General features: G+C 74.2%; 51 protein-coding genes and 1 pseudogene (1 of these 52 cut by a window edge). 31 read left to right on the top strand and 21 right to left on the bottom strand.

All coding sequences use genetic code 11. The annotated features are described in order from the left end of the window. Positions 1–21 precede the first annotated feature (21 nt). Positions 22–561 (bottom strand): GNAT family N-acetyltransferase, encoded by a 540-nt coding sequence (locus ACZ4U1_RS18900; RefSeq protein WP_467904504.1) that lies wholly within the window; start codon positions 559–561, stop codon positions 22–24. Positions 562–631: 70 nt separating this feature from the next. Between ACZ4U1_RS18900 and ACZ4U1_RS18895 the strand changes: the two genes are divergently transcribed. Next, positions 632–1,024: a VOC family protein gene (locus ACZ4U1_RS18895; RefSeq protein ID WP_467904502.1), complete on the top strand. Its 393-nt coding sequence runs from the start codon at positions 632–634 to the stop codon at positions 1,022–1,024. Between the two features lie 615 nt (positions 1,025–1,639). On the opposite strand, the gene ACZ4U1_RS18890 is transcribed toward ACZ4U1_RS18895, so the two are convergent. After that, positions 1,640–2,548 carry an N-acetyltransferase gene (locus ACZ4U1_RS18890; protein ID WP_467904500.1) on the bottom strand — a complete coding sequence of 303 codons (909 nt, stop codon included), beginning with the start codon at positions 2,546–2,548 and terminating at the stop codon, positions 1,640–1,642. Positions 2,549–2,737: 189 nt separating this feature from the next. Here ACZ4U1_RS18890 and ACZ4U1_RS18885 point away from each other — a divergent pair, with 189 nt between their 5' ends. Continuing rightward, a complete protein-coding gene (locus tag ACZ4U1_RS18885) occupies positions 2,738–2,917 on the top strand; it encodes a hypothetical protein (protein ID WP_467904499.1) in 180 nt (59 codons plus the stop codon). A 71-nt stretch (positions 2,918–2,988) separates the two neighbouring features. After that, on the top strand, positions 2,989–4,041 hold the full coding sequence (locus ACZ4U1_RS18880) for an aldo/keto reductase (protein WP_467904497.1): 1,053 nt from the start codon (positions 2,989–2,991) through the stop codon (positions 4,039–4,041). Positions 4,042–4,050: 9 nt separating this feature from the next. Here the strand turns inward: ACZ4U1_RS18880 and ACZ4U1_RS18875 are convergent, their stop codons facing one another. Further along, the gene (locus ACZ4U1_RS18875; RefSeq protein WP_467904496.1) at positions 4,051–4,632 is read right to left on the bottom strand and encodes a MarR family winged helix-turn-helix transcriptional regulator; all 582 of its coding nucleotides are present in this window, start codon (positions 4,630–4,632) and stop codon (positions 4,051–4,053) included. After that, on the bottom strand, positions 4,629–6,320 hold the full coding sequence (locus ACZ4U1_RS18870; protein ID WP_467904495.1) for an FUSC family protein: 1,692 nt from the start codon (positions 6,318–6,320) through the stop codon (positions 4,629–4,631). Before ACZ4U1_RS18870 ends, ACZ4U1_RS18875 begins: the two co-directional genes overlap by 4 nt. 174 nt (positions 6,321–6,494) lie before the next feature. On the opposite strand from ACZ4U1_RS18870, the gene ACZ4U1_RS18865 reads away from it, so the two are divergent. From ACZ4U1_RS18865 to ACZ4U1_RS18845, 5 genes are all read left to right on the top strand, one after another. Further along, positions 6,495–7,046, top strand: coding sequence for a DUF5134 domain-containing protein (locus ACZ4U1_RS18865; RefSeq protein ID WP_467904742.1), 552 nt, complete (start codon positions 6,495–6,497; stop codon positions 7,044–7,046). 90 nt (positions 7,047–7,136) lie between these two features. Further along, on the top strand, positions 7,137–8,072 hold the full coding sequence (locus ACZ4U1_RS18860; RefSeq protein WP_467904493.1) for a M56 family metallopeptidase: 936 nt from the start codon (positions 7,137–7,139) through the stop codon (positions 8,070–8,072). A gap of 56 nt (positions 8,073–8,128) precedes the next feature. Then, on the top strand, positions 8,129–8,836 hold the full coding sequence (locus ACZ4U1_RS18855; protein ID WP_467904491.1) for a phosphatase PAP2 family protein: 708 nt from the start codon (positions 8,129–8,131) through the stop codon (positions 8,834–8,836). Positions 8,837–8,846: 10 nt separating this feature from the next. Beyond that, the gene (locus ACZ4U1_RS18850; RefSeq protein ID WP_467904490.1) at positions 8,847–9,536 is read left to right on the top strand and encodes an HAD family hydrolase; all 690 of its coding nucleotides are present in this window, start codon (positions 8,847–8,849) and stop codon (positions 9,534–9,536) included. Positions 9,537–9,682: 146 nt separating this feature from the next. Continuing rightward, entirely contained in the window at positions 9,683–10,351 is a 669-nt protein-coding gene (locus ACZ4U1_RS18845) for a TetR/AcrR family transcriptional regulator (protein WP_467904489.1), read from the top strand. Positions 10,352–10,355: 4 nt separating this feature from the next. On the opposite strand, the gene ACZ4U1_RS18840 is transcribed toward ACZ4U1_RS18845, so the two are convergent. Continuing rightward, entirely contained in the window at positions 10,356–10,955 is a 600-nt protein-coding gene (locus ACZ4U1_RS18840; RefSeq protein ID WP_467904488.1) for a DUF6214 family protein, read from the bottom strand. A 148-nt stretch (positions 10,956–11,103) separates the two neighbouring features. On the opposite strand from ACZ4U1_RS18840, the gene ACZ4U1_RS18835 reads away from it, so the two are divergent. After that, the gene (locus ACZ4U1_RS18835; protein ID WP_467904487.1) at positions 11,104–12,441 is read left to right on the top strand and encodes an FAD-dependent oxidoreductase; all 1,338 of its coding nucleotides are present in this window, start codon (positions 11,104–11,106) and stop codon (positions 12,439–12,441) included. Positions 12,442–12,605: 164 nt separating this feature from the next. Then, positions 12,606–13,997, top strand: a complete 1,392-nt coding sequence (locus ACZ4U1_RS18830; RefSeq protein ID WP_467904486.1) for a nucleobase:cation symporter-2 family protein — start codon at positions 12,606–12,608, stop codon at positions 13,995–13,997. Here the strand turns inward: ACZ4U1_RS18830 and ACZ4U1_RS18825 are convergent. Further along, on the bottom strand, positions 13,914–14,312 hold the full coding sequence (locus tag ACZ4U1_RS18825; RefSeq protein ID WP_467904485.1) for an ArsR/SmtB family transcription factor: 399 nt from the start codon (positions 14,310–14,312) through the stop codon (positions 13,914–13,916). The two genes, ACZ4U1_RS18830 and ACZ4U1_RS18825, sit on opposite strands and share 84 nt — an antisense overlap. Positions 14,313–14,401: 89 nt before the next feature. Between ACZ4U1_RS18825 and ACZ4U1_RS18820 the strand changes: the two genes are divergently transcribed. Next, complete coding sequence (locus ACZ4U1_RS18820) at positions 14,402–15,481, top strand: NADH:flavin oxidoreductase/NADH oxidase (RefSeq protein ID WP_467904484.1); 1,080 nt, start codon at positions 14,402–14,404, stop codon at positions 15,479–15,481. Positions 15,482–15,857: 376 nt separating this feature from the next. Here ACZ4U1_RS18820 and ACZ4U1_RS18815 read toward each other — a convergent pair whose 3' ends face one another. From ACZ4U1_RS18815 to ACZ4U1_RS18800, 4 genes are all read right to left on the bottom strand, one after another. Continuing rightward, positions 15,858–20,165 carry an HAD-IC family P-type ATPase gene (locus ACZ4U1_RS18815; RefSeq protein ID WP_467904482.1) on the bottom strand — a complete coding sequence of 1,436 codons (4,308 nt, stop codon included), beginning with the start codon at positions 20,163–20,165 and terminating at the stop codon, positions 15,858–15,860. Between the two features lie 7 nt (positions 20,166–20,172). Then, positions 20,173–20,730 (bottom strand): hypothetical protein, encoded by a 558-nt coding sequence (locus ACZ4U1_RS18810; RefSeq protein WP_467904480.1) that lies wholly within the window; start codon positions 20,728–20,730, stop codon positions 20,173–20,175. A 140-nt stretch (positions 20,731–20,870) separates the two neighbouring features. After that, positions 20,871–22,202: an SGNH/GDSL hydrolase family protein gene (locus ACZ4U1_RS18805; protein WP_467904479.1), complete on the bottom strand. Its 1,332-nt coding sequence runs from the start codon at positions 22,200–22,202 to the stop codon at positions 20,871–20,873. A gap of 871 nt (positions 22,203–23,073) precedes the next feature. Further along, positions 23,074–24,387, bottom strand: a complete 1,314-nt coding sequence (locus ACZ4U1_RS18800; protein WP_467904477.1) for an extracellular catalytic domain type 1 short-chain-length polyhydroxyalkanoate depolymerase — start codon at positions 24,385–24,387, stop codon at positions 23,074–23,076. 419 nt (positions 24,388–24,806) lie between these two features. Here ACZ4U1_RS18800 and ACZ4U1_RS18795 point away from each other — a divergent pair, with 419 nt between their 5' ends. Beyond that, on the top strand, positions 24,807–25,595 hold the full coding sequence (locus ACZ4U1_RS18795; RefSeq protein WP_467904475.1) for a pectate lyase: 789 nt from the start codon (positions 24,807–24,809) through the stop codon (positions 25,593–25,595). A 58-nt stretch (positions 25,596–25,653) separates the two neighbouring features. Here ACZ4U1_RS18795 and ACZ4U1_RS18790 read toward each other — a convergent pair whose 3' ends face one another. From ACZ4U1_RS18790 to ACZ4U1_RS18780, 3 genes are all read right to left on the bottom strand, one after another. Then, positions 25,654–25,791, bottom strand: coding sequence for a hypothetical protein (locus ACZ4U1_RS18790; protein WP_467904473.1), 138 nt, complete (start codon positions 25,789–25,791; stop codon positions 25,654–25,656). After that, positions 25,788–26,789, bottom strand: a complete 1,002-nt coding sequence (gene sbnB, locus ACZ4U1_RS18785) for a 2,3-diaminopropionate biosynthesis protein SbnB (protein WP_467904471.1) — start codon at positions 26,787–26,789, stop codon at positions 25,788–25,790. Before sbnB ends, ACZ4U1_RS18790 begins: the two co-directional genes overlap by 4 nt. 199 nt (positions 26,790–26,988) lie before the next feature. Beyond that, positions 26,989–27,783 (bottom strand): PaaX family transcriptional regulator C-terminal domain-containing protein, encoded by a 795-nt coding sequence (locus ACZ4U1_RS18780; protein WP_467904469.1) that lies wholly within the window; start codon positions 27,781–27,783, stop codon positions 26,989–26,991. A gap of 70 nt (positions 27,784–27,853) precedes the next feature. Between ACZ4U1_RS18780 and ACZ4U1_RS18775 the strand changes: the two genes are divergently transcribed. Together ACZ4U1_RS18775 and ACZ4U1_RS18770 are read left to right on the top strand one after the other, a co-directional pair. Further along, on the top strand, positions 27,854–29,608 hold the full coding sequence (locus tag ACZ4U1_RS18775; protein WP_467904468.1) for an acyl-CoA dehydrogenase family protein: 1,755 nt from the start codon (positions 27,854–27,856) through the stop codon (positions 29,606–29,608). A gap of 144 nt (positions 29,609–29,752) precedes the next feature. Beyond that, positions 29,753–31,762, top strand: coding sequence for a HEAT repeat domain-containing protein (locus ACZ4U1_RS18770; protein WP_467904466.1), 2,010 nt, complete (start codon positions 29,753–29,755; stop codon positions 31,760–31,762). Positions 31,763–32,434: 672 nt separating this feature from the next. Here ACZ4U1_RS18770 and ACZ4U1_RS18765 read toward each other — a convergent pair. Beyond that, on the bottom strand, positions 32,435–33,028 hold the full coding sequence (locus ACZ4U1_RS18765) for an Rv1733c family protein (RefSeq protein WP_467904465.1): 594 nt from the start codon (positions 33,026–33,028) through the stop codon (positions 32,435–32,437). Positions 33,029–33,303: 275 nt separating this feature from the next. On the opposite strand from ACZ4U1_RS18765, the gene ACZ4U1_RS18760 reads away from it, so the two are divergent. From ACZ4U1_RS18760 to ACZ4U1_RS18745, 4 genes are all read left to right on the top strand, one after another. After that, complete coding sequence (locus tag ACZ4U1_RS18760; RefSeq protein ID WP_467904463.1) at positions 33,304–34,392, top strand: WD40/YVTN/BNR-like repeat-containing protein; 1,089 nt, start codon at positions 33,304–33,306, stop codon at positions 34,390–34,392. An 85-nt stretch (positions 34,393–34,477) separates the two neighbouring features. Then, positions 34,478–35,155, top strand: coding sequence for a uracil-DNA glycosylase (locus ACZ4U1_RS18755; RefSeq protein ID WP_467904462.1), 678 nt, complete (start codon positions 34,478–34,480; stop codon positions 35,153–35,155). An 82-nt stretch (positions 35,156–35,237) separates the two neighbouring features. Then, on the top strand, positions 35,238–36,068 hold the full coding sequence (locus tag ACZ4U1_RS18750; protein ID WP_467904461.1) for a hypothetical protein: 831 nt from the start codon (positions 35,238–35,240) through the stop codon (positions 36,066–36,068). An 11-nt stretch (positions 36,069–36,079) separates the two neighbouring features. Further along, a complete protein-coding gene (locus tag ACZ4U1_RS18745) occupies positions 36,080–37,006 on the top strand; it encodes a sirohydrochlorin chelatase (protein ID WP_467904460.1) in 927 nt (308 codons plus the stop codon). A 96-nt stretch (positions 37,007–37,102) separates the two neighbouring features. On the opposite strand, the gene ACZ4U1_RS18740 is transcribed toward ACZ4U1_RS18745, so the two are convergent. Then, positions 37,103–38,140, bottom strand: a complete 1,038-nt coding sequence (locus ACZ4U1_RS18740; RefSeq protein WP_467904459.1) for a lactonase family protein — start codon at positions 38,138–38,140, stop codon at positions 37,103–37,105. Between the two features lie 446 nt (positions 38,141–38,586). Further along, the gene (locus tag ACZ4U1_RS18735) at positions 38,587–40,077 is read right to left on the bottom strand and encodes an FUSC family protein (RefSeq protein WP_467904457.1); all 1,491 of its coding nucleotides are present in this window, start codon (positions 40,075–40,077) and stop codon (positions 38,587–38,589) included. A 238-nt stretch (positions 40,078–40,315) separates the two neighbouring features. Here ACZ4U1_RS18735 and ACZ4U1_RS18730 point away from each other — a divergent pair, with 238 nt between their 5' ends. From ACZ4U1_RS18730 to ACZ4U1_RS18715, 4 genes and pseudogenes are all read left to right on the top strand, one after another. Next, positions 40,316–40,792, top strand: a complete 477-nt coding sequence (locus tag ACZ4U1_RS18730) for an Lrp/AsnC family transcriptional regulator (protein WP_189300821.1) — start codon at positions 40,316–40,318, stop codon at positions 40,790–40,792. 20 nt (positions 40,793–40,812) lie between these two features. Next, entirely contained in the window at positions 40,813–41,502 is a 690-nt protein-coding gene (locus tag ACZ4U1_RS18725) for an HAD family hydrolase (protein WP_467904455.1), read from the top strand. 30 nt (positions 41,503–41,532) lie between these two features. Further along, a pseudogene (locus ACZ4U1_RS18720) lies at positions 41,533–41,799 on the top strand (hypothetical protein); the annotation flags it as partial. Between the two features lie 115 nt (positions 41,800–41,914). Continuing rightward, positions 41,915–43,408: an MFS transporter gene (locus ACZ4U1_RS18715; protein WP_467904454.1), complete on the top strand. Its 1,494-nt coding sequence runs from the start codon at positions 41,915–41,917 to the stop codon at positions 43,406–43,408. A 16-nt stretch (positions 43,409–43,424) separates the two neighbouring features. On the opposite strand, the gene ACZ4U1_RS18710 is transcribed toward ACZ4U1_RS18715, so the two are convergent. Next, positions 43,425–44,207 carry a LysR family substrate-binding domain-containing protein gene (locus ACZ4U1_RS18710; RefSeq protein ID WP_467904453.1) on the bottom strand — a complete coding sequence of 261 codons (783 nt, stop codon included), beginning with the start codon at positions 44,205–44,207 and terminating at the stop codon, positions 43,425–43,427. A 58-nt stretch (positions 44,208–44,265) separates the two neighbouring features. Between ACZ4U1_RS18710 and ACZ4U1_RS18705 the strand changes: the two genes are divergently transcribed. Both ACZ4U1_RS18705 and ACZ4U1_RS18700 read left to right on the top strand, forming a co-directional pair. Further along, positions 44,266–44,664: a DUF5997 family protein gene (locus ACZ4U1_RS18705; protein ID WP_467904452.1), complete on the top strand. Its 399-nt coding sequence runs from the start codon at positions 44,266–44,268 to the stop codon at positions 44,662–44,664. 269 nt (positions 44,665–44,933) lie between these two features. Further along, complete coding sequence (locus tag ACZ4U1_RS18700) at positions 44,934–45,749, top strand: helix-turn-helix transcriptional regulator (protein ID WP_467904451.1); 816 nt, start codon at positions 44,934–44,936, stop codon at positions 45,747–45,749. A 51-nt stretch (positions 45,750–45,800) separates the two neighbouring features. Here the strand turns inward: ACZ4U1_RS18700 and ACZ4U1_RS18695 are convergent, their stop codons facing one another. Further along, complete coding sequence (locus ACZ4U1_RS18695) at positions 45,801–46,223, bottom strand: secondary thiamine-phosphate synthase enzyme YjbQ (RefSeq protein ID WP_189300831.1); 423 nt, start codon at positions 46,221–46,223, stop codon at positions 45,801–45,803. Between the two features lie 122 nt (positions 46,224–46,345). Between ACZ4U1_RS18695 and ACZ4U1_RS18690 the strand changes: the two genes are divergently transcribed. The 5 genes from ACZ4U1_RS18690 (at position 46,346) to ACZ4U1_RS18670 (ending at position 50,362) form a co-directional block, all read left to right on the top strand. After that, positions 46,346–46,429 (top strand): putative leader peptide, encoded by an 84-nt coding sequence (locus tag ACZ4U1_RS18690; RefSeq protein WP_311737185.1) that lies wholly within the window; start codon positions 46,346–46,348, stop codon positions 46,427–46,429. Between the two features lie 127 nt (positions 46,430–46,556). Then, on the top strand, positions 46,557–47,456 hold the full coding sequence (locus ACZ4U1_RS18685; protein WP_467904450.1) for an ABC transporter permease: 900 nt from the start codon (positions 46,557–46,559) through the stop codon (positions 47,454–47,456). After that, complete coding sequence (locus ACZ4U1_RS18680; protein WP_467904449.1) at positions 47,429–48,166, top strand: ABC transporter ATP-binding protein; 738 nt, start codon at positions 47,429–47,431, stop codon at positions 48,164–48,166. The genes ACZ4U1_RS18685 and ACZ4U1_RS18680 overlap by 28 nt, the downstream gene beginning before the upstream one ends. A gap of 30 nt (positions 48,167–48,196) precedes the next feature. Beyond that, entirely contained in the window at positions 48,197–49,204 is a 1,008-nt protein-coding gene (locus ACZ4U1_RS18675; RefSeq protein WP_467904448.1) for an ABC transporter substrate-binding protein, read from the top strand. A 42-nt stretch (positions 49,205–49,246) separates the two neighbouring features. Next, positions 49,247–50,362: an NAD(P)-binding domain-containing protein gene (locus ACZ4U1_RS18670; protein ID WP_467904446.1), complete on the top strand. Its 1,116-nt coding sequence runs from the start codon at positions 49,247–49,249 to the stop codon at positions 50,360–50,362. A 12-nt stretch (positions 50,363–50,374) separates the two neighbouring features. Here ACZ4U1_RS18670 and mltG read toward each other — a convergent pair whose 3' ends face one another. Both mltG and ACZ4U1_RS18660 read right to left on the bottom strand, forming a co-directional pair. Then, on the bottom strand, positions 50,375–51,271 hold the full coding sequence (gene mltG / locus ACZ4U1_RS18665; RefSeq protein WP_467904444.1) for an endolytic transglycosylase MltG: 897 nt from the start codon (positions 51,269–51,271) through the stop codon (positions 50,375–50,377). Between the two features lie 43 nt (positions 51,272–51,314). Next, entirely contained in the window at positions 51,315–53,117 is a 1,803-nt protein-coding gene (locus ACZ4U1_RS18660; protein WP_467904443.1) for an ABC transporter ATP-binding protein, read from the bottom strand. Between the two features lie 114 nt (positions 53,118–53,231). Here ACZ4U1_RS18660 and ACZ4U1_RS18655 point away from each other — a divergent pair, with 114 nt between their 5' ends. Continuing rightward, on the top strand, positions 53,232–53,681 hold the full coding sequence (locus tag ACZ4U1_RS18655; protein WP_467904441.1) for a MarR family winged helix-turn-helix transcriptional regulator: 450 nt from the start codon (positions 53,232–53,234) through the stop codon (positions 53,679–53,681). Between the two features lie 97 nt (positions 53,682–53,778). On the opposite strand, the gene ACZ4U1_RS18650 is transcribed toward ACZ4U1_RS18655, so the two are convergent. Then, positions 53,779–55,389 (bottom strand): peptide-N4-asparagine amidase, encoded by a 1,611-nt coding sequence (locus ACZ4U1_RS18650; RefSeq protein WP_467904440.1) that lies wholly within the window; start codon positions 55,387–55,389, stop codon positions 53,779–53,781. 147 nt (positions 55,390–55,536) lie between these two features. On the opposite strand from ACZ4U1_RS18650, the gene ACZ4U1_RS18645 reads away from it, so the two are divergent. Continuing rightward, positions 55,537–56,019, top strand: partial view of a M1 family metallopeptidase gene (locus ACZ4U1_RS18645; protein WP_467904439.1) — the beginning only. The gene runs 1,047 nt beyond the window's last position; only the first 483 of its 1,530 coding nucleotides appear in the window; it begins with the start codon at positions 55,537–55,539; the stop codon falls past the right edge of the window.

Here is a 56,019-nt window from a genome sequence, read left to right as displayed (position 1 = left end):
GCCCGGACGCCCGCCTGAACGTCACACCAGCGGCTTGACCAGCAGCTCGAACCGCAGATCGGGGCGGAGCGGGATGCCGAAGCGCTCGTCGCCGTACGGGAAGGGCTGCGTCTTTCCCGTACGGCGGTAGCCGCGGCGCTCGTACCAGGCGATCAGGTCCTCCCGTACGGAGATCACCGTCATCCGCATCTCGGTGACTCCCCAGGTCTCCCGGGCCTGGCGCTCGGCCTCCGCCATGACGATCTTGCCGAGGCCGGTGCCCTGGAGCGTGGGGCTGACCGCGAACATGCCGAAGTAGGCGTGGTCGCCGCGGTGTTCCAGCTGACAGCAGGCGACGATACGGCCGTCCTGCTCGACGGTGAGCAGCCGGCTCTCGGAGCCCTTGATCACTTCCAGCACGCCCTGGGGGTCGGTCCGCTGCCCCTCCAGGATGTCCGCCTCGGTGGTCCATCCGGCCCGGCTGCTGTCTCCCCGGTACGCCGACTCGACCAGGGCGACGAGGGCGTCGACGTCCGCGTCGGTGGCGTCGCGGAAGGTCGGTCCGGTGGCGGGGGTGTCCATGGCTGGGTCTCCGATCTCGGGCGTGGCTGAGCCACGGACGAGGGTAACCCTGCCGCTAGGCTCCGCCTGCATGGTGCATGTACTCAGCAGCCGGATCCTGCTCCGGCCCACCGACCCCGAACGCTCCCGCGCCTTCTACGGCGAGCAGCTCGGGCTGTCCGTCTACCGGGAGTTCGGTACCGGTCCCGAGCGTGGCACGGTCTACTTCCTCGGCGGCGGTTTCCTGGAGCTGTCCGGGCGCTCCGAGGACCCTCCCTCGCCCGCGGTGCGGCTGTGGGTGCAGGTGGCGGACGTGTCGGCCGCGTGCGAGGAACTGCGGGCGCGGGGCGTGGAGATCGTACGGCCGCCGGTGCGGGAGCCGTGGGGCCTGGTCGAGATGTGGGTCGCCGACCCGGACGGCACCCCCATCGTGCTGGTGGAGGTCCCGGCGGACCATCCGCTGCGGTACCGGCCGGGCGTGTAGGGAGCCGGCCCGGCCCCGGAGGTCCGGCTCGGACGGCGCCGCCCCACTCGGCGAGGCGTACGGAGGCGGGCCGTCCGGAGTCGGGCCGTCCGGAGTCGGGCCGTCCGGAGTCGGGTCGTCCGGAGTCGGGTCGTCCGGAGGCGGGTCGGGGGCTGCGGGGCAGGACCGGACCGAAGAGCGGGCCGGGGCGTCCCGGACAGGGCCACACCCAAGAGTGGGCCGGGGCATCCCGGACACGGCCACACCCGAGACTGGGCCGGGGCATCCCGGACACGGCCACACCCGAGACTGGGCCGGGGCTTCCGGGGCGGGACCACACGGATGAGTCGCGCCGGGACTCCGGGGGGCGGACCACATCCGAGAGTCCGCCGGGACTCCCGGGAGCGGACACACTCAAGAGCCCGCCAGGACTCCCGGGAGCGGACACACCCAAAACCCCGCCAGGCCCCCCGGCACCGGACCACACCCAACACTCCGCCGGCAGTCCCCAGCAGGACCATGTCGAAAGGGGCCGGTCGGGCCGACTCGGCCGCGGCGAAAGGGGAGCGGGCGCCTCGCGGGCAGGTCGGCCGGGGTGGTGCCGTGCGCAGGCGTCGGCCCAGTCGGCGGGCGCGGTCAGCGGGGCCGGTGTTCCCAGCCGCGGTCCGTGCGGGTCAGTTCGTGGAAGCCGGCGTCGAGCAGGCGCCCGAGGGCGGCCTCGTCCTCGGCGCGTTCGAAGGCCAGCACACGGTCCGTCCCGCACAGCCGCAGCCAGTCGGCGGCGTGGCCCAGCAACCAGCGCTCCCAGCCCCGCTCCCGGTGCGCGGGTTCGACGTGCAGGTTGCCGATGTCGGCCAGGCCGGCACCGCGCGCGTGGCGTTCGGGGCGGACCAGGGAGGTGTCGGTCTCGACGAAGCCGACGGTGCCCGCGTCCGTGCGCGCGGTGAAGCGGGTGCCGCTCTCCCCCACCGTCCGCTCGACCGTGACGCCGGGGCGCGGCTCGGGACCCGGCAGGTCGGCCACGCGGGCGAGGAGGATCACCTCCGTGACCCCGGTGTGCCGGAAACCGGCGCGTTCGTAGACGGCCCGGACATGCGGCCAGGGGCGGGGCAGGCCGTAGACGACGGGGGCGGGAAGGTCTCCGGAGGCGCGCCGGACCCGGACCCGCCAGCGGGCCAGCCGGGCCAGGCAGGCGCCCATCAGCAGGTCGGCGGCCTGCTCGGTGTCCGGCCGGAAGGAGGCGGGCGGGTGCCAGAGGAACCAGTCGATGTCGCCGGCGTCCCGGTAGCACGGGCCGACCTCGTCGTCGGCGCGGTACCGCTTCAGATGGGCGGCCGCCAGGAGCTGCCCGCGGTCCTCGGCGACGAGGGTGACCCGCTCGCCCACCCACGGGTCGGTCACGAACTCGTCGGGCTCCCGCTCCAGCGCGCTGAGCACGGTGTTGACGGAGACGAAGACGCCGGGCACGACGGCGGCCACATGGGCGTTCACGAGGTCGGTCAGCTGGTCCCGGTCGTCGCGGCGGAAGGGGCGCACCTCGGGCATGGGTGACCTCCGGTCTCGGAAGGGATCGGGAAGGCCGCCGTGCGATGCGGTACGGCGCCGAGGGTACGCCCGTGCGGGCCGGCCGGGCCAGAGGTCCGGGATGGCCGGGGTTCTGCCCGGCAGGTGGGCCGGCCGGCGGGACCGTGCCGGGCGCCGGGCTGTGCGACGCGCCCCGGCGCGCTCGGCTGGGTGGAACCGGCGACCCGGGACACCGGCCGGGCCCGCGGCGCCGCGGCCGAGGTCGCGGCACGGGCGGGCGGTGCCGTCGTCATCGCTCCCGCGTCGGTGCCGGACGGCCCGAGCGTCGCGGTGCTGCGGGATCCGCGGGGAGCCGCGTGCGCGGTGCGGCGGGCGGGCGAGGCGGGCTGAGGAGCGGCTTGCCTTGGAGGGCGCTCCAGCTCCTAGCGTCGTACGCACCATCTGCTCGAAGGGAAGCACACGTGCGGTACACGCTGTTCGGACGGACCGGTCTGCGCGTCAGCGAGCTGGCGCTCGGCGCGATGACCATCGGTGAGGAAGCGGGCTGGGGTGCCGGCAAGGACACCAGCGCCCGGATCCTCGACACCTACGCCGACGCGGGCGGCAACTTCGTCGACACCGCGAACAACTACGCCTCGGGCAACTCCGAGCGGATCCTCGGCGAGCTGCTCGTCGGGCGCCGCGACCGGTTCGTGCTGGCGAGCAAGTACACCTGCGGCACCCGCGACGGCGACCCCAACTCCGCGGGCAACCACCGCCGGAACCTGGTGCGGTCGGTCGAGGAGAGCCTGCGGCGGCTCGGCACGGACCGGCTCGACGTGCTGTGGGTGCACGCCCGCGACAACTTCACCCCGGTCGAGGAGGTGATGCGCGCCCTGGACGACGTCGTGCGCTCCGGCAAGGTGCTCTATGTGGGCGTGTCGGACTGGCCGGCGTGGGAGATCGCCCAGGCCAACACCCTCGCCGAGCTGCGGGGTTGGACGTGTTTCGCGGGTTCGCAGCTGCGCTACAGCCTGCTGGAGCGCACCCCGGAGCGCGAACTCCTGCCGCAGGCCCGGGCCTTCGACCTCGCCGTGTTCGCCTGGGCGCCGCTGGCCGCGGGCAGGCTCACCGGGAAGTACCGGCGCGGGGAGCCGGGCCGGCTGGACACGGTCGGTGTGCGGCCGGAGGCGTGGGAGGAGGACGTCGTCAGCGCCGTCCTGGACATCGCCGAGTCGGGCGGCTGGAGTCCGGCCCAGGTGGCCCTGGCCTGGCTGCTGGGGCGGCCCGGGAACGTCGTACCGATCGTCTCGGCGACGAAGCCCGAGCAGCTCGCGGACAACCTGGCCGCCACCGGGGTACGGCTCGACGCCGACGCGGTGGCGCGCCTGGACGAGGTGAGCGCGGTCCCGCTCGGGTTCCCGCACGACTTCCTGCGCGAGCCTCCCATCACCCGCAATGTGTACGGCGACCGGTGGCAGGACATCGAGGACCGCCGCTCGACGTACCGCCGTACGGTGCACGACGTGCTGTAGCGCCCGCCCCTAAGCCCGCAGCGCGCCCGTCAGGCCTTCCAGGCGGCTGAGCAACTCGGCGAGCAGACCCGCCAGTTCGCCCTGGCCCTCCCGGTCGAGGACGGACAGCACGGCCGTCTCGTAGGCGAGTTGCTCGGGGAGGATCCCGTCGACCAGGTCGCGGCCGGCGTCGGTGAGGCGGAGGTGGGCGACGCGGCGGTCACGGGTGTCGCCGCGCCGTTCGACCAGGCCGCGCTCGGTCAGCTGTTTGACCCGCTTGGTGACGGCGGCCCCGGAGGAGAACGTCTCGCGGGCCAGCTCGCCCGGGGTCAGCTCGTGGCCGGTGCGGCGCAGCGCGCCGAGCAGGTCGAACTCGGCGCGGCTCAGCCCGGCCCGGCGCAGCGGGGCGTCCTCGGCCTGCTGGAGCAGGGCCGCGCAGCGGTTGATGCGGCCGATGACCTCCATGGGCCCGGTGTCCAGCTCGGGGTGGACGGCCCGCCACTGGCGGACGACGGCGGAGACGGTGTCGCCGCGCGCGGGGTCGGTGCCGGGCCCCGGCCGGGCACCGGCCGTGTCGCTTCCGGGCGTCGGTCCGCCGTTCGTCGCCGTCATGGCCGTATGTCCTCCGTCGTTCTGCCCGGGTCCCGGTCGCTGTCGTGCGCCGGGCCCTGGTCCGTGTCCCGGTCCGGCGGTACGAGCCCCTGGCGTCGTACCGTCGCCGCGAGCGTACGGTGTCCGGCCTGCTCGGTGAGCACGACCCGCTCCTCGGGCAGGGCGCGCTGCCACCACTCGCCGGAGGCGGCGTCGGCCGTGGCGCGCAGGTCGACGAGGGCGGCGGCGAGGCCGCGGCGGGCGGACTCCAGGGCCTGGGGGGACGGGTGCGGCTCGGCGAGCAGGCGGGCGGCGTTCTCCCGGGCCCGCTCGGCGGCGGTCAGCGCGTGCTCCAGGCGGTCGCCGGCGCGCCGGTTGGTGACGGCGACGGCGGTGACGAAGCCGACCAGGGCGCCGAGGAGGGTGTCCACGATCCGGTCGGTGATCAGCTCGGCCGGGTTCTGGGCGCGGGCGAACTCGGTGATGAGCAGGGCCATCGGGGTGACACAGACGCTGCCCAGCCAGTAGTTGCGGCCGATGAGCGCCTCGGCGCCGAAGTTGAGGGCGAGCGAGCACAGCACCAGGGCGGCCGGGTGCAGATGGGCGAGCGGGGCGAGGGCGGCGAAGAGGAGGACGCCGACGAGGTTGCCGACGACCCGCTGCACGCCCCGGCTCCAGGTGAGGGTGACGTTGGCCTGGTAGAGGGAGGCGGCGGTGACCAGCGCCCAGTAGGGGCGGCCGACGCCGAGCGCGAGGGCCGCGTATCCGGCGAGGGCGCAGCCGAGCGCGGTGCGTACGGCGAGCGGGGCGAGGAGGGCGAGGCGGTGCCGGACCGGGAGGGCCTGGGCGGCGGCCACGCCGAGCAGTTCGTCGGCGTCCCCGCGCGGCGGCTCGACGCGCGGGATCCGGCCGGTGCCGCGCAGGTCGCGGGCCCAGGCGCGCAGCCGTGCGGGGTCGGCGTCGGCGGGTGCGGCGAGGGCGACCTCGGCGCGGACCAGGAGCTGTTCGAGGGCGCGCCGGGTGCGGTCGGGGCGGGCGCCGGCGGCGAGCAGTGACTGCCAGGCGGCGTGGATCGCGACGGCGCTCGCGGCCCGGGCCCGGGCGTGGCCGTCGGCGGTGCCGCGTGTGTCGGCGTACGCGGCGGCGGCGTTCAGGGCCTGGGCGGTGGCGCGTCGCTCGGGGCCGTGCGGGCGGAGCAGCCCGGGCGCCATGCCGACCAGCCAGGCCCAGGCGCCGGCGGCGAGGGCCAGCCCGAGGTGGCCGGGGAGCCCGCCCAGCGTCTGCGGGGCGAAGAGCGAGGCGGAGCTGATGAAGGTGAGGACCACGTTGCCGGGCGGTCCGATCCGGGTGGCGTCGCAGACGGTCTTCTGGACCGCCGCGAGGACGGCGCCGACGGTGACGAGGACGACGGCGTTCGTGGTGAGCGCCGCGGCGAGCAGGGCGACGGCGAGCCCGCCGATCATGCCGAGGACGACCCAGGCCAGGGCGCGGGCACGGGCGGCGTAGGGCCGGTTGTGGCCGTAGAGGGCGCACAGCGATCCGGCCATCGTGTACATCGCGAGGTCGAGGCGGCCGAGCGCGAGCAGGGTGAGGTTGGGCGGGGCGACCGCGGCGACCACGCTCAGCGCGGGTTTGAACCAGATGTCGGAGGGACGCCCCAGGCGGAGTACTCCGGCCAGGGGCAGACGGTGGGGGGTCGCACTGCTCATATCATCAATTTAACATGTGTTTTACTCGTGAAATATTTTGCGGCGGCGAGGGCGAGGGGGTCGTCACCCGCCGCGCTCCCCCGCATGCTCCCCGTGTACGCCCGTGCGCTCGCGTGCGCTCCGCCGGGCGTGGGCATCGCATCCCTCGACCGACCGTCGAGCGTGGAGGTGCGCGTGCACGGACCGGTGTCGACAGCCTGGCTGCTGGTGGCGCTGTGCGCGCTGACCGGCGCCTACTGCCTGCTGCGGATGCGCAGCGCCGTCGAGGAGCAGCGCCGGGCCGCGGGCGGCGAGGCGCTGATGGGGTTCGGCATGGCCACGATGGCCGTTCCGGCGGCGGTGTTCACGCCCCCGAGATGGGCGTGGCCGGTGTACGCGGCCGTGTTCGGCGCGGCGGCCCTGCGTGCGCTGTGGTCCGCGCGCGGCGGCCCGCACCATCTGCACCACCTGGTGGGCAGCGCCGCCATGGTCTACATGGCGGTGGCGATGGCCGCGTCCCCGCCCGCCGCCCACCCGGCGCACGGCGGCGCCGGCGTGCCGTTGCTGACCGGCGCGCTGCTGCTGTACTTCACGGGGTACGTGCTGCTCTCCGGCGCCCGTCTGGTGCCGGCCGGCACCGCGGCGGCCGGGACCGGCCCGACCCGCTGGGGCGACCGTCCCGAGCTGGCCCGGGCGTGCCGGCTGTCGATGGGGATCGGGATGGTGGCGATGCTGCTGACGATGTGACCGCCGGCCCCGGAAGGCTCGCGTTGCCTGCGTCACTTCGGCCCCGTGGACCGTACCGCTGAGCGGCTTCGCGCTCATAGGGTGCTGACCATGATGGTCCCCGTGACCCTGCTGCTGCTCGGCGCCCTGACCGCCGTCGTCGCCCCGCGGCTGCTCGCCCGGGCCGACTGGCCGGACCGCGAGCCGGTCGTCGCCCTCTGGGTGTGGCAGTGTGTCGTGGCGGCCGTCCTGTTGTGCTGCGCCCTGTCGATGACACTGAGCGCGGCGGCGGCCTGGCAGGCGGTGCGCGGGCATGTGTTCGCCAGCGCGCCGACCTCGGTCGTGGACGCGTACGCCCTCGGCGCGGCCGGTTCCTGGGCGGCGCCCACCGCCGTACTGCTCGCGTGCGGCGGCCTGTGGAACCTGGCGATGCTGGTCCGAGAGGTCGTACGGGCCCGGGCGGGGCGGCGCGGGAGACGCGACGAACTCCTGGTGCGGGCACCGCTGTTGCCGGGCGAGGAGCCGGCGGGCGGGCGGCTGGTGGTGCTGGAGGGCGACCGGCCCGACGCCTGGTGGCTGCCCGGCACGGCGCCTCGGCTGGTCATCACCACGGCCGCGCTGCGCCGCCTGAAGGGCCGTCAGCTGGACGCGCTCCTCGCGCACGAGCAGGGGCACGCGCAGGCCCGGCACGACTGGCTGCTGCACTGTTCGGCCGCGCTGGCGGGCGGCTTCCCGCAGGTCCCGGTGTTCGCGGCGTTCCGCGACGAGATGCACCGGCTGGTGGAGCTGGCCGCCGACGACATGGCGTCCCGGCGCTTCGGCCGGCTGACCACGGCCCTGGCCCTGGTCGAACTCAACGAGGAGCGGGGCGTGTTCGGGCCCTGTCCGACTCCGCAGGCGCATGTGCCGCAGCGCGTGCAACGGCTGCTGACGGCGCCGGACCGGCTTCCGGCGCTGCGCCGGCTGCGTCTGACGGCGACCGCCGCGCTGGTGCCCGTCGTCCCGGTCCTGGTGGCCCTGGTGCCCGGGCTGCGCGCGCTGGGCTGACCCCGCCCGCCGGTGGCTGCTTGGCCCCGGCCCGTCCCTTCCACAAAGATCGCCGCATGCGCCATCACCCCGCCGCTCCCCCGTCACCCGAACCGCCGGCGGTGCCCCGCACGGCCGCCCGAGTGGCCGCCGCCCTCGGCGCCGGCTTCCTGGTGCTGCTGGTCCTCGTGGCCCTGCGCTGGCACCCCCTGACCGCCCTGGACGGCGCCGTCTCCGACACCACACACCGCTGGGCGGTCCGCGACCGGGAGGTGACGCACGTCTTCCGGGTGCTCACCGACTGGGTGTGGGACCCGGTCACCATGCGTCTGCTGTGCGCGGCGGCGGCGCTGTGGCTCATCCGGCGGCGCTCGGCCTGGTGGACGGCGCTGTGGCTGGCGGTCACCTGCGCGGTGGCCACGGGCGTGCAGCAGTCGGTGAAGGCCGTCGTGGGCCGCCCCCGCCCGGTCTGGCGGGACCCCGTCGACTCCGCACACTACGCGGCCTTCCCGTCCGGTCACGCGATGACCGCCACCGTCGTCTGCGGCCTGCTGCTGTGGCTGCTGCACCGCTCCGGCCCGGGCCGCGCCCTGTGGCGTACGGCGGTGGCGGCGGCGCTCGTCTCCGTGGTGGGCGTCGGCGTGACCCGGGTGTGGCTGGGTGTCCACTGGCCCTCGGACGTGCTGGGCGGCTGGCTGTCCGGGGCGCTGCTGGTGGCGGTGGCGGTGCTGGTGTACGAGCGGCCACGCGGCCGGACCCGGCTGCCGCCGCGCCGGCGCGGGTAGAGTCCCGCGCATGGCTGCCGTGCTGTTCGACTTCTCCGGGACGCTGTTCCGCGTCGAGTCCACCGAGTCCTGGCTCCGCACGGTACTGGCCGAGACCGGCCACCTCCTCCCCGGACCCGAACTGGTCCGTGCCGCCCGCGAGCTGGAGGCGGCCGGCGCACTCCCCGGCGGCGCGGACCCGTTGGACCTGCCGGCGGACCTGGCGGACCTGCGGGCGGTACGGGACCGGAGCGCGGAGCTGCACCGGGCCGCCTACACGGGCCTGGCCCGCCGGGTGCCGCTCCCGGACCCCGGTCTGTACGACGCCCTGTACGACCGGCACATGTCCCCCGACGCCTGGACGCCGTACCCCGACGCCGAGAAGGTGCTGCGCGCCCTGCGCGACCGCGGGATCGGTATCGCCGTGGTCAGCAACATCGGCTGGGACCTGCGCCCGGTCTTCCGCGAGCACGGCTTCGACGCCTATGTGGACGCGTACGTCCTGTCGTACGAGCACGGTGTGCACAAGCCCGACCCCCGGCTGTTCTCGGTCGCCTGCGAGGCACTCGGCACGGATCCGCGGCAGGTGCTGATGGTCGGCGACAGCCGCACGGCGGACGGCGGCGCCACCGCCCTCGGCTGCCGGGTGCACTTCGTGGACCATCTGCCGGTGGAGCGACGCCCCGACGCGCTGCTGCCGGTGCTGGACCTGGTGGGCTGAGGCCCGGATGGTCCGGTGCCGTCCGTCCGGGACGCTCCCCCGCGTCGCCCCAGACGGACGGCTGTTCCGGGCGGGCCCCCGGCATGGGGGTGCCCCGATGCGTTGAGTATAGTTGGCTGGCAGCCAGTCAACGCAGGAGTTACAGGATGTCCCCGCGCAGCGCCTCGGTCAATGAAGAATTGCGGCGGCGTTCCCGGGAACGGCTGCTCCAGGCCGCCGTGGAGCTGGTCGGTGAACGCGGGTTCGAGGCCACCACGCTCGGCGACATCGCGGACCGGGCCGGTTCGGCGCGCGGACTGGTGTCGTACTACTTCCCCGGCAAGCGCCAGTTGGTGCAGTCCGCCGTGCACCGGCTGATGCACCGCACGCTGGAGGAGGCGCTGGAGCGCGAGCCGCGCACCGGGGACGGGCGGGAGCGGCTGGCCCGGGCCATCGACGCGATCCTGGGCCTGGCCCGGGACCGGCCCGTACTGATGCGCCAGCACATGGCGGGCCTGCTCCAGGCCGAGGGCTTCGTGCAGTGCCCGGAACAGCGCCGGCTCGCGGAGCTGCTGAGCGACACCGTCGCCCGGTACGGCGCGCAGAACGTCTCCGCCGACTACCCGATGCTGCGGTCCCTGTTGATGGGCGCGGTGTACTCGGCTCTGGTGCCGGGGGTGCCGATGCCGGTACCGGTGCTGCGGGCCGAGCTGTTCCAGCGGTACGGGCTGGACTGGGAGATGGGCGTGCCCCCGGAGAGCGAGCCGGAACCCGGGCCGGACCACGGGGATCTGTCCCGGTTCTTCGCCACGGAGGAGCGTCCGGGCGGTTCCTGACGGGTCAGCGGCGGGCGTGACGGGGGGTCAGGAGGCCCGCGTCCCGGGCCTGGGCGATCAGCCGCAGGGCGCGCCGGCGGCCGCGTCCGGTCGCGTTCATCACGGCGAGCACCGGGTCGGTGCCCTCGTCCTGGGCGGTCCGGTACTTCTGCGCGACGAGTCGACGGCCCTCCGTCCCACGCGGCCAGGCCTGCCTCGCGCGGCGCGGGCCCGGGTGGCCGGAATCCGGTTCGGGTCCGCCGGCCGCCGCGCACCGGGCGCCCGTACCGGTGTTGTCGCGCTCGCACCCCTCGCCCGGCTCCTCGCCACCGACGCCGCTCGCCTCCACTCCGCACGCCTCGGACAGCGGCCCCTCGAGCCAGTCGGCGAGCGCCGTCAGATCGGCGAGGGACAGGGGCGGCTGGGCCTTGACGTCCTCGATGGAGAGGCGTCCCGCGTGCACCACGGCGAGGGCGTCGACCCCGGCCCCGTCGGGGAAGGCCAGCCGGACGTGGAACCAGGACGTGGCGCCGCCGTGCTCCCGCACCTCCCACGCGGGCCGCACGGAGACCGCACCGTCCCCCGCGTTCCGGTCAGGAAGATTGAGAAAGGATGCTTCCAGCACACACGCAACGTATTGAAATGATCACAGCCCGCACCGACGGACACCGGCGGACACCCCTCGGGTCACCCCACCGGCCCCTGCCGCCGGGCGTCCCGGAGTGCCATGCTGGAGCCGTCCGCACACCCTCCTTGGGGCGAGGAGTACCGCTGTGCTGCGTGTCGCCGTCATCGGTTCCGGGCCGAGTGGGTGCTACACCGCCCAGAACCTGGTTCAGCGTGATCCCGGGGTCCGCGTGGACGTCCTGGACCGGCTGCCGTGCCCGTACGGCCTGGTCCGCTACGGTGTCGCGCCGGACCACGAGAAGATCAAGTCCCTGCAGGGCAGCCTGCGTACGGTGCTGGAGCACGAGCGGGTGCGGTTCCTCGGCGGGGTCCGGGTGGGCGGCCCCGGCGGCCTGCCGGCGGAGCGCCTGCGCGGGCTCTACCACGCGGTGGTCTACTGCGTGGGCGCCGCCACCGACCGCCGGCTCGGCATCCCCGGCGAGGAGCTGCCGGGCAGCTGGTCCGCGACCGAGTTCGTGTCCTGGTACAGCGCCCATCCGGACGCGGCCGACGCGGGCTTCCTGCGCGGGGTGCGGTCGGCGGTGGTCATCGGGGTGGGCAATGTCGCGGTGGACGTCACCCGGATGCTGGTCCGGGGCGCGGCGGAGCTGCGGCCCACGGACATCCCGCAGGCCGCGCTGGACGTGCTGGCGGCGAGCGGGCTGACCGAGGTGCAGATGGTGGGCCGGCGCGGCCCCGCCCAGGCCCGTTTCACCACCAAGGAGCTGCGCGAGCTGGGCGCCCTGCCCGGCACCGACGTGATCGTGGACGAGGCCGAGCTGGCGCTCGATCCGGCCGATCCGGGCGCGCTGCCGGCCGGGCCGCGCCGCAATGTGGAGGTGCTGCGCGAGTGGGCGGCGCGGCCCGCGACGGCTGCCGCGGCCCGGCGGATCCGGCTGCGGTTCTTCCTGCGCCCGGTGGAACTGCTGGCGGAGAGCGGCCGGGTGGGTGCGGTGCGCTTCGAACGGACGGCACCGGACGGTACGGGCGGCGTGACCGGCACGGGCCGGTACGAGGACGTGCCCGCGCAGTTGGTGCTGCGCTCGGTGGGCTATCGCGGAGTGCCGCTGGAGGGGCTGCCGTTCGACCCGGCGAGCGGCACCATCCCGCACCAGGAGGGCCGTGTCCTGCGCGACGGTGCGCCCTCCCCCGGCGAGTACGTCGCCGGGTGGATCAAGCGCGGCCCGACGGGGGTCATCGGCACCAACCGGCCCTGCGCCAAGGAGACGGTGACCTCCCTGCTCGCGGACGCGCCCGCGCTCGCCCGCGCGGACGTGCCGGAGGACCCGGTCGCGGCCCTCCGGGCGGCGGGCGTCGAACCCGTGCCCTGGGACGGCTGGCTGGCGATCGAGCGGGCCGAGGCCGAGCTGGGGGCGCGGCTGGGGCGCGGCGTGGTCAAGCTGGCCGACTGGGACACCCTGCTCGGGGCGGCGCGGGTGTCGTAGCCCGGGACGGCGCGGTGTCGTAGCGGCTCGCGGCCGGCGGGGAGCGTCCGGGGGGCGGGCAGGACACACGGCGGCAACAGTCTGGAAATCAACAAACTGTTCAAGAGCCTTACGGTCTGGTCCTGTTCGGATGCCGCTCCCCACCCGCCGCTGATGGAGTTCCCATGGCCACGACCGCAGACGTGCACCCCGTCGACGAGACACCCCCGGTACGACAGCTGGCCGCCTTCGGGCTCCAGCATGTGCTCGCGATGTACGCGGGCGCCGTCGCGGTGCCGCTGATCGTGGGCGGTGCGATGAAGCTGCCGCCCGCCGACCTGGCGTACCTGATCACCGCGGACCTGCTGGTGTGCGGTATCGCCACGCTGATCCAGTGCGTCGGGTTCTGGCGGTTCGGGGTCCGGCTGCCGATCATGCAGGGGTGTACGTTCGCGGCCGTGTCGCCGATGGTGCTCATCGGGACGTCGGAGGGCGGGCTGCCGGCGATCTACGGCTCGGTGATCGTCGCGGGACTCGCGATCATGCTGCTCGCGCCGGTCTTCGGCAGGCTGCTGCGCTTCTTCCCGCCGCTGGTGACCGGCACGGTGATCCTGATCATCGGCGTCTCACTGCTGCCGGTCGCGGGCAACTGGGCGGCGGGCGGCGCCGGGGCGAAGGACTTCGGCGAGCCGAGGAACCTGGCGCTGGCGGGTTTCGTGCTGGCCGTGGTGCTCGGCGTGCAGCGGTTCGCGCCCGCCTTCCTCTCCCGGATCGCCGTGCTCCTCGGCATCGCGGCCGGCCTGGCCGTCGCCGTGCCGTTCGGGTTCACCGACTTCAGCGGGGTCGGGGACGCCGACTGGGTGGGCATCAGCACGCCGTTCCACTTCGGGGCGCCGCAGTTCCGGGCGTCCGCGATCGTGTCGATGCTCGTGGTGGCTCTGGTAACCATGACCGAGACGACCGGTGACCTGATCGCCGTCGGCGAGCTGACCGGGCGGAAGGTGGAGCCGCGCTCCCTCTCCGACGGGCTGCGCGCGGACGGCCTGTCGACCGTGCTGGGCGGGGTGTTCAACACCTTCCCGTACACGGCGTACGCGCAGAACGTGGGCCTGGTCGGGATGACCCGGGTGCGCAGCCGCTGGGTGGTGGCCGCGGCCGGCGGGATCCTGGTGCTGCTCGGTCTGCTGCCCAAGCTGGGCGCGGTGGTCGCGGCGATCCCGGCGCCGGTGCTCGGCGGGGCCGGTCTGGTGATGTTCGGGACGGTCGCGGCGAGCGGGCTGCGGACGCTGGCCCGGGTCGACTTCCGGGGCAACGACAACCTGACCGTGGTGGCCGTCTCGGTGGCGGTCGGCACGCTGCCGGTGGGGGTGCCGACGGTGTACGAGAAGTTCCCGGACTGGTTCCAGACGGTGATGAACAGCGGTATCAGCGCGGGCTGCCTGTCCGCGATCGCGCTGAACCTGCTCTTCAACCACCTTCGGGCGAGGCGTGGTTCAGCCGCCGGCGCCGATGCGGCCGGCCTGCCGGTCGGCGGCGGCCAGAAGGCTGTCGAGCAACCCCGGGAAGAGGCCCTCTAGATCGTCCCGGCGCAGGCCGTTCATCTTGGCCGTGCCCCGGTAGACCTGCCGGATGACCCCGCTCTCCCGCAGCACCCGGAAGTGGTGCGTGGTGGTGGACTTGGTCACCGGCAGGTCGAACTGCGAACAGCTCAGCTCCGCTTCCCTGGCGGCGAGTTCGCGCACGATCTGCAGCCGCATCGGGTCGGAGAGCGCGTGCAGCACGGATTCCAGCCGGATCTGCTCGCGCTCCGGGTGCGGCAGCGCGCGGCCGGTGGTGGCGGTGTCGGTCACGGCGGCTGCCCCCTCGTCACGGGATCTCTCGGCTCCCCACATTGTACGAGGGACATCGTAGTTTGACATCCCTCGTAGTACGAGGAGTATCGTACGAGCCCGTCAGCGGTCCGTGACGAATGGAGTCCGTCGTGAGTGCCCTCTTCGAGCCCATCACCCTGCGCGAAGTGACCATCCCGAACCGGGTGTGGATGGCCCCGATGTGCCAGTACTCGGCCGAGCCGGAGGGCCCGCTCACCGGCGCGCCGCACGACTGGCACTTCGCGCACTACGCGGCGCGGGCCACCGGCGGCACCGGCCTGATCGTGGTGGAGGCCACCGCGGTCTCGCCCGAGGGCCGGATCAGCCCGTACGACCTCGGGCTGTGGAACGACACCCAGGTGGAGGCCTTCCGCCGGATCACCCGCTTCCTCGCCGCGCAGGGCACCGTCCCGGCCGTCCAGCTCGCCCACGCCGGCCGCAAAGCCTCGACCGACCGGCCGTGGAAGGGCGGCGCGCCGGTCGGACCGGAGGGGCTCGGCTGGCAGCCGCTCGCGCCGAGCGCGGTGCCGTTCGACGAGCGCCACCCGGTGCCGACCGAGCTGACCGTCGAGGAGATCGGGGAAATCGTCGGACAGTTCGCCGCCGCCGCGCGCCGGGCGCTCGCCGCGGGCTTCGAGGCCGTCGAGATCCACGGCGCCCACGGCTATCTGATCAACGAGTTCCTCTCCCCGCACTCCAACCACCGCACCGACGCCTACGGCGGCTCGTACGAGAACCGCACCCGGTTCGCCCTGGAGGTCGTGGACGCCGTACGGGAGGTGTGGCCCGCGTCCAAGCCGGTGTTCTTCCGCATCTCCGCCACCGACTGGCTCCAGGACGGCGGCTGGACCACGGAGGACACGGTCCGCTTCGCCGGCGACCTGCACGCCCACGGCGTCGACCTGCTCGACGTCTCCACCGGCGGCAACGCCTCCGGCGTCACCATCCCGACCGAGCCGGGCTACCAGGTCCCCTTCGCCACCCGCGTGAAGACCGGGACGCCGATGCCCGTCGGCACCGTGGGCCTGATCACCGAGGCCGGGCAGGCCGAAAAGATCCTGGCGAACGGCGAGGCCGACGTGGTGCTGCTCGGCCGCGAGCTGCTCCGCAACCCCTCCTGGGCCCGGCACGCCGCCCGCGAACTGGACGCGGAGATCCGGGTGCCGGACCAGTACCACCGCTCGGTCTGACGCCCGGCGCGGTGGTACGCGGAGAGCCAGGTACCGGACAAGTCCCACCGCTCGGTCTCGGGCCCCGTGTGGCGGTACGCGGAGATCCGGCCACCGGACAAGTCCCACCGCTCGGTGACGCCCGGTGCGGTGGCCTGCGCCACCGCCGGTCCGAGCCCGGCCCGGGCAGCCCGGTGGGGACCCACTCCCGTGGGGTGACAGCACCGGTCGTACCGGCCCACTCCCGTCCGACGGCTGCACCGGTCGTACCGGCCCACCCCCGTCGGGCAGCGCCACCGGCCGTACCGACCCACCCCCCGTCCAACGGCGGCACGGCGGCACGGCGGCACGGCGGCACCGGCCGTGCCCGTCCGCTTCAGGCGGGCCGTGACGGTGGTCAGCCCGGCAGCAGGCGGGTCACTGTCTGCTCCAGGCGTGGCAGGGTGCGTTGGCCTGCCAGGGCCAGGGCGATCGCGGCCACGACGCCGGCCCAGGCGACCGGGCCGAGCGGGGTGCAGCCGACCGCGCGGCTGATGCCCGGGGTCTGGACCACGGCCACCAGGGCCAGCGCGGAGCCCAGCGAGGTGACCTGCACCAGGCGGCTGTCGCGCCGGTCCAGCAGGGTCTGCACGAGCTGGGTGCCGACCACCCCGCACAGCGCCATGGTGCTGGAGCGGCGGGCGGTGCCCGGTGTGAAGCGGCCGATCAGCCAGGCCGTGACCGCGCCCAGGCAGGTGGTCAGGGCCCGGTGCCGGATCTGCCGCAGCAGGGGGTCGCCCAGCACCCCGGCCGCCTCCTCCACGTGCTCCAGGTCCGCCTCGTCCTCCTTCTCCGTCACCGCGACCGCCATCGACGGGAACAGGTCGGTGAAGAGGTTCACCATGAGCATCTGCCGGGTGGACAGCGGCGCCCGCCCGGACAGCAGCGTGCCGAGCAGGCCGAACCCGACCTCGCCCGCGTTGCCGCCGATCAGGATGGCGATCGCGTCGGCCACGCTGTGCCACAGGGCGCGGCCCTCGCCGACCGCGTCGATCAGCACCGTCAGGTCGTCGTCGGTCAGCACGATGTCCGCGGCGTTGCGTGCGGCCGCCGAGCCCCGCGCGTTGATCCCGACGCCGATGTCGGCGGCACGGATGGCCGCGGCGTCGTTGGCGCCGTCGCCGACCATGCCGACCACCCGGCCCGCGTCCCGCAGCGCCTCCACGACCTGGAGTTTCTGCTCGGGCGCCACCCGGGCCACCACGCCCGCGTCGCGCAGCATCCGGGCCCGCGCGGCGCGGTCGGCCGCGGCCAGCTCGTCCCCGGTGACCACCACCGTGTCCTCGGGCCAGCCCAGGTCGGCGGCGATGGCCCGCGCGGTCTGCGGATGGTCGCCGGTGAGCATGACGGGTCGTACACCCGCCCCGTTCAGCCCGTTCACCAGGGCCGTGGAGGTCTCGCGCGGTACGTCGGACAGCGCCAGCAGACCGGTGAACTCCAGGTCCCGCAGGGGCTGTTCGAGGACGTCCGTCTCCTGTTCGCCCGGGCCGAGCCGGCGTTCGGCGACCGCCAGCACCCGCAGACCGGCCCCGGCCAGCGCGTGCGCGGACTCGGGGGCGTGCGCCGGCAGACCGGAGCAGGCCGGAAGAACGGTTTCCGGGGCGCCCTTGACCACCAGCACGGGCGGGCCGTCCCCGCTCCGGCCGACGGCGGCGGCGTACCCGCGCGCGGCCTCGAACGGCAGGTCGGCGAGCTGTGTCCAGTCGGGATCGGGCGGGGCCGCGGCCAGTACGGCCTCGTCGGTGGCGTGTACCGGCCGGTCGGAGTCGCCGTTCAGCTGTGGGCAGGCCCGCGCGGCGGCCCGGACGGTGTCCAGGGAGCCGGCGTCGTCCACCGGGCGGACCGCGCCCTCGGCGTCGGAGGTGCGCACCAGCCGCAGCCGGTTCTCGGTGAGCGTGCCGGTCTTGTCGAAGCAGATGGTGTCCATGCGGCCCAGCGCCTCCAGCGTGCGCGGGGTGCGGACCAGGACACCGCCCCGGCTCAGCCGCCGGGCGGCCGCCAGCTGCGCCACCGTCGCCACCAGCGGCAGTCCTTCGGGTACGGCCGCCACGGCCACCGCCACCCCGCCGCTGACCGCCTCGCGGATCGGGGTGCCGCGCAGCAGCGCGAGACCCGTGACCGCGGCGCCGCCCGCGAGGGTCAGCGGCAGCGCCTTGCGGGTGAGTTCCTGGAGCCTGGCCTGGACGCCGCCGGCCGGGGGCGTGCGGGCGGCGAGGTGCACGGCACGCGCGGCCTCGGTGCTGTCCCCGGTGTCGACCACGACGGCCCGCGCCTCCCCCGCCACCACGGTCGTCCCCTCGAAGACCATGCAGCGCCGGTCGGCGACGACGGCGTGCGGGGTGGGATCCGTCTGCTTCTCCACCGGCAGCGACTCGCCGGTCAGGGCGGACTCGTCCACCTCCAGGCCCTCCTGCCACAGCAGCCGGGCGTCGGCGGGCACCACGTCGTCCGCCTTGAGCTGGATCACGTCGCCGGGGTGGAGCTTGCCCGCCTCCACGGTGCGGGTGCCGCCGGCCGGGGCCTCGGCCTCCGGCGGCACCACGCGCGCCTTCTGCTTCTGTTCGGCGACCAGCCCGGACAGCGCCCGCTCGGCGCGCAGCCGCTGGACGCCGCCGACCAGGGCGTTCAGGTCGAGGGCGCCGACCACGAGCAGGGCGTCCACGACGGAGCCGAGGATCGCCGACGCCGCGGAACCCACGGCCAGGACCGGGGTGAGCGGGTCCTGGAGTTCCCCGCGGACGGCCCGGCCGAGCCGGTAGGACCAACGGACCGGAGCGGCGGCCGGATGCCCGGTGACGCCCTCGGCCGCCTTGCGCAGCCGGGCGGTCAGCGCGTCGAACGCACCCGGCTCGGCGGCCGGTTCGTGTGCCAGCCGGTCCCGGGCCTGCTCCGGGTCCAGCTCGTGCCAGTGCACCCGGGGGCGCGGGTGCGGGGCGCGGGCCGCCGCCACACCGAGGGCCGCCCGCGCCCCGGACAGCAGCGCGGCCGCGGCGCCCGCGTCGACCGGCGCGTGACGCAGCCCCGGCAGCATGGCCCATCGGCCGCCTCGGCCGCCTCCGCCGCCGGACTCGCCGATGGCGACGAGCAGCCCGGACAGCGCGGCCCCGGAGCGGGCCAGGGTCTGGGCCCGGTGGCCGACCCGACGGGCGGCCGGGATCGCGGTCAGCACCCGCCACACGTCGGGCAGTCCGTGCAGGGCGAGGATGTCCGCGCCCCACACCACCGCCCCGTCCCGGTCGGTCAGGGCGAGTGCCACATCGGCGGCGCGCAGCGCGCCCAGCACGTCGTGCTCGTCGGCCGAGCGGACCCGGGCGACCGCGAGCACCGCGCCCTCGTCGCCGCGCGCCTCGTACACCACGTCGTCCAGCGGACGGCGGGCGTCGACGACCTGGTCGGCGAGGCCGGTGAAGTCCTCCAGAGCCGGATCGTCCACGAGCACGACTCGGAGCCCGGCCCGGCGGGCCGCGTCCAGCACCGGCTCGGCCCATGCGTCGGGCTCGCCGTCCTCGGTGCGCAGGGCGCTCGGGTGCAGCACGACCGTGCCGGCCATCTCCAGCTCGCGCAGCCGTTCCGGGTCGCGGACCAGGACACCGGTGCGGGCCAGGGCGGCGCTGAGCAGGGCGTGGAAGGCGGCGGGGCCGTAGCGGGCGGCCTTCGGGGAACCGGCCAGCACCGCCTCCGCGGCCTCGGCGGTGTCGTGCTTGACCAGGAGGGTGGCCAGCGCGCCCAGCACGCTCCCGGCGGAGGCGTGGGCCGCGTACTCCTGGGCCGGGGAGACGCGCAGCGGCGGGCGCGGCGGGTCGTCCGGGCCCGCGGCGAGGCTGACCCGGTCGGGCGCGCACAGCCGGTCGTGCACCGTGTCGAAGGCGGCCGAACGGGCCACCGTCTCGACCACCTGGCAGGCCCGCAGGGCGCCGTCGAGCACCAGCGAGGTGGGGGTCTGGCCGGCGCCGTGCACGGCGGCGTTCGCACAGGCCAGCACGAGGTCCATGGGGGTGTCGCCGATCCGGGCGCGCAGCCAGGCCCGGAAGCGCGGGTTCTCCCGCAGCAGGGTCACGGCCGCGGTCACCATCCGAGGCGAGGGCGGCAGCCGCATCGCGTACGCGGCGAGGGCGACGGCGATCCCGACGCCGTCGGCGGCGAGCGTGGCCGCCGCGGCGCGCACCCCGGCCGGGTCGGCCGGATGCGTGGTCTCCTCCACGTCCGCGGCCGCCAGGACGAGGCCGTGCCGCTCGGCGAGGCCGGACGCGTGCTCCAACACCCGGTCGGCGGCCTCCTCGCCGGTCGCGGTCACCACCAGGCGGGCGAGCCCCTGGTCCCAGTAGGCGACAAGGACTTCAGGGTGGTCGGCCAGGGACTCGGCCAGCCGGCGCGCCAGGTGGGCCGTGCCGCCGGCGTGCCGGGCGTGCTCCTGTTCCAGGGGCCGCACGGCCAGGTGGGCGCGGGCGCCGGACCGCCAGTGGTCGCCGGCGCCGGGCAGCGCGTTGCGGGCCACCCGCACCACCCGCGCGGCGGTGTCCGCGCCGCGCACGCCGGCCCGCGCCGTTCCGGCGGCGGCACCGGCGGCCAGTCCGACCGCCGGTGCCGCCGCCCGCGCGAGCAGGCGTGGTGCCGCGGGCAGCAGCCGGGCAGCGGCGGTCGGAGCCGTCAGCACACCGAGCACCATGACCTCCTCAGAGCGTGGTGCGGTCGGGCCGCGCGGTGGGCCCGAGGGGACTGGGGGACGTCTTGCCCGCCGACGCCCGAACGCCGTGGGACGCCTCGGGCGGACTGGCCGCCTCCGTGGCACCGGACTCCGTGGCCCGCCCCGGCGTCGCGGTACGACCCGAGGCCTGGCCTCCCGCCGGAGTCCCGGCGGAGCCGCCGGCGCCGGACCCGGGGGCGGCGGTGCCGGACCCGGGGGCGGCGGTGCCGAGGTCGTGCGCGGCGGGTTCGGGCTGCGCCGCGCCCGCGTCCGCTGCGGCCGTCGGCCGGTCGGGCCGGGGCTGGGTGAGCCAGGCCACCGCGGCACCGGTGACGGCGACGGGCCACTCCACCACGCCGGCGGCACCGAGCAGACCGGCCCCCGCGTACACCGCCATGCGCCGCCCGCGCGGCGAGACCGCGCCGACCTTGTCCAGTGTCTCCTCCGCGGCCCTGCTCACCGTTCCGGCGCCGGGCATCCTGCGCAGTACCGAGGCCGCGCCGCGCAGGGGCGCCGTGAGGACCGACGACGACTTCTGCTCAGCCATGACTCTCCTCGGGTGAGATCCGTCTTGCGTGCCCCACCGAGTGCCCGCGACCGTGCTGGTCATCCCCACTTTCCCGGGAAACGCCACCCCTTCCCAGGGAACGCCACGGATCCCTTCGGCGCCACCTGCCCCCGGACGTTTTATGAGGCGTGTGCCGAGGCGTGCCGGAACAAGCCCTCGGGCACGGCCGCGGCGAGGACCCGGTACCCCTCGGGGTTGAGGTGCAGCCAGTCCCCCACGTGCAGCGCGGGCAGCAGCCGGTCGGGCGCCGCGGGGTCCCGTACCGCCCGGTCGAAGTCGATCACCGCGTCGAAGTGGCCGGGGGTGCGGATCCAGGCGTTGACGCGCTGCCGGGCGGCCTCGCGCTCCCCCGCCGGGTCGTCGTACTGGGTGTTGCCGCCGAACGGGGTGATGGTCGCGCCGTAGACCCGGATGCCCTGGGCGTGGGCGCGGACGACGATCTGCCGGTAGCCGGCGATCAGGTCGTCGGCCGCCGCCCGCTGCGCCTCGGGGGTGGCGCCGGCGGTGCCGATGTCGTTGACGCCCTCGAAGAGGATCAGCCAGGCCACTCCGCTGCGGGAGAGGACGTCCCGGTCGAGGCGGGCGAGCAGGTTGGGGCCGAGCCCGTCGTTGAGGACGCGGTTGCCGCCGGCCGCCTGGTTGAGGACGGCGATGTCCGAGGTGGCCGGGCTGCTGTGCAGGCGGTCGTAGAACTGGTCGGGCCAGCGGTCGTTGCCATTGGTCGTGGAACCGCGTCCGTCGGTGAGGGAGTCACCGACGACGGCCACCGCCCGGGTACGGCCGGGTGCCAGCACCTCGACGTCGCTGAGCAGGTACCAGTGGTCGACGGCGGTCGCGCCCGCCAGATCCGCGTCCCGCGTGTGGTCGCCGCGCACGAGGTACGACGTGGTGCGCGAGCCGGGGTGCGAGGTGAGCGCGAGCGATGCCTGGCCGCGCGCGGTGTACGCCGTCACGGTCAGCTCGGATCCCGCGCGCAGCTCGAAGTCCAGCGGGTCGGAGACCATCTGCGCGCCGACCGGGACGGTCACGGAGTCCCGGCCCGCGAAGGTCACCCGCCGCAGGCTCTCCGGCTCGACGCCGCTGACGCCGGCCTTGCCGCCGCGGGGCAGGGCCACGGTGACGGCGGTGAGCGGCAGCGGGGTGTCGCCGTACGCGTTGGAGAAGCGCAGCCGCATCCGGGGACCACCGGCGGTGACGCGCACGGTCTGCCGCAGGGTGGTGTCCACGAGCACCGACTTCTCACCGGTGTACGGCGCGGGCGGCAGGTTGGCGGGCTCGGTCAGCTGGGGCATACCGGTCCAGGTGTTCACCCAGTGCCGCCCGGCCCCGGCCCCGGCCGGGGCCGACCTGGTGACCAGCGCGGTGAGCGCGGAGGCCGTCACGGCGAGGGCGAGGACGAGGACGAAGCTGCTGAGCACGGTGACGAACGGCGTTCTGCGAGACGGCTTCATGGAGACCTTTCGGTGGGCGGGAGGACGGGGGTGCGGGGGGCCGGGGGTGCGGGGGGCCGGGGGCGGTGCAGGGTTCGCGGGGTCGGCGGAGGTGCGGGGGGCGAGGAGGGACGCGGGTCGGTGCAGGGTTCGCGGGGTGGGCGGGCGGGCACGGCGGGGCTGCGAGGTTCTCGGAGACGACGGGCGGGCACGGCGGGGCTGCGGGGTTCTCGGAGGCGGGCGGATACGGCAGTGGTCGGGGTTCTCGGAGACGGCAGGCCGGCACGGCGGGAGTGAGGGGTCCTCGGAGACGGGCAGACACGACGTGGGTGCGGGCGTGCCCCGGAGGCGGGGCCCGGCCGGGTGCGGGCGTGCCCGGAGGACCGGCCCGGCCCGGTACGCCTGACCGGTCAGGTGACCCAGCCAGGTGTGTCCCGGATCGGTCAGGCGGTCCGGGGGCATGCCGGAACCGCCAGTGCGGCTCAGCGGGGCGCAGGCCGGACCCATTCAGGGCAGCCCAGCCAGGTACGCCCCGACCGGCCGGATGGTCCGGCGAGGTGCACGCCAGACCCGCCGGGCAGCCCAGCCGCACGCACGCCAGACCCATCAGCGCACCCCAGCCAGGTACGCCCCGACCGGCCAGGCGGCCCGGCGGAGTACACGCCAGACCCGCCAGGGCGACCCAGCCGCACGCACACCGAACCCGCCAGGACAAGCCAGCCGGACACGACCGGACCCAGAGCAGCCCAGCCGGGCACGACCGGACCCAGAGCAGCCCAGCCGGACACGCACCGGCCGCACGACAGCCCGACCGAACGCGCACCGGACCCAGGGCAGCCCAACCGAACGCTCACCGAACCCGCCATGGCGGCCCAGCACGCACCCCCGGTCGTCAGCCCACCGTGCAGGCCGTGCCGTTGAGGCTGTACGCGGCCGGTGCCGCGCTGTTGCCGGTGTGCGTGGCCTGGTAGCCGAGGGTCACGCTCGCGCCGGGCGCGAGGGTGGCGTTGTACGCGGCGTTGGTCGCGGTCACCGGGCCGGAGCGGGGGCTGTACGTGGCGTTCCAGCCGTTGGTGATGGTCTGGCCGGCCGGGAGGGTGAAGCCGAGCTGCCAGCCGTTCACCGTGGTCGTACCGGTGTTGGTGAGGGTGAGGGAGGCGGTCAGACCGGTGCTCCAGCTGCTGACGCCGGCCGTCACCTTGCAGACGCCGGCGGGCGGTTGCGGTGTGGTGCCGCCGGCGTCGAGGCCGAAGAAGGTGAGCGCCCGGGAGGCCATGCCCCAGCTGTAGAGGTTGTGGCCGACGCCCTGGAGGCTGATCGCCTCGACGGGAGCCCGGTCACCGGTGGCACCGTAGCGGGTGCGGGTCCAGCCGGAGGCCGGGGTGTCGGTGGCGGCCGGGGTCTGGCTCACCCCGAGCACGTTCGTCCACTGCTTGACCTCCTCCCCGAAGTTGGCGTAGCGCAGGGTGTCGTCCTCGGTGCCGTGCCACAGCTGCATCCGCGGGCGCTGACCGGTGTAGCCGGGGTAGGCGGCGCGCACCAGGTCGCCCCACTGCTGCGGGGTGTGGGTGACGGTGCCGCCGGAGCAGGCGCTGTTCCACTCGGAGCCGTCGGTGGTGGCGAAGCAGCCGAAGGGGACCCCGGAGAAGGCGGCGCCCGCGGCGAACACGTCGGGGTAGTCGCCGAGCAGGACGTTGGTCATCATCGCGCCGGAGGAGATACCGGTGACGAAGACGCGGCCGGTGTCGGCCGCGTAGGTGCGGGTCACCCAGTCGACCATGGAGCGGATGCCGACCGGATCGCTGCCGCCGTCGCGGCGGAGCGCCTGCGGGGAGGAGACGTCGAAGCACTTGCTGGCGCGGGTCACCGACGGGTACACCACGACGAACCCGCGCTGGTCGGCGAGTTGGGCCCATTCGGTCCCGGAGTACATCGCGGAGGCCGAGCCGGTGCACCAGTGCACCGCCACCACGACCGCGGGGTGCGCGGGGACGTTGTCCGGCACGTAGACGTACATCTGCAGGTTGCTGGGGTTGGGGCCGAAGCCGGTGACCTCGGTGAGGGTGGCCGTGGGGACGGCCTGGGCCCGGGCCGACGCGGGCGGCGCGGCGAGGGTCAGTGCCGCGAGGAGCGGCAGCAGGGCACCCAGGAGTGCGACGAGTGCCTTGCGGAGGCCGGCTGGCGAGCGGTGCGGTGTGGGGGGCACGTCACCTGTCCCTTCTGATCGCGGCTCGTGCGGGGCACCGGCATCGTGACATGGACACACAGTTCATGGAAGCGCTCCCACGCCACTTCTCCATGGCCGGAAACACCCCTGCGCGACATGTTGACTAGAAAGCGCTTGCCCTCTACGGTCCGTTCATCAGCGTGACCGGTGGGTGCGATAAAGGGCCCCTTCGGTCATCCAGGCCCACAGATTTGTTCCATATGGCGTGCATCATTCACGTACACAAACCAACCCCCACAGCCCGGCAGCTTCACCACGCCGCCGTACGGCTACACGACCGAACCCGCCTCCGGTGTCGTCGCCTCGGTGACGTCGGGTGCGGGCACCGGAAAGCTCTGATCTCCCCCCACCCCCACTCGACCCCACTCTGACCCCACTCGGAAGAAGGCATTCGGGACATGACCTCATCGGCAACCGCGCGCGGCCTGCTGGGCGGCCTGGCCACCCTCGGACTCACATTTGGCATGATCATGACCTCCGGGGCCCCCGCGGGCGCGGCCACCTGGCCGACCCCCAACGGCAGCCAGGCGGTCTCCGCCACCATCTCCCTGTCCGGTACCAAGGACTACGGGATGAAGCGGCTGTACGGCACCGGCGACCTCGGCAGCGACAACCAGGACGAGGACCAGGGCCCCATCCTGGAACTCGCCCCCGGCACGGTCCTTAAGAACGTCATCATCGGCGCGCCCGCCGCGGACGGCATCCACTGCCTGGGCAGCTGCACGCTGCAGAACGTGTGGTGGGAGGACGTCGGCGAGGACGCGGCCACCTTCCTCGGCTCCTCCTCGTCCAACGTCTACACCGTCAGCGGCGGCGGGGCGAAGGAGGCCGGCGACAAGGTGTTCCAGTTCAACGGCGCCGGCACGCTCAACGTCTCCGGCTTCGCCGTGAAGAACTTCGGCACCTTCGCCCGCTCCTGCGGCAACTGCAAGACGCAGTACAAGCGGACGATCAACCTCAGCGGTATCGAGGCGACCTACAAGGGCAGCAAGCTCGTCGGCATCAACACCAACTACGGCGACAGCGCGACCCTGCGCAACATCACCATCGTCGGGGACACCAGCAAGAAGATCGTTCCCTGCCAGAAGTACATCGGCAACAACACGGGTGCCGAGCCGACCACGAACGGCTCGGGCCCGGACGGCACGTACTGCAAGTACTCCAGTTCGGACATCACCTACAAGTGAGCCCGGGCTGAGCACGGGGCGACCACCTGGGCGGACCGCGGCGGCGGCCCGCCCACGGTCACGCCCCGATGCCACACCGGGTGACGCCGGACGCGGTGGCCAGGAAGGTGATCAGCGCGGCCCCGCGAAGCCGGCCGGCCGGGCGGGAGCCGGGGCCGACGGGGCGGCGGGTCCACCAGTGTCGTATCGGGGTCACCACCGGCGTGTCTCCCCGAAGAAGTCGGGGATCTCGATGGCCGTGCCGTCCAGGCGTGCCTGTTCCAGGACGAAGGCGCCGACCGCGAGGTCCAGCACGCCGAGTCCGAACGGGGAGAAGACCACCGGGCGTCCGCTGTCGGGCGTGACGTCGCCGTTCAGGACGCCGGCGAGGGTCCCGGTGACGAAATCCCTTGCGCCGGTGGCCTGTTCGGCGAGGTGCGGGGAGGTGTCGGCCTTCAGGCAGTGGTCGACGTCGTCCAGGATGTTCTGCGCGGCCAGCACCACCTCGGGGGCCAGGTCGCGCAGCGAGATGTGCAGCACGAGCTGGCCGGGCCTGAACGGCGTGGTGACGTAGGGCTTCAGCGCCGTGGTCGCGAACACGACGGTGTCGGCGGCGAGGGCCTCGGCGAGGTCCATGGTGAAGGAGACGGGAACCTGCTGGGTGGTGCGCAGGTGCTCGGCCAGGGCCTGGCCGGAGGGCTCGTGCAGGTCGTGGACGAGGTAGGCCTCGGGCACGCACTCCGCGGCGTGCAGGTAGTCGCAGATGTTGCGGGCGATGACGCCGGCGCCCACCACGGCGATCGTCCTGCCCTGGTGGCCCTCGGGGCGCAGCGCGCTCGCGGCCACGGCCGCGGAGGCCGCGGTGCGGGCCGAGCTGATGGCGGCGGCCTCCAGGCAGGCCACGGGATAGCCCGTCGCGTAGTCGTTGAGGATCAGCACCGCGGAGGCGCGGGGTGTGCCGGACTCCGTGTTCTTCGGGAAGCTCGCGATCCACTTGATGCCGACGACTCCGGCCTCGGGGCCGAGGAAGGCGGGCAGGGCGATGATGCGGGAATCCGGCTTCTCCGGGAAGCGCAGGAAGTAGCTGTCGGGATTGACGGTCTCGCCGGCCTCGTGCAGGCGATAGGTGTGGCCGACCAGGTCCAGGACTTCTCGCCGCCTGGTGCGCAGCACTTCGCGTACGGCACCGCCGGCGACAATTTCAAAATTGAACACTTCACGTTCCCCCTAGCTCGGCATACCGGTCACCGATGCCGGTCGGTGCGCAACAGTCGGCGCACGCCACGCAGAAGGGTCGCGACAAATCCACTCTGGCACGACGCGGCTTCCCTCACAAGCATGTTCATGCCGAACGCAGGCGTAGCCAAAGGGAGTTGCTGCGGAGTCGGCCTCGGAGTCTTCTGCCGGTCGTGCCCTATGGAGGGGTCATCCAGTGCCGGGAACACTTCGCTCCCCGCGCCTCCAGAGCCGCGCCCAGTTCCCACCGGTACCCGGCGTACGCCGTCCGCAGCTCCTCCCCCGGCCAGTCGGCGGGCAGCAGCTCGGGGGGCAGGACGGGGTCGGTCAGCAGGTGGCGGACGGCCGCCGCGTAGGCGGTGAACCGGTCGGCCGGGTGGTCGGCCCGACTCGCGTGGACGAGCAGGGAGCGCGCGCCGGCCGCCCAGCCGGCCAGCGGCCAGAGCCGGGCGGCAAGGGCACGCGGGGGCTCGTCGGGGCGCGCGGTGCACGTCAGGGCCACCTGGTGCAGACCGGCGGGCAGGGGGCGGTCGAGGTTGGCCGGGCGCATCCAGACGCCCTCGCGGAGTTCGGCCAGGCGCAGGGCGGTCAGCCGGGCGCGCAGATCGGCGCGTTCGGCGGGGCCGCGGCCGGTCGCCGTGACCACCACCATCTCCCAGTCGCCGTCCCACGCGCGCGTGCGGGGGTGCAGGGCCTCGTCCTGGCGGCGCTGGCGGGCCAGCAGCCGGTCGCTGAGCCGGTACACGGCGTCCGTGCGCCGCAGGTCGCCGGCGGCCACCATCCGGCTCAGCGCGGCCCGCAGCGTGGAGCCGCCGACACCGAAGGGCTCCACGAGCCGGACCAGGTCCTTGACCGGCAGCTCCGGCGGGTGGGCGCCGAGCAGCAGGCTCAGCACGACCGACCGGGCGGACAGCGGTCGCAGACCGGCCGGGCCCTCCTCCCGCTCCGGTTCCGCTGGGACGTTCATGCGCATGGCCCCGACTGTACGTGCGCCTTGTTGTTGCAACATTGCTACAGCCGCAGGAAGAGTGCAACATGCTCGTATGGTCTCGATTCCCGCGCAGCCGCAATCGCAGTCGCCCTCGCAGTCGCCGTCGCAGCCGCAGCCGCAGCCGCAGCCGCAGTGGCAGCCGCCGTCGCCGCCGTCGCCGTCGCCGTCCGAGCAGCCGTACGCCACGCACGACGTCACCAACCAGGCGCCGCCCCTCGCCCCGTACGACGCCTCCGCCGACCCGGCCCTGCTGGAGGGGCTGCGCCGGGAGGGCGCCGGGTGGGCCGAGGACGACATCCGGCGGCTGGGGGCGCGCGCCGGGAGCGCGGAGGCGCAGGAGTGGGGCGAGCTGGCGAACCGGTACGAGCCGGTGCTGCGCACCCACGACCGCTACGGCCACCGCGTCGACGAGGTGGAGTTCCACCCCAGCTGGCACCACTTGATGCGGACGGCGGTCGCCGAGGGCCTGGCGGGCGCGCCCTGGGCCGACGACCGGCCGGGCGCGCACGTCGCCCGGACCGCCGGCGGCCTGGTGTGGGGGCACACGGAGGCGGGACACGGCTGCCCGACCTCGATGACGTACGCCGCCGTGCCCGCCCTGCGCGCACAGCCGGATCTCGCCAAGGTGTACGAGCCGCTGCTCACCAGCCGGGAGTACGAGCCCGGGCTGCGCGTCCCCACCGAGAAGCCCGGGCTGCTCGCCGGGATGGGCATGACGGAGAAGCAGGGCGGCTCCGACGTCCGGACCAACACCACCACGGCCACGCCCACCGGCGAGGCGGGGGTCTACACGCTGCGCGGGCACAAGTGGTTCACGTCGGCGCCGATGTGCGACGTCTTCCTGGTGCTCGCGCAGGCCCCCGGCGGGCTGTCGTGCTTCCTGGTGCCGCGCGTCCTGCCGGACGGCACCCGCAACACCTTCCGCATCCAGCGCCTGAAGGACAAGCTCGGCAACCGCTCCAACGCCTCCTCGGAGCCGGAGTTCGACCGGACCGTGGCGTGGCTGGTGGGGCCGGAGGGACGGGGCGTGAAGACGATCATCGAGATGGTCAACTGCACCCGGCTGGACTGTGTGATGTCCTCGGCGACCCTCATGCGCAAGACGCTGGTCGAGGCGGGCCACCACGCGCGGCACCGCAGCGCGTTCGGGGCCCGGCTGATCGACCAGCCGCTGATGCGCAACGTCCTGGCCGATCTCGCGCTGGAGTCGGAGGCGGCGACGACGCTCACGCTGCGGCTGGCCGGCGCGGCCGACCGCGCGGTGCGCGGGGACGCCGGGGAGCGGGCCTTCCGGCGCCTCGCCACCGCCGTCGGCAAGTACTGGGTCACCAAGCGGGGCCCGGCCTTCACCGCCGAGGCCCTGGAGTGCCTCGGCGGCAACGGGTACGTCGAGGACTCCGGCATGCCCCGGCACTACCGGGAGGCACCGCTGCTGTCGATCTGGGAGGGCTCCGGGAACGTCAACGCGCTCGACGTGCTGCGCGCCCTCGGCCGCGAACGGGACACCGCCGAGGCCTTTTTCGCCGAACTCGCCCTCGCGCGTGGGGCGGACGCCCGCCTCGACACGGCCGTGGCCGCGCTCAAGGACCAATTGGCCGGAACCGATCAGGTGGGGGCCCGCCGGCTGGTCGAGCGGATGGCGCTCGCACTGCAGGCCTCCCTGCTGGTCCGGCACGCTCCGCACCCGGTCGCGGACGCCTTCTGCGCGACCCGGCTGGGCGGGGACTGGGGCCACGCGTTCGGCACCCTGCCCGCCGGAACCGGCCTGGACACCATCCTGGAGCGCGCCCTGCCCGGCCTGAACTGACCCCTGCCCGCGGGCGTGCGCGCAGTCCCCTCCCGTGGCCGGTGACCGCCGACGGATCGCACACAGTCAGCAGATGCCTCCGGACCGTTGTCAGTGGCGTGGTGCACACTCGCGATCAGGTGGCACTCGTCTGGGGAGGACAACGTGTTCACGGGGATCGACGAGGTCGACTGGGCCTCGCTGCGGCACGCGTACGGCAGCGCGGAGGACGTGCCCGGGTGGTTGCGGGCGCTGGCCTCAGCGGACACCGCCGAGCGGGCGACCGCGCTCGACGGGATGTTCGGCGCGGTGCACCACCAGGGGAGGGTGTACGACTCGACGCTGGCCTGCGTGCCCTTCCTGTTCGCGCTGCTGGCCCGCGAGGAGGTGCCGGACCGGGGCTGCATCGTGGAACTGCTGCTCAGCATCGGCGGGGAGACCGCGGGGAACGCGGAGAGCGGGGCGGGTGGGGACCGGGACCGGCGGGCGCGGGAGGCGGTGTGCGCCGGCGCCGAGGCCTTCGCCACGCTCGCCGGGGACCCGGACCCCGCGGTGCGGCGGGCGGCGGCCGGGGCCCTGGTGCGCTTCCTGGAGGAGCCCCCGCGGGTCCTGGAGCTGCTGCGGCGGCGGTTGCGGGCCGAACGGGAGGACTGCGTCCTGCTGGCCGTCACGGAGGCCCTCGGGCTGTTCGCGCTCCGGTACCCCGCGCACGCCGACGGCGCGGTGGACCTCCTGGCCGAACAGAGCGCGCCGCCCTACCCGCCGGGGCTGCGGCTCGCGGCGCTGGGCCAGCTCGCGCTCCGCGCGCCCGGCCGGCTCCCCGCCGACCTGGTGCCGGCGGCGGTCCGGCTGCTGCAGGAGCGGTCCGCGCAGCGCCTGCGGCGCGGGGACCACGCGGGCACGGACACCCTGGTGCGCCGGATACGGCGACTGCGCCCCTCCGACGAGCAGGGTGCCGTACTGCTGCGCACCCTGCACAGTGCGCTCGGTGACCGGGTGGACGACCGGATCGCCCTGCTCACCGGGCAGTTGACCAGTCCGGACCCGGTGGACCGGTGCAATGCGGTCTGGATGTCGGCGGGGCTGTTCCGCGGCTGGCGGGGCGCGTACGAGGAACCGGTGCGGCTGCTCGGCGCCCAACTGGGCAGCGAGCACGACCGGTTACGGGACGCGGCGGTGTCGGTGCTGGCGGAGCTGTTCGCGCTGGCCGCGCCCGCCGCGGACGACCTGCACGCGCTGGTGACCGCCCGGCCCGACCTGTGGACGCACCGCTGGGAGCGCTGCTCGCCCACGCTGGGCGGCCCGCTCAAGGCGCTGGCCAGAACCGGCGACCCGCGCGCGATCCCGCCCCTGGCCCAGTTGCTGGCCGGCCCGGCGGCACCCGTCGGGCTGGGCTGCGAGGTCGCGCACCTGGGCCGGGCCGCGGCACCGCTGGCCCCCGCGCTGCGCCACCACCTCGGCCGCGTCCCGCTCGCCTCCCCGACCGCCGCCCGGGTCGCCGCCCCGCTGCTGACGGCGGTCAGGGCCGCCGGAGACGGGAACGCCGTCCCGGAACTGCTCCGGCTGCTCTCGGGCGCTCCCGACGGCCTGGGGGCGCGGGACGGGATCGCCGGCCAGGTGATCGAGACGCTGACGGACCTGGGCGCCGCGGCACAGGCGGCACCGCTCCTGCGCACGCTGCTCCGCACCCGGCACGCGGCCACCGCGGCGGGCGCGCTGTGGTCGGTCGACGGGGACACCACCGCCGTACTCCCCGTGCTGCTGGGGGAGTTGACGCAGCCGGACCCGGACACCCGGCGCACCGCCGCACGGCAGCTGGCGAGGCTGGGCCCGACCGCGCACGCGGCGCTGCCCGAGCTGCGCCGGCTCGCCGGGGAGGGCCCGCTGCGGGAGCGCATACCGGCCGCGTGCGCGCTGTGGCACATCGCCGGGGATCCGGACCTGGTGCTGCCCGTCTTCCGAACGGCCTGGACGTCAGACCCGCACACCCGCACCCCCATCGCCCACTGCCTGACCACCATGGGCCCAGCCGCCGCCCCGCTCCACGACCTCCTCGCCACCGAACTGACCCACCCCCGCCGCCACACGGCCCAGGAGAGCGCGTACGTCCCCTGTGACATCCCGGACGACGAGGAACTGCTGCGGATGTGCAAGGGGGTGCTGGCGGGGGTGTAGGCGGGAGGGGGCATGGGGCGGAGGGGGCATGGGGCGGAGGGGGCCCTGAGCGGGAGCGCGGGAGCGCCAGGAGGCATCGCACACGGCGTGACGGCCGACGAGGCCGGAGACGGCCCTGGAGCCGCGGCGGCCCCCGGCGACGGATACACGCGAGCACCCGCCGGGCTCCAGGCCGCATGGAGGCGACGAGGACGCAGCAGCCCTGCGGCGCAAGCCGCCCTGGGCAGGGGCCCGCGAACGCCAGCAGGCACCGCCACCCCGCATGACGACCGGCACAGGACGGCCGACACAGGACGGCCGCCGTGGCCGCCGGAAGGCCGCCATTGCCGCATGAGAGCCGCCGGCGCGTCGCCAGGAAGGTCGGGTGACGCACTCCAGGCCACGCCCAGAGCCACCGTGCTCCGCCCGGGTCACCGGCTCGGCGCGGTGGCTCGCCGCGGCCGGAGTCAGCCAAGCCCTGACCCGACGGCGAGCCGGCCGGGCCCGCTGACGGCCCTCGGCCGCACCCCCGCGGTCGCCCCAAACCAGCAACCAGCCGAGGCGGCCATCCGCCCCCACCGCGTCCGAGGCCGGGACCAGCCGGCACCCCGCCCCTGAACCGACAGGTCCCAGCCAGGCCCGCCGACGACCGAGCCACGGCAGCTCACCCGGGGTGCCCCGGCCCCGCCACGGTCACACCATCCGCCCCCACTGCGGGCCGAGTCGCGCCCACTCGGTGTCCCAGGCGGCCAGGCGGTGGCGCTCCAGGCGGCGGCCTACGGCCAGGCCGGCGACGAAGGGGACGGCGCCGGTGCTCACGCCGACCAGGAGGCCTATCAGGGTGGCCCGGAAGGCGGCCTCGGAGGCGGTGGTGGGGCGGGAGACGAGGTGGCCCTGCGGGTCGGTCCAGACGGTGACCGGCGTACCGGGCTTGCTGCCGGGATCCACCCGGACCTGGCCGGTGTGGGCGGAGCCGTCGGGCACCGTCCAGCGGACCTCGGCCCAGACCCGCTCCCCGGCGGAGGAACGGCTGCCGTGCGCGGGTGACGACCCCGGTACCTGCTCGACGACCCGGGCCACGGCGGGCCGCCAGGTGGCCCGCTCCCGGGCGAGTCCGTGCTCCACCGAGCCGGCCGCCGCGAGGCCGGCCAGCACTCCGGCCAGGACGGTCAGCAGACAGGCACCGAGCACCACCCAGGCCTCCAGCACGTCGGCCCGGCGTTTGAGCGGGTTGCGCCGCCAGCGCCACAGCCACACCTTCGGACCACGGAACGCCTTCAAAGGCATCCTCCTCACGAGCGCACCGACCGGCCGGACCGCCCTCCCATACGGGAGAGATCGCTCCGTTGCTCACGACGAGCCGTCTCCCCGACGGTCGCACGAGACACCCCTCTCGCGCAGGCGCATCCCGGAACGCGCCCGGCCGAGCTTCGCCCCAGCCCCACGACACAGGCCCTGACCTGCGCGGACACGCACTCCGGGGGAGAGTGTCAGTGGCGGGGGGCAGACTGGCCGATATCTGACGACGACTACCTGGACAACGGCGTCCGGAGGTGATCGGCATGACCGAGGTTCTGCTGGCGGTGGGCACGCGCAAAGGCCTGTTCATCGCGCGGCGGCGGGGCAGCGGCCCGTGGGAGTTCGACGGGAGTCCGTATTTCAACGCGCAGGCCGTCTACTCGGTCGCGATCGACACCCGGGGCGCCCGCCCCCGGCTGCTGGCGGGCGGCGACAGCGCGCACTGGGGGCCGTCGGTGTTCCACTCCGACGACCTCGGCCGTACGTGGACCGAACCGCCCCAGCCCGCCGTGAAGTTCCCGAAGGACACCGGCGCCTCCCTGGAGCGCGTCTGGCAGCTGCACCCGGCCGCGGCCGAGCCGGACGTGGTGTATGCGGGCACGGAACCGGCCGCGCTGTACCGCTCGGAAGACCGCGGTGAGAGTTTCGAGCTGGTCCGCCCGCTGTGGGAGCACCCGACCCGTTCCCAGTGGGTGCCCGGTGGGGGCGGCGAGGGCCTGCACACGGTGCTCACCGACGCGCGCGACCCGCGGGCCGTGACGGTGGCCGTCTCCACGGCGGGCGTGTTCCGCACGACGGACGGCGGGGCGAGCTGGTCGCCGTCCAACTCCGGTGTCTCCGCGGTGTTCCTGCCGGACCCGAACCCGGAGTTCGGCCAGTGCGTGCACAAGGTCGCCAGAGACGCGGCCGACCCGGACCGGCTGTATCTGCAGAACCACTGGGGCGTGTACCGCAGCGACGACGCGGGCGCGCACTGGACCGACATCGGCGCGGACCTGCCGACCACGTTCGGCTTCGCGGTGGCCGCGCACCCGCACCGGGGCGACACGGCGTACGTCTTCCCGATCAACGCCGACGCCGACCGGGTGCCCGCCGAGCACCGCTGCCGGGTCTTCCGCACCGCGGACGCGGGCCGCACCTGGGAGCCGCTGGCCCATGGGCTGCCCGAGGAGGACCACTACGGCACGGTCCTGCGGGACGCCCTGTGCACGGACGACCGCGACCCGGCCGGGGTGTACTTCGGCAACCGCAACGGCGAGGTGTTCGCGTCGGCCGACGACGGCGACAGCTGGCAGCAGCTGGCCGCGCATCTGCCGGACGTGCTGTGCGTGCGGGCGGCGGTGGTCGGCTGAGGGACGCCGGCGGGCCGCGGGCACCCGCGGGGGGCTTGGGCCATCGGTTGATCACCGGGCCGTGTACGGCAGTAGGGTGACGCCCGTGGCACCACGACCCTTGCATGAAATCGTCGAACCGGGCTGGGCGAAGGCCCTGGAACCCGTGGCCGGGCGGATCGCCGAGATGGGCGACTTCCTGCGCGCGGAGATCGCCGCGGGACGCACGTACCTCCCGGCCGGACCCAACGTCCTGCGGGCCTTCCAGCAACCCTTCGACGAGGTACGGGTCCTGATCGTCGGTCAGGACCCGTATCCGACCCCGGGGCACGCGGTGGGCCTGTCGTTCTCGGTGGCACCCGAGGTACACCCGCTGCCGCCCAGCCTGAACAACATCTTCCGCGAGTTGAACACCGACCTGGGGCTGCCCCAGCCGTCCAACGGCGACCTCACGCCGTGGACCAGGCAGGGTGTGCTGCTGCTCAACAGGGCGCTGACCGTGGCTCCGCGCCGCCCGGGCGCCCACCGCGACAAGGGCTGGGAGGAGGTCACCGAGCAGGCGATCCGGGCCCTGGCGGCACGCGGCAAGCCGCTGGTCTCCATCCTCTGGGGCCGGGAGGCGCGCAATCTGCGTCCGCTGCTCGGCCGCCTGCCGGTGGTGGAGTCCTCGCACCCGTCGCCCAAGTCGGCCGACTACGGCTTCTTCGGCTCGCGCCCGTTCAGCCGGGCCAACGACCTGCTGATCCAGCAGGGCGGACAGCCGGTGGACTGGCGACTGCCGTGACCGTCCCCGGCTGTCTGGCGGTGGACTCCCAAGGCTCCGGTCTCCGGGTCGCCGTCGGCATGCCGGGCCGTGCGCCCGCCGTGTGGCGGGAGTCGCGGGAGCCCTCCCGCCGGCCCGCGCAGCCGCGGTCGAGGCGGGAGTGGAGGGGCTGGGCACGACCGTCGTCGGCGCTGCCGGATTCGCCGCCCTGGGCGACGCCCCGCGCGCCGAACTGCCGGGCGCCCTGGCCCGGGAGCTGGGGATACGGCAGGTGGCGCTCGCCGCGGGTACCGGGCTGATCGCGGTCGGCACCGATCTCACGGCCCGGCGGCGGGCCGACGGCTGGGGTCACCTGCTCGGCGACTGCGGCAGCGGCGCCTGGACCGGGCGGGCCGGCCCGGAGGCGGCGCTGCGCGCCCACGACGGCCGGGACGGCGGCTCCGCACCGCTGCCGGCCCGCGCAGAGGAGCAGTTCGGCCCGGTGCGCGGTCTGCCGGGGCTGCCCTACCCGCGCTCCGACCGACCCGCCGTACCGGCCTCCTTCGCCCCCCCGACTCGCGCTCACGGCCGGCCTGTTCCGGCTGGGCGAGCCCCTCCTCGCGCCCCTGCGGGAGGAGTTGGCGGACAGGCTGCCGTACGCCCGGCAGGACCGGCCGAGGGCGACCCCCTGCACGGCGCGGTACGGATCGCGGGCGACCCGGCGGCCGGCCGGCTCACCCTGCCGGGTGAACCCGCGATGCTCTGCGTCGTCCCGGCGCAAGGCGATCGAGACGCCCACAAAAGCGGATTGTTCACCCTTGTCACCCCTTTGTCGGCCCATGTTCCCGGCACGTGCCCGGAACATGTGTCGTCGCCGCGTAACTCATCAGACAAAAGCGGACGGATACCGCTCACCTGCACCCTCCCCGAACGGCGGAGGCGAGGAAGCCAGTAACATGCGGCGCCATGAGCTCCCCCACTGGACCCGCGTCCGGCCTGCCTGTACGAATGCCGCGACCCCGCCAGCCCGGACGGCACCGCCGCCCGGAACCGCTGGTGGCTCCCGAGGGCGCGCCCGCGCTCGTCCTCGCGGTGCCCGGTGTGCCCAGCACCACCACGCGCAGCCTCGCCGAGGAGGTCGTGAGCATCGCCCGCTCCGAGCTGCCCGGCCTCGACGCCCGGATCGGGTATCTGGACGGGGACGACTCCGAGTTCCCCACGCTGCGTTCCGTGCTGGCGCGTGCCGCCGACGAGCGCGCCGCCCGGTACGAGCAGGCCGTCGCCGCCGGGGTCGAGGGAATCAAGGAGCCCGACGGCCCGGTCGCGGTCGTCGTCCCGCTGCTGGCCGGTCCGGACAGCGCGCTGCTGCGTCAGATCCGTCAGTCCGTGATGGACAGCCGGGTCGCCGCCGACCTGACCGACGTCCTCGGCCCGCACCCGCTGCTCGCCGAGGCGCTGCACGTGCGGCTGTCCGAGGCGGGCCTGGCCCGCGCCGACCGCGCCCGGCTGTTCACCGTGGCGACCGCCGCGGACGGCATCATCCTGGCCTCGGTGGGCGGCGAGGAGGCGGTGCAGGCGGCCGGGATCACCGGCATGCTGCTCGCCGCGCGCCTGGCCGTCCCGGTGATGGCCGCGGCCCTGGACCAGGAGGGCTCCATCGCCTCCGTGGCCGAGCAGCTGCGGTCGTCGGGCTCGCAGCAGCTGGCCCTGGCGCCGTACCTGATCGGCCCGGAGATCGACCCGGCGCTGCCGGCCGCGGCGGCCGAGGAGGCGGGCTGCTCCACGGCCGAGGCGCTCGGCGCGTACCCGGCGATCGGCAAGCTCGCGCTCGCCAAGTACACGACGGCGCTGGGCATCGCCCCGCCGCAGCCGCAGGGCGCACCGGTCCGCTGACGCACGCGGCGTCCGGCGCCCGGCATTCGTACGACACAGGGCCCGCCCCCGCCCGGGGCGGGCCCTTCGCCTTGCCCGGCAGCCCCCCTCACGCGGTCAGCCGAAGACGACGCAGGAGGCCGCGGTGACCCGTACGGAGCCGTCGTAGCGGGGGATGCCCGTCGTCTCGTCCACGGCGAACCAGGACACGTCACCGGAGCGTTCGTTGGCCGCGTAGAGGAAGCCGTCGTGCTGGGCCAGCGCGCGCGGCCAGTGTCCGCCGCAGGGTACGGTGCCGCTGAGCCGGAGCCCGTCCGTCTCGACGGCGAGCACCGAGAGCACGTCCTCGCCGCGGGTGGCGGTCCACACGAAGCGGCCGTCGGGTGAGACGACGATCCCCGAGGGGTAGGCGTCGCCGACGGGTGCGCCGGGCAGCACGGGGACCTCGGTGAGCGGCTTGAGGGAGCCGCCCGCGGCGTCCCAGCGGCACACCGTGACCGTGGGGGTCAGTTCGTTGACCACGTAGGCGTGCGTGCCGTCGGGATGGAAGGCCAGATGGCGCGGGCCGGAGCCGGGGCGCAGGGCGATCTCGCGGTGCACGGCGGGGCTGCCGCCTTCGAGGGTGCACACCCGCACCGAGTCCGTGCCGAGATCGACGCTGACGGCCCAGCGGCCGCTGGGGTCGGCCTGTACCTGGTGGGCGTGCGGGCCCCGCTGACGCCGGTCGTGCGGGCCGGAGCCGGTGTGCTGGAGCCGTCCGGAGGGCGTGCCGGCGAGGGCGCCGTCCGGGCGCACGGGGATGGCGGTGACGCTGCCGCAGCCGTAGTTGGCGGTCAGTACGTGCCCGGCGTACAGGCCGAGGTGGGTGGGGCTGCTGCCGGCCACCGGGACGGGCGCGCCGGCGGGTTCGGGCCGGTCACCGGTGACGCGGTAGGCGGCTACGGCGCCCTCGGCGGTCTCGCTGACCGCATAGAGGGTGTGCCCGTCCGGCGAGAGGGCCAGGTAGGAGGGGTCGGGCAGGTCCTGGACGGCGGAGACGAGGGTGAGGGCGCCGGTGTCCGGGCCGACCTCCGCGGTCACCAGTCCGGGGCCGCCCGCCGCCGTGAACGATCCGATGAACGCCCGGCGCCTGCCCGCCCTGCCGTCCTGTGCCACCGCTGTCCCCTCTCGGTCGAGCCCGTGGAGCCGGTCCGGGGCCGACGGTAGCAGTCGATCAGGAGCGGTCTAGACCAAGGGTGCGGGGGTGAGCGGGGACGTTCGTTGCCCAAACCGGCGCATGCGGGCGTACCGCACCGGTGTGACCCGGGTCAGCGGCCGCGTCCAGCCCGGTGACGGCCGCGCGCGGGAGACGCGGGCCGGAGCCGACCGAGCGTCGAGGTGGCCCCCGCCGTGCGGCCGTGGCCCGCGCGCCGCCCCGCGCTGCGGTACGCCGGCGCGGGTCCGCCGCGCCGCTCTCCCCACCGGCCCCTCCGCCGGTACGCGCGCTGCCCTGCCCACCAGCCCCTCCCGGTACGCGCGCCGCCCTCCCCGCCGGCCTCTCCCGGAGCGCGCGCCGCCCCTGCGCGCCGCTCCGGTCGCCCCGTTCCCGTCTGCTCCGCCGCTCAGGCGCCGACCATCCGCGAACCGGACGGCGTCCGCAGCGGTTCCGCGAGGTCGGCGAGGGCGCGCTCCAGGCCGTGCAGATGGGCGAGGGCGGGTTCGGCGGGCGGTTCGGCGGGGCGCTGGAGGGGTTCGGCGCGGCCCGCGGTGAGGGCCTCGACGGCGGCCTCCACGCGCCAGCAGGCGGCGGCGAGGCGGGCGTCGTGGGAGGCCTCGGGGTCGGCGGCGACCGCGACCAGGCCCCGGATCTCGCGGGCGCAGTCGTCGAGCAGCTCCAGGACCCGGCGGGCCCGCGCCTTGCGCGCCGGCATCGGGTTCAGCGGGTGCACCAGCGGGGCCACCGACAGCCGGACCCGGCCGAGCAGCTGCTCCAGCTCGGCCACGCGCGGCGCGGGGTCGGCGGTTGCGGAGCCGGCCAGGCGGGCGGCGGCCTCGGCCGTGCAGGCGTGCACGCAGCGCAGGGCGCGCTGGATCCAGGCGTCGGTGGTGGCGTGCGTGGTGACCGGCAGCACGAACAGGACGGCGAGGGCGGCGCCGACCGCGCCGACGCCGGTCTCGGCGAGCCGCAGCGCGAGCAGTCCGGGGCTCAGGACGCCGAGGAGGCCGTAGAGCAGCTCGGCGAGCAGGGTCACGCAGAGCATCATCCAGGTGTAGGAGACGGCGGCCGTGTAGAAGATGCCGAAGACGGCGGCCGCGACGAGGACGGCCGTCGGGACGGGCGCGCCGTGCACGGGGACGGCGACGAGGAAGCCCAGGCAGATGCCGATCACGGTGCCGAGGACCCGGCGGAAGCCGCGGATCAGCGTCTCGCCGCGCGAGGCGGTGTTGACGAAGATCCACCAGGTGGCGCCGACGGCCCAGTACCAGCGCTGCCCCGACACCAGCTGGCCCACGACGAGCGCGAACCCGGCGCCCGCGGTCGCCTGGACCGCCTGCCGGGTGGTCACGCGCAGCAGCCCGGTCGCGGCGGGCGGGGCGGGTACGGCGGGCGGGGGCAGCCGGCGCTCGTAGCACCACAGGCCGAAGCGGACGACGGCCGCGGTGAGCACGGAGAGCAGCACGGCGGCGTACAGCTCGGGCAGTTGGCCCGGGGTGGCGTGCAGGAACTGGGCCACGAAGAAGGTCATGAAGGCGAACACACCGAGGCTGTGCCCGCGCGGGCCCCACCGGCGGGCGTAGACGCCGGCGCCGACGACGGCCAGGAAGGTGAGGTCGCGGGCGACGGGGTGGTCGTGCAGCTCGGCCGCGGCGGCCAGCACCGGCACGCCCACGGCGGGCAGCAGGGCGGTGGTGACCGCCTGCCCGCGCACGGTCGGGTCGGTGACGGTGAACAGGGCGAGCAGCGCGGCGAGGCCGCCGGTGACCGCACCGGCGAGGGAATGTCCGGCGAGTCCGCAGACCACGACCGCCAGTCCGATGCCGAGGACGGCCCGCGCGGCGAAGCGCAACCGCGCCCGCCCTGGGTCCGGAGCCACGAACATCCTCTTCAGCACTGCTGCCCTCCCCTGGGTACATGGGTACACCGGCACAGAAAAGGCGCCGCGGGGATCCGCAGCGCCATCGACACGTCCATGAGAGCATCACCGAGGTAACTGGCTCAAGTGGACCTGAAATTGCTGGGCCATTGGCTCAGCATGAACCCGGCACGCACACCCGCCGGAATGCCAACGGACCAGGTCGGACGGCAGACGGCGCTCAGGGGCTGCTGAGCCATTGGTACAGTCGTACATCATGGCCGTGGACGAACTCGACACCCGCATCCTGCGGCTGCTCCTGGAGCAGCCGCGCACCAGCGTGCGCGAGTACGCCCGCATCCTCGGTGTGGCCCGCGGCACGCTCCAGGCCCGGCTGGACCGGATGGAACGGGACGGCGTCATCACCGGTACGGGCCCCTCCCTCTCCCCCGCCGCGCTGGGCCACCCGGTGCTGGCGTTCGTGCACATCGAGGTCACCCAGGGCCATCTGGACGACGTGGGGGACGCGCTGGCCGCCGTACCGGAGATCGTGGAGGCCTTCTCGATCACCGGTGGCGGGGACCTGCTCGCGCGGGTGGTGGGCCGGGACAACGCGCATCTCGAGGACGTGATCCAGAAGCTGATCAGCCTTCCGGGCGTGGTGCGCACCCGCACCGAGGTGGCGCTGCGCGAGCGCGTCCCGTACCGGCTGCTGCCGCTGGTCGAGTCGGTCGGCCGGGCAGCTCGCGCCTGACGCTTGGCATCCTGAACGCCATGAGCGATCTCGGCATCCTCTCGGTCATCTTCGATCTCGACGGAACGCTGGTGGACAGCGAGCCGAACTACTACGAGGCGAGCCGGCAGGTCCTGGCCGAGCACGGCGTCCCCGGGTTCACCTGGGCGGACCATGAGGGCTACGTCGGCATCAGCACCCGCGAGGCGGTGGCGATCTGGCGGGAGCGCTACGGCCTGCGCGCCCCGGCGGCGGAGCTGCTGGCCGCGACGAACCGCCGCTATCTGGAGCTGGCCCGCGCCCACACGCGCGCGTACCCGGAGATGCGGGCGTTCGTGGAGCTGCTGGCCGCCGAGAAGGTGCCGATGGCGGTGGCCTCGGGCTCCTCCCCGGAGGCCATCGAGGCGATCCTGGCGGGCACCGGCCTGGCCGCCCACCTCGGCACGGTGGTCTCGGCCGACGAGGTCCCCCACGGCAAGCCCGCTCCGGACGTCTTCCTGGAGGCGGCCCGCCGGCTCGGCGCGGACCCGGCCGACTGCGTGGTCCTGGAGGACGCGGCCCCGGGCGCGGCCGCCGCCCACGCGGCGGGCATGCGGTGCGTGGCCGTCCCGTACGTCCCCGCCCAGGCCGACGCCCCCGAGTTCACCACCGCGTCGCTGCTGCTGCGGGGCGGCCAGGCCGAGTTCACGGCACGGTCGGCGTACGCGTGGCTGCGGGACACGGCCCGCTGAGCAACTCCTTACCCCCTTCCTGGAGGGCACACCGAGGACCCGACCCACGCGTACGTCCGGCGCAGCGAACCCCGGGTGGTGTTCGGCGGCCTCGGCTCCGGCGTCGTCAATTCGGCCCGCCCGGACGGGACCACGCTGCTCGACGCGGTGTGGGCGGGTGCACCCTTCCGGAGCAAGGCCGCCCTGGTCGCTCACGTGGGCAAGATGGTGGACGCCTGGGTCGCCGAGGGACGGCTCGGACGTGCGGAGGGCGACACGGTGGTCCGTACGGCACGGCGGGCGTGCTGCGTCGCGTGAGCGGCCCGGGGCGGTGAAGGAGCCGTTCCGGCAGGTGACGGCGGAGGCGCGCTCCGGCGGGTGACGCATCGTGGCTCCGCGTGCGCGTGTGGCCACGACTGCATAGCGTGACCCCATGAGCACAGTCCAGGCCCCACCCGCGCCCGACGCGCGGCGGTGGAAGGCGCTCGGGGTCTGTCTGGCGGCGGGTTTCATCTCGCTCCTCGACACCTCGATCGTGAACGTCGCGCTGCCCTCGCTGGAGCGCGGGCTGGGGGCCTCCGAGGCGGTCCAGTCATGGGTGGTCTCCGGGTACGCCCTCACCTTCGGGCTCGCGCTGGTCCCAGCGGGCCGACTGGGCGACATGCGCGGCCGGCGCCAGGCCTTCCTGTTCGGGCTCGCCCTGTTCACGGTGGCCTCGCTGGCCTGCGGGCTCGCGGCCGGCCCCGGCTGGCTGGTGGTGTTCCGGCTGATCCAGGGCACGGCGGCGGGCATGGTCGCGCCGCAGACCTCGGGGCTGATCCAGCAGATGTTCCCGGGCGCCGAGCGGGCCAAGGCCTTCGGGGTGCTCGGCACGGTCATCGGGGTGTCGACGGCGGCGGGCCCGCTCGCGGGCGGGCTGCTGATCGACGCCGTCGGCACCGACGACGGCTGGCGCTGGGTGTTCTTCGTCAACCTGCCCATCGGCGTGGCCGCCTTCGCCGCCGGGCTCCGGCTGCTGCCCCGCTACCCGGCGGCGGGCAAGCACGAGGAGTTCGACCTGTTCGGGGTACTGCTCCTCGGCTCGGGCGTCTTCGCGCTGATGCTGCCCCTGGTGCAGGAGCAGCAGTGGCCCGGACGGGAGAAGTGGGCGCTGCTGCCGCTGGCCCTGGTGCTGCTGGGCTCGTTCTGGGCGTGGGAGAAACGGATGGGGGTGCTGGGACGCGCTCCGCTGGTGGACCTGGGGCTGTTCTCCCTGCGGTCCTTCACCCTCGGCGCGCTGATCAGCCTCACCTACTTCGCGGGCTTCACCACCGTCTTCTTCCTGTACGCCCTGTACCTGCAGAACGGCGTGGGCTACAGCGCGCTGGCCTCGGGTCTGACCGTCCTGCCGTTCGCGGCGGCCTCGGCGGTCGGGGCGGCGGCCGGCGGCCGGCTGGTGGTGCGATTCGGCCGGAAGCTGGTCGTCATCGGTCTCGGCGGGGTGGCGCTGGGGCTGCTCGGGGTGATGGCGGCGGTGGAGCTGGTGCCGGGGCCGAACCTGGGCTGGGCGTCGGCGCTTCCGCTGCTCGTCGGCGGCATCGGGTCCGGCCTGACGGTCTCCCCGAACACCACGCTCACCCTCACCCGGGTCCCGGTGAACCGTGCGGGCGCGGCCGGGGGCGTGCTGCAGACGGGGCAGCGGGTCGGTTCGGCGGCCGGGATCGCGGTGGTGGGCTCGGTGTACTTCGCCCACCTCGCCAATCACGGCCGCACCGACACGGCGATGCAGCTCGGGCTGCTCTCCGCGGTCGGCATCATCGTGGTCGCCCTCGTGCTGGCGGTCGCCGACCTGCGGGAACGGCAGATCCGTCCCGAGCCCGAGAGGGCCGGGGAGGCGGTCGGGCGCGGTGCGGGAGAGGGCGGCGCCGAAGAGACGGTCCGGCCCTGAACCTGAGCGTCCGGGCTCAGGACCTCCGGCGCGGCTTGCCCCGCTGGGCGGGCTTGGCGGACTTGCCGCCGCCCGTGCGGGCGCGTGCCGTGCGGCCGGCCGGTTTCCCGGACGTCCTGCCCTGCGACTTCGCCGACGACTTGTTCTGCGACGTGCCCTGCGCCGGCTTGGCCTGTGACGGCGCGGTGGTACGACCCCTGGTGCTGTTGACCGTGCGTCCTCGGACGATGCCGATGAAGTCCTCCACCAGATCGGTGGTGGCCTCCTCCGGCCAGGACAGGGCGACGCTCGACTGGGGCGCGTCGACGACCGGGCGGTAGGTGAGGTCCCGGCGGTGGTGCAGGCGGGCCAGGGACTGGGGCACGATCAGCAGGCCGACGTTCGCCGCCACCAGCTCGATGGCGTCCGCGGTGGTGGCGGGCCGCTCGAAGGCCGGTTCACCCGGCGGGGCGTCCCAGTCGAAGACGTCGTCCAGGGGATGGAAGAGCACCTCGTCGGCGAGGTCGGCCAGGGTGACCTCCTCCGCCGCCGTGATCAGGTGATCCTTGGGAACGACCACCACCGTGGTCTCGGTGTACAGCGGGATCGCGCTGAAGAACGTACGGTCGACCGGCAGCCGCACGAGGCCCGCGTCGGCCTCGCCCGCGCGCAGCGCCTCGGGCGCCTCGGCGGCCGGGACCTGGACGAGGGTGAGCGGGATGTCGGGCAGGCGCTCGTTCCAGGTCTTCACCCACTTGGCGGGCGTCACCCCGGGAACGTACGCGAGCCGGAACGACGGTGAATCCTCCGAGCCTGTCACCAGGCCAGGTTACCGGCCGTGGTCGGGTCTCCCGCACGCGGCCGATACCCTTGACGTCATGAAGTCGCAGCAGAGCACCCAGACGATGAAGCCCGCGACCGCGGCGAAGAAGCTGGGTGTGTACCTCCCCGCCACCCCCGCCTCCTTCCAGGAGGGTGTGGTGTCGCGCGCCGAGCTGAACGAGCTGCAGGCCAACCCGCCGGAGTGGCTGCGGGAGCTGCGGGCCAACGGTCCCCACCCGCGTCCGGTGGTGGCCGCCAAGCTGGGCGTGTCCATCGCCGGCCTGGCCCGTGGCGGTGTCACCGAGGCGCTGACCACCGAGCAGATCGAGGCGCTCAAGCAGGAGCAGCCCGAGTGGCTGGAGAAGGAGCGCGCCACCCAGGCCGAGGTCCGCAAGGAGGCCGTGCGGCTGAAGAACCTGAAGAAGGAGAAGGAGAGCGGCGCCGAGCGCGGCTGATCCTTCCGGCCTGTCCCGACGCCCTCCGGCTCCGCCCGGGGGGCGTTGTCGGTTCTCCGGCGGGTCCGCCGAGTCCCTCGGGGAGAGAGGCGCGCCGGCGACACCGGACGGGCCGCCGTTCCCCCGTGCCGGCGGCCCGTCGGACACGCTGGTCCGACCAGGCCGGTGTCGCCGGTTGAAGTGTGCGACAGCGGGGGACGGCGGGGGTATGCGTACAACTACGTACGCGGACGGGGGAGGACGGGTACGCAAGGCAACCGGAGGAACTCGTGCGGCTGGACAAGGCCTACGAGCGCATGATGGCCGTCGCCGTGGCGGCGCTGCACGAACGGGAACCCGAGCGGCTGTGGCCGATGCTGGCCGGCACGCTGGCCGAGGTGTGCGGCGGTGAGGCGGTCATCCACAAGCTGGACGACTGGAACGAGAGCAGGGGCACGCTGGGCACGGTGCCCGACGCGGCCGCCGCGGAGCTGAGCCGGCTCGGGGACGCCGACCTGGGCCTGCTGCGCGCGGGGTATCCGTTCGCCGGTCACTACGGGCCCGGAGCCGACCGTACGCCGGTCACCGCGCTGCGGGCGGTGGGCCGTACCTGGCCGGGCAGCCCGACGGCCCGCCTGCTCCGCGAGGTGCTGGACGTCGACCATGCGCTGGGGGTGCCGCTCCCGGGGAGCGCCGAGCCGATCACGGGGTGCCTGGTGTACCGCGCCGGTACGGACTTCACCGACGACCAGGTGGTGATGGCCGAGCGCGCCCAGCCGCTGCTGGCGGCGGTCGAGCGGCAACGCCGTCTGCTGGAGGAGTGGCGGCGGGCGCTGGGTCCGGCCCGGGCTCCGGACCAGCGGGCGGCGGACTGCGCGCTGACCCCGCGCGAGACCGCCGTCCTGCTGCTGCTCACCGACGCGCTCACCGCCGACGCGATCGGCCGCCGCCTCGGCATCTCGGTGCGCACGGTGCACAAGCACGTCGAGAACATCTACCGCAAGCTGGGCACCCGCGACCGCGTCGGCACGGTACTGCGCGCCCAGCGCCTCGGCCTGGTGCCGTCGCCGGGTCCGGCGGAGGCCGCCTGGGCCGGCCCTTCGTGATGGTTGTTCCGTCGGCCTGGTCGGCCGTTCTGTCGGCCCGGTCGGCGCGGCTCAGCCCAGGAAGCTCAACCGGACCCGGCGGTCGGGGTTGTCCTTGTTGGTGTCCACCAGACACACCGACTGCCAGGTGCCCAGTTCCAGGCGTCCGCCGATCACCGGGAGGGTCGCGTGCGGCGGGACGATGGCGGGCAGGACGTGGTCGCGGCCGTGACCGGGGCTGCCGTGCCGGTGCTGCCAGCGGTCGTCGGCGGGGAGCAGCGTGTGCAGCGCCGCGAGGAGGTCGTCGTCGCTGCCGGCACCCGTCTCGATGACGGCGATGCCGGCGGTGGCGTGCGGGACGAAGATGTTGAGCAGGCCGTCGCGGCCGGCCGCCGCCTCCCGCAGGAAGTCCTCGCAGTCGGTGGTGAGGTCGACGACGCGTTCCCGGGTGCCGGTGGAGACGTGCAGCATGCGTGTGGTGAAGGCATCGGACATGCCCCCATCCTGACCCATACGCCGGTTTCCACACCCCGTGGCGCCCGCGTTGTCCGATACGGGTGGTCCATCAGACGAGACACCGTTGACCAGCGTGCTTCCATCTGGCTACGTTCAGCCGCATGTTGCGTTCAGCCCTGCTCACCACGCGCGGTCACATCGACCTGCTGCGGGTGACCTCCGCCGCGTGTCGCCGCGGCTGCTGACGCCCCTCCCCCCTCCTTCCCCTCTTCTTTTTTCTTTCGCGGGCTCTGCCGGTTTCTCTTCCGGCCTACCCGTATGCCCTCTCTTGTGCCGTTCCTTGAACTAGGCATGACATAGCGGGAGCACATCATGAGCATCAACCATGCCCCACCCAACTCCCTGAAGCCGGATATTTCCGGTATATCCGGGCGGACCGCAGGCGCGCGCCCGCCCGGACCCACACCCCCCGACCTCCAGCCCCTCGTCCCCGCCTCCACCCGCCGCACCCGGATCCCCCGCTGGCTGCGCCGGACCACCGGACCGCTGCTGCTCCTGGCCCTGTGGCAACTCCTCAGCGGCACCGGGGTGCTGGCGGCCGACGTGCTCGCCTCGCCGGGCCGGATCGCGCGGGTCGGCTGGGATCTGATCGCCGACGGTTCACTGCCGTCGGCCATGGGCACCTCCCTCCAGCGCGTCGCTCTCGGACTGCTGGTCGGCACGGTGACCGGCACCGGACTCGCCCTGCTCTCAGGGCTGTTCCGGATCGGTGAGGACCTGGTGGACGCGCCGGTGCAGATGCTGCGGACGGTGCCGTTCGTCGGCCTCATCCCGCTGTTCATCATCTGGTTCGGGATCGGCGAGGCCCCGAAGATCGCGATCATCACCCTCGGAGTGACCTTCCCGCTCTACCTCAACGTCTACGCCGGCATCCGCGGTGTGGACGCCCAACTCATCGAGGCCGGTGAGTCGTTGGGACTGTCCCGATGGGGGCTGGTCCGGCATGTGGTGCTGCCGGGCGCGCTGCCCGGGGCGCTGACCGGGCTGCGGTACTCGCTCGGCATCGCCTGGCTGGCGCTTGTCTTCGCCGAGCAGGTCAACGCCGACGCCGGCATCGGCTTCCTGATGGTGCAGGCGCGGGACTTCCTGCGGACCGACGTGATCGTGGTCTGCCTGATCGTCTACGCCTTCCTCGGTCTGCTCGCCGATTTCATCGTCCGCTCCCTCGAAAGGCTGCTGCTGCAATGGCGACCGACGTTCACCGGCCGGTGACCGGCCCCGTGGTCCGTGTCGAGGGGCTGACCCGCTCCTTCGACGGCCGCGCGGTCATCGACGACCTCCGACTCGACATCGCGCCCGGCGAGTTCGTCGCCCTGCTCGGGCGCAGCGGCTGCGGCAAGTCGACCCTGCTGCGCATCCTCGCGGGCCTGGACCGGGACATCGAGGGCACGGCCCTGGTCCCGCGCCGCCGGGCCGTCGCCTTCCAGGCACCCCGGCTCATGCCGTGGAAGAAGGTGTGGCGCAATGTGCTGCTGGGGCTGCCGGGGAGGCCGGAACGGGCCCGCGCGGAGCGGGCGTTGGACGAGGTCGGTCTCGGTCACCGCGTCGACGCCTGGCCGAAGACCCTCTCCGGCGGCGAGGCCCAGCGCGCCTCCCTCGCCCGTGCACTGGTCCGCGAGCCCGATCTGCTGCTGCTGGACGAACCGTTCGGTGCCCTCGACGCCCTGACCCGGATCAGGGCCCAGCGTCTGGTCGGGGAGCTGTGGCAGCGCCGGGGCTGCGCGGTGCTGCTGGTCACCCACGACGTCGAGGAGGCGGTGCTGCTCGCCGACCGCGTCCTGGTGATGGACGGCGGCCGGATCGCCCACGAGCAGCCCGTCGACCTGGACCGGCCGCGCGAGATCACCGACCCCCGGTTCGCCGCCCTGCGCGCCCGACTGCTCGAACGGCTCGGCGTCGACACCGCCGCCGCAGCCGCCTGAACACCCACCCCGCACACGAACGGAACCGTCATGCGACGACGCCTCGTCCCCGCCGCGCTGCTCCTGCCCTTCGCCCTCCTGCTCACCGCCTGCGGCGGCAACTCCTCCGCCAGTACCGGCACCGACGGCACGGGCTCGGTCACCCTCGACGTCGGTGACCAGAAGGGCGGTTCGGAGGCGATCCTGCGCGCGGCCGGAGAACTGAAGAACCTGCACTACAAGATCAAGTGGTCGACCTTCACCTCCGGCCCGCCGCTGCTGGAGGCCGTGAACGCACGGGCCGTCGACATCGGCGGGGTCGGCAACACCCCGCCGGTCTTCGCGGCCGGCGCCGGCTCGAAGATCACCGTGGTGGCCGCCTGGCACGGTACCTCCAAGGGCGACGCCATTCTCGTCCCCAAGGGCTCGAAGCTGACCAGGCCTCAGCAGCTCAAGGGCAGGTCCGTCGCCGTCGCGCAGGGTTCCTCCGCGCACTACCAGCTGGTCGCCTCGCTCAAGGCGGCCGGGCTGCGCCTGTCCGACGTCGAGGTCGAGTACCTCCAGCCTGCCGACGCGCTCGCCGCGTTCACCTCGGGCAAGGTCGACGCGTGGGCGGTCTGGGACCCGTACACCTCGCAGATCCTCCAGGCCCGGCAGGGCCGGGTCCTCACCACCGGCGACGGCATCACCAACGGCCTCACCTTCCAGGTCGCCGCGCCCGCCGCGCTGAAGGACCCGAAGAAGGCCGCCGCCGTCAAGGACTACCTGGCGCGGCTGCGACGGGCCACGGCCTGGGTGTACGACCACCAGGAGGAGTGGGCCAAGGTGTGGGCGAAGGACACCGGGCTGCCGTACGAGGTGGCTCTGGCCTCCGTGAAGCGCACGAATGCCACCCGAGTCCCGGTCGCCGTCGACACACCGCTGGTCGCCTCGGAGCAGCAGATCGCCGACGCGTTCACCGAGCTGAAGCTCATCCCGGAGAAAGTGGACTTCGCCGACTTCGTGGACCGGCGGTACAACGGCGACCTGCCGCCGTCGACGACCCCGGCCAAGGGCTGAGCGGCCGGGAAGATCCGCACACGGCTCATTGTTGGTTGAGGCGTGAACGAAGTCCGTGAGGTCGAGGTTGTCGTCATCGGTGCCGGTCAGGCCGGTCTGGCCGCCGCCTACCACCTGCGGCGCACCGGCTTCGAGCCGGACCGCGACATCGTGGTCCTCGACCACTCCCCCGGGCCGGGCGGCGCCTGGCAGTTCCGGTGGCCCTCGCTGACCTTCGGCAAGGTGCACGGGATGCACGCGCTGCCCGGCATGGAGCTGACCGACGCCGACCCGGCGCGCCCCTCGGCCGAGGTCGTCCGGGAGTACTTCGACCGGTACGAGCGCACCTTCGACCTGCGGGTACGGCGCCCGGTGGACGTGCGCGCGGTGCGCGAGGGCGCCGGGGGGCGGCTGCTGGTGGAGACGTCCGACGGCACCTGGTCCACGCGGGCGCTGATCAACGCGACCGGCACCTGGGACCGGCCGTTCTGGCCGCGTTACCCGGGCCAGGAGACCTTCCGCGGGCGCCAGTTGCACACCGCGCAGTACGCCGGTCCCGAGGAGTTCGCCGGGCAGCGGGTCGTGGTCGTGGGCGGTGGCGCCTCCGGCACCCAGCACCTGCTGGAGCTGGCCCCCTACGCCGCCGAGACCACCTGGGTCACCCGGCGGCCCCCCGTCTTCCGCGAGGGACCGTTCGACCAGGAGGCGGGCCGTGCGGCCGTCGCGCTGGTGGAGGAGCGGGTGCGCCAGGGACTGCCGCCGCGCAGTGTGGTCTCGGTCACCGGACTGCCCCTGAACGACGCCGTCCGGCAGGGTCTCGCGGACGGGGTGCTGGCTCCGCAGCCGATGTTCGACCGGATCGTCCCGGACGGCGTGGAGTGGCGAGGGGTGTCCCCCTCGTCCGAGCGAAGCGGAGCACTCGGGGGAGGCCGGCGGGTGGCCGCCGACGTGATCCTGTGGGCGACCGGGTTCCGGGCCGCGCTCGACCATCTCGCTCCGCTGCGGCTGCGCGAACGGGGCGGCGGCATCCGGGTGGAGGGCACCCGCGCGGTCGCCGATCCACGGATCCACCTGGTCGGCTACGGACCCTCGGCCAGCACCATCGGGGCCAACCGGGCCGGGCGCTCGGCCGTCCGGGACATCAGGCGGCTGCTCGCCCAGGAGCCGGTCGCCGCATGAGGTCCCGTCGGCTCAGTTGCCCGACGGTTCCGGGGAGGCGGGGGACGATCCCAGCGGGCTGCCGCTCGGCTGGGCCGTCGCCGCGCCCTGGTGCAGGGCGTTGAACTCGGCCACGTTCCGCAGGTGCTCGTTGTAGTTCGCGGTGAAGCGGGTGTCCCCGGGCGCCACCGTGACGAAGTACAGCCAGTCGCCCGGCGTCGGGTTGAGCGCGGCGTGCATCGCGTCCTCGCCGGGGCTGTCGATCGGTGTCGGCGGCAGACCCATGCGCTGGTAGGAGTTGTACGGGCTCTCGACCTGGGTGTCGCTCTGGCTGGTGTGGATGGTGTCGCGGTTCAGCGCGTAGTGGATGGTCGAGTCCATCTGCAGCGGCATTCCGCTGTTCAGCCGGTTGAAGATGACCCGGGCGACCTTGCCCATGTCCGCCTTCGTCGAGGCCTCGGCCTGGACGATGCTGGCGACGGTGACGGCCTGGTAGACGTTCATCGCGTTGCGCTGGGCGCCGGCCGCGACGGGAGCGCCGTGGAACTTCTTCTCCGCGGTGTCGACCATGAGCTGCAGCAGGGATTCGGGTGTCGCTCCTTTCCGGACGGGATACGTCGCCGGGAAGAGATATCCCTCGGGGTTGCCCCCGGCCTCGTTCGGCAGTTTCAGGGCGGCCTTGTCGAGGGATTTGCGGGTGCTGCCCGGTGGCAGTGCGAGGGCCTTGTCGATCGCGTCGTAGATCTGGTTCGCGCGCCAGCCCTCCGGGATGACCAGCAGGGCGGGCTTCGCCTGCTCGCGGCCGGCCCCCAGCGTCAGCAGCGGCACCGCCACGGCGGTGCCGGCCACGACGGCGCCGGTCACGAGGACGGCAAGTCTGCCCCGGCGCGTCAGTCGGATTCTGCTCCGTGACGGAGTGTTCGTCTGCATGCGGGCACGGTAATACGCATATCGTCATAAACCCGGCATATGTTCAGTTTGTCGGTTGCAGTTGCGCGTCCCGGCGCACCAGGGCCGCGTACCGGCCGTCCCGCTCCAGGAGTTCCTCGTGCGTGCCGCGTTCGGCGACGCGTCCGGAGTCCAGCACCACGATCTGGTCGGCGCCGCGGACGGTGGACAGGCGGTGGGCGATGGTGATCGTCGTACGGTCGGCCGACAGCGCGTCGATGGCCTGCTGGACGGCTGCTTCCGTGCGGGTGTCGAGGGCGCTGGTCGCCTCGTCCAGGATGAGGACGGGCGGGTCCCGCAGGATGGTGCGGGCTATCGCCAGCCGCTGCTTCTCGCCGCCGGAGAAGCGGTGGCCGCGTTCGCCCACGACCGTGTCGTAGCCGTCGGGCAGGGCGGCTATGTGGTCGTGGATCTGCGCCGCCTCGGCCGCCGCGTGCAGTTCCTCGTCGGTGGCGTCCGGCTTGGCGAAGCGCAGGTTGTCGGCGACCGAGGCGTGGAAGAGGTACGTCTCCTGGGAGACGACGCCGACCGCGCGCACGAGAGTGTCGAAGTCGAGGTCGCGGACGTCGACTCCGTCCAGCGTGACCCGGCCGCCGGTGACGTCGTACAGGCGGGGCACCAGATAGCCGAGCGTGGACTTGCCGGCGCCGGTCGGACCGACGACGGCGAGGCTGCCGCCGGCCGGCACGGTGAGGTCGACGCCGTCGAGGACGGGGCCGCCCTTGTCGTCGTAGCGGAACTCGACGTCTTCGAAGCGGACTTCGCCCTTGATCCGGTCGAGGCGGACCGGCCGCTCACGCTCGGTGATGTCGACGGGCAGGTCCAGGTACTCGAAGATGCGCTGGAAGAGCGCCAGCGAGGTCTGGATCTGGACGCCGGTCGCGAGCAGGCTCACGGCCGGGCGGAACAGGCCCTGCTGGAGCGAGACGAAGGCGACGATGGTGCCGAGGGAGACCTCGGGGCCGCCGAACCGGAGGGCGAGGCCGGCCGTCCAGTAGATGACGGCGGGCATCGCGGCCATGACGATCGTGATCACGGCCATGCGCCAGCGCCCGGCCATGCTCGATCTGACCTCCAGGTCGACCAGGCGCTCGGACTCCTGGGCGAAGGACGCGGTCAGCGAGTCGGCGCGGCCCATGGTGCGGCCGAGCAGGATGCCGCTGACCGAGAGCGACTCGGTGACCGTGGCCGCCATCGCGGCCATCTGCTTCTGCCGCTGGGTGGTGATCTTCTTGCGTTCGTTGCCGACGCGGCGGCTGATCCAGACGAAGACCGGCAGCAGGAGCAGCGAGACGATGGTCAGCCGCCAGTCCAGGGCGATCATCGCGACGATGGTGGCGACCACGCTGGTGGCGTTGGACACCAGGGAGGTGGCGGTGGAGGTGACGGTGGCCTGCATGCCGCCGATGTCGTTGGCGATGCGGGACTGCACCTCGCCGGTGCGGGTGCGGGTGAAGAAGGCCAGGGACATGCGCTGCAGCCGGCCGTAGACCGCGGTGCGCAGGTCGTGCATGACCCGCTGGCCGACGGTCGTCGAGATCAGGGTCTGCAGCACACCGAAGACGCTCGACAGGACGGCGCTGAGGATCATGCCGAGCGCGAGCAGGCTCAGCAGGCCGGTGCGGCCCTGCGGGATCGCGACGTCGAGCGTCTCCTTGAGCAGGAACGGCGTGGCCACCGAGACCAGCGACGAGGCGCCGACGAGCAGGCCGACGATCGCGAGCCGCCCGCGGTAGGGACGGAAGAGCCGCAGGATGCGGCGCACCTGCCGGGGCTGTTCGCCGGCGTCGGCAGGCGGGGTCCAGGAGGGTTCACGGTCGGGGTGCATGGGCTCCTACGGGAGGGACGGGCGCCGGTCAGGGGCCGGCCGGCGATGGCGGAACGGATCGTAGCTCATTGTTACCTATACTCACAATGAACGGCATCCTGATATTGTTCCCGCATGACCACCCCCGATCCCGACGGCCTGCTCGCCGAGCAGTTGCTACGGCTCACCCGCCGGGTGCACCGCATCCAGAAGCGCCATCTGGAAGAGCGCGACCTGGGCGTCACCCCGGCCCAGTCCCGGCTGCTGCGCACCCTCGCGCACTACGCCTCGCCTCCGCGCATGGCCGACCTGGCCGAGCGCCTGGAGGTCGTGCCCCGGGCGGTGACGACGCTGGTCGACGGGCTGGAGGCGAGCGGGAAGGTGCGGCGGGTGGCGGACCCGGCGAACCGGCGCGTGACCCGGATCGAGCTGACGGACGAGGGCCACGCCGCCCTGCGCGAACTGCGCGGCGCCCGCCGCTCCGCGGCCGAGGAGATACTGGCGCCGCTGACGGAGAAGGAGCGCGAGGTGCTCGGCGTGCTGCTGGACACCCTGATCGACGGGGACGCCGCCCAGCGCTGCTGAACGGGCCACGGCCACAGACCCCCACGGCTGCTGCCCCAAGGACGGAGCAGGGGCCGTACACCGCCCACGGCGGCGGGTTCGCGCCCCGCCGCCGCTCTCAGCAGCGACTGCGGTCCTCCGTCAGCACCCCCTGAACCGTGGTCAGCGCACGGTCGTAGCAGCCGTCCGAGCCGAGGAGGCGATAGCGCTCGGTCGAGGTGCCGACCGCGTGCCGCTGGTCGCGCGGGACGTTGCTCGTGTACGCCGCGTCGCCGCTGTAGGTGTCGTCCAGCCGCGACCACGCGGTGCGCCGGCCGCCCTCGCGGGTCACCGTCTGCGCCCGGTCGCCGAGGGTCAGCACGGTGCGCAGCCGGTCGTCCGAGCCCAGGGTGACGGCGCCGTTCATGGTGTACGTGCGGTGCGTCCGCGTCGTCCGCGCGGGGCCGTGGCCGGCGGTCCTGACCGTCTCGGCGTCGGTCCAGCTCGCGTCGAGTCCGTCCGTGTTCTCGCCGTCGGTCCAGCGGTGGTCGGAGGTGTTGGCGAGCGTGCGGGTGACGGTGGTGGTCACGCGCCCGTGCGAGGTGTCGAGGTATCCGGAGACGGTGAGCCGGTGCCCCGCCTCGGTGTGCACCCGGTTGTCCGCACCGGGCGTGAAGGCGGAGGAGTTGGCGAGATCGGTCGCCTTGTCCTCGGTGAGCGCGCCGGGGACGTGGGCGCGGTGCGGATCCTGCCAGACCAGGACGTTCACCGGGGTGCTCCAGCCCGACTGCCCCGCGGGCACCCCGGCGACGGACACCTCGACACGGTGCGGGCGCCCGTCGTTGAGGAGACCGGCGAAGGGCGTGAGGTCGTACTCGACGGGCCGGACGTCGAACGCGCGCGGGGCCGGGAGGACGTACCACAGGAACGGGTTGGACCAGCCGCCCGTCCACACGTGCGGGAACGGCGCGGCGATGCCGGCGAGCCGGCCGTCGACGCTGATCTGCACCTCGCGGTACGGGCCGCGGTCGGCCTTGCAGGAGTACGGCGCCGGGTCGGCCACGGTCAGGTACCAGAACTCCTCGCAGCCGCCGCCCGAACCGGTCGCGTACACCTCGGCGACGATCCGTTCGCTGTTGCGCGGGGTGGTCAGCGTCGTACCGGCGGGCGTGTCGGCGAGGGTGAGCACGCGGTCGGGGGCGGGCGTCGCGGGGCGGCCGGCGTAGAAGGTGAGGGTGACGTGGACGTCGATGACACCGGTGTACGTGTCGTCCACCACGTTGCCGATCAGCATCTCCACGCCCTGGGAGCGGCGGAAGGCGTCGCTGTAGCGGGTGACGTCCTTCTCGACGTGCCACTCGATGCCGTCGGGTGAGGGTTCCGGCGTGGAAGTGCGCAGGATCTCGACCCCGCCGACGTGCAGATAGCCGAGCCGGTCGTACTGACGGCCCTTCACCTTGCCGTCCAGGCGCAGGACCACCTTGCTCCAGCGCTCGCCGCAGCCCTTGGGCGGCGCGTACGCGCCCCGGTAGGGCGTGAAATCGCGGAACTGTGCGTCGGCGAGGGTGACCTGGCAGGACGTGGTGTGCGGCCGGTCGACGGGCGGGGCCGCGGTCAGCGGGTCGTGCCAGTCGGTGCCGAACTCGGCCGGTACCTCGGCGGCTCGGGCCGTCGGCGTCCCCGTGCCGAAGAGCGCGCTCACCAGGAGGGTTGCTCCAGCGAGCATGGACATGACCATCCGTCTTCTCATGGCCGGTGTTCTACGGGGAGACGGGCCGTCCCGCAATGACGCCTCGGAAGATCGGCGCGATGCGTACGGCCGTCGCGCAGTACAGGGCGAGCACCCAGAGACAGAACATTTGATGATATAAGCGGACCTTAATGGCATAGTGCGCTCATGGAGATCGCAAAGGGGTCCCTCTCCCGTCGCGCGGCCCGCACACTCGCCCTCGCCCTCGGTGGAACGGGCGCGGTGACCGGTGCCGCCCTCGTCGCGGGCCTGCTGCCGCACGGAACCGACGGCTCGCCCGCGCCCGGTCCGGCCGCCTCGTCGGACCCGGCCCCGGCCCCCGGCGCACCCGGCATCGGCGACCCGCTCATGCCGCTCGCCGGCAACGGCGGCTACACCGTCCGCCGTTACACACTGGACTTCGACTGGCGGGCACCACGGACGCCCTTCGAGGCCGGTGCCACCATCAGCGCCACCGCCACGCAGGCCCTGTCCCGCTTCGACCTCGACTTCGCGGGCAACGCGCTGCACCGCGTCACCGTCGACGGCACACCGGCCACCACCCGCCGCGACGGGGACGAACTCGTCGTCACTCCCCCGCGGCCGATCCCCCGCGGCAGCACCTTCACCGTGCGCGTCGCCTACACCGCC

The organism is Streptomyces sp. NPDC028928, from assembly GCF_055564915.1.
Note: the sequence above shows the minus strand (reverse complement) of the source record. Positions and strands in the feature narration are given on the sequence as shown.

Coding starts and splice junctions, on each gene's coding strand:
- ACZ4U1_RS18900 (WP_467904504.1), bottom strand. CDS start 561: ATGGACACCCCCGCCACCGGACCGACCTTCCGCGACGCCACCGACGCG.
- ACZ4U1_RS18895 (WP_467904502.1), top strand. CDS start 632: ATGGTGCATGTACTCAGCAGCCGGATCCTGCTCCGGCCCACCGACCCC.
- ACZ4U1_RS18890 (WP_467904500.1), bottom strand. CDS start 2,548: ATGCCCGAGGTGCGCCCCTTCCGCCGCGACGACCGGGACCAGCTGACC.
- ACZ4U1_RS18875 (WP_467904496.1), bottom strand. CDS start 4,632: ATGACGGCGACGAACGGCGGACCGACGCCCGGAAGCGACACGGCCGGT.
- ACZ4U1_RS18870 (WP_467904495.1), bottom strand. CDS start 6,320: ATGAGCAGTGCGACCCCCCACCGTCTGCCCCTGGCCGGAGTACTCCGC.
- ACZ4U1_RS18860 (WP_467904493.1), top strand. CDS start 7,137: ATGATGGTCCCCGTGACCCTGCTGCTGCTCGGCGCCCTGACCGCCGTC.
- ACZ4U1_RS18855 (WP_467904491.1), top strand. CDS start 8,129: ATGCGCCATCACCCCGCCGCTCCCCCGTCACCCGAACCGCCGGCGGTG.
- ACZ4U1_RS18850 (WP_467904490.1), top strand. CDS start 8,847: ATGGCTGCCGTGCTGTTCGACTTCTCCGGGACGCTGTTCCGCGTCGAG.
- ACZ4U1_RS18845 (WP_467904489.1), top strand. CDS start 9,683: ATGTCCCCGCGCAGCGCCTCGGTCAATGAAGAATTGCGGCGGCGTTCC.
- ACZ4U1_RS18830 (WP_467904486.1), top strand. CDS start 12,606: ATGGCCACGACCGCAGACGTGCACCCCGTCGACGAGACACCCCCGGTA.
- ACZ4U1_RS18825 (WP_467904485.1), bottom strand. CDS start 14,312: ATGTGGGGAGCCGAGAGATCCCGTGACGAGGGGGCAGCCGCCGTGACC.
- ACZ4U1_RS18815 (WP_467904482.1), bottom strand. CDS start 20,165: ATGGTGCTCGGTGTGCTGACGGCTCCGACCGCCGCTGCCCGGCTGCTG.
- ACZ4U1_RS18810 (WP_467904480.1), bottom strand. CDS start 20,730: ATGGCTGAGCAGAAGTCGTCGTCGGTCCTCACGGCGCCCCTGCGCGGC.
- ACZ4U1_RS18805 (WP_467904479.1), bottom strand. CDS start 22,202: ATGAAGCCGTCTCGCAGAACGCCGTTCGTCACCGTGCTCAGCAGCTTC.
- ACZ4U1_RS18795 (WP_467904475.1), top strand. CDS start 24,807: ATGACCTCATCGGCAACCGCGCGCGGCCTGCTGGGCGGCCTGGCCACC.
- ACZ4U1_RS18780 (WP_467904469.1), bottom strand. CDS start 27,783: ATGCGCATGAACGTCCCAGCGGAACCGGAGCGGGAGGAGGGCCCGGCC.
- ACZ4U1_RS18775 (WP_467904468.1), top strand. CDS start 27,854: ATGGTCTCGATTCCCGCGCAGCCGCAATCGCAGTCGCCCTCGCAGTCG.
- ACZ4U1_RS18765 (WP_467904465.1), bottom strand. CDS start 33,028: ATGCCTTTGAAGGCGTTCCGTGGTCCGAAGGTGTGGCTGTGGCGCTGG.
- ACZ4U1_RS18760 (WP_467904463.1), top strand. CDS start 33,304: ATGACCGAGGTTCTGCTGGCGGTGGGCACGCGCAAAGGCCTGTTCATC.
- ACZ4U1_RS18745 (WP_467904460.1), top strand. CDS start 36,080: ATGAGCTCCCCCACTGGACCCGCGTCCGGCCTGCCTGTACGAATGCCG.
- ACZ4U1_RS18730 (WP_189300821.1), top strand. CDS start 40,316: ATGGCCGTGGACGAACTCGACACCCGCATCCTGCGGCTGCTCCTGGAG.
- ACZ4U1_RS18725 (WP_467904455.1), top strand. CDS start 40,813: ATGAGCGATCTCGGCATCCTCTCGGTCATCTTCGATCTCGACGGAACG.
- ACZ4U1_RS18715 (WP_467904454.1), top strand. CDS start 41,915: ATGAGCACAGTCCAGGCCCCACCCGCGCCCGACGCGCGGCGGTGGAAG.
- ACZ4U1_RS18705 (WP_467904452.1), top strand. CDS start 44,266: ATGAAGTCGCAGCAGAGCACCCAGACGATGAAGCCCGCGACCGCGGCG.
- ACZ4U1_RS18695 (WP_189300831.1), bottom strand. CDS start 46,223: ATGTCCGATGCCTTCACCACACGCATGCTGCACGTCTCCACCGGCACC.
- ACZ4U1_RS18690 (WP_311737185.1), top strand. CDS start 46,346: ATGTTGCGTTCAGCCCTGCTCACCACGCGCGGTCACATCGACCTGCTG.
- ACZ4U1_RS18685 (WP_467904450.1), top strand. CDS start 46,557: ATGAGCATCAACCATGCCCCACCCAACTCCCTGAAGCCGGATATTTCC.
- ACZ4U1_RS18680 (WP_467904449.1), top strand. CDS start 47,429: ATGGCGACCGACGTTCACCGGCCGGTGACCGGCCCCGTGGTCCGTGTC.
- ACZ4U1_RS18675 (WP_467904448.1), top strand. CDS start 48,197: ATGCGACGACGCCTCGTCCCCGCCGCGCTGCTCCTGCCCTTCGCCCTC.
- mltG (WP_467904444.1), bottom strand. CDS start 51,271: ATGCAGACGAACACTCCGTCACGGAGCAGAATCCGACTGACGCGCCGG.
- ACZ4U1_RS18660 (WP_467904443.1), bottom strand. CDS start 53,117: ATGCACCCCGACCGTGAACCCTCCTGGACCCCGCCTGCCGACGCCGGC.
- ACZ4U1_RS18655 (WP_467904441.1), top strand. CDS start 53,232: ATGACCACCCCCGATCCCGACGGCCTGCTCGCCGAGCAGTTGCTACGG.
- ACZ4U1_RS18650 (WP_467904440.1), bottom strand. CDS start 55,389: ATGAGAAGACGGATGGTCATGTCCATGCTCGCTGGAGCAACCCTCCTG.